This window comes from Ideonella sp. A 288, from assembly GCF_002198735.1.
Taxonomy (GTDB): domain Bacteria; phylum Pseudomonadota; class Gammaproteobacteria; order Burkholderiales; family Burkholderiaceae_C; genus Pseudaquabacterium.
Map to the genome: position 1 here is coordinate 111,625 of NZ_MWLO01000123.1, position 55,118 is coordinate 166,742.

Consider the following 55,118-nt stretch of genomic DNA (forward strand, 5'->3'; position numbering starts at 1 on the left):
GCTGTCTCTGGCAGTGCCAGCCGCCTTGCTGTCAGCGTCCAGTGCCTTGGCCCGGCGCGGCGTGCTGTTGCAGCGACTCGACGCGCTCGAGGCCTGGTCGAAGATCGACCGTGTCTACTTCGACAAGACCGGCACGGTCACCGACGACAGCCTGCACTGGCGCGGCCTCATTCGGCATGGCGCCGGAGCCGGGGCGCGATCGGATGCCGAACTCATGCACATGGCATCGTCGTTGGCCGCCTGGTCGACCCACCCGATGTCGCGCGCCGTGGCGGCACAAGCGCTGCCTGGCGCTCCGTTCGACTGGCGCGATGTGCAGGAGCACGCCGGTCTGGGCCTCAGTGGACTGGATGCCGCGGGCAAGCTCTGGCGGCTGGGGTCAGCCGGCTTCGTCGGTGTGACCAGCGCGGCAACCGATCTCGGCGGGGCTGCCGTGGTGTGGTTCGGCTGTGACCACAATGACGTGGCCGGGTTGTGCTTCGACGAGTCGGTTCGACCCGACGCCGCGGAAGCCATCGCCGGGTTGCGGGCCCGAGGCATCGAGGTGCTGCTGCTGTCAGGCGATCGTGCCGACCGCGCGGCGAGGATGGCCACCCAACTGGCCGTCGATGGCGTGATCGGCGATGCCACGCCGGAGATCAAGCTTGCCGAGATCGAGTCCGCACAGGCCAAAGGGCTGCGGGTGGCCATGGTGGGTGACGGCATCAACGACGCGCCGGTGCTGGCGCGGGCAGATGTGTCGCTGGCGATGGGGCAGGGCGCTCTCGTGGCGCGTGCCCACGCAGACGCCGTCGTGGCGTCGAACCGGCTCGGCGATCTGGTGAAGATGCACGACCTGTCGCGGCGCACGATGCGCGTCGTGCGCCAGAACCTCGTGTGGGCGGCGGGCTACAACCTGGTGTGCATTCCGCTGGCCCTGGTGGGCTGGCTGCCGCCCTGGGCCGCAGGCCTGGGCATGGCCAGCAGTTCGGTGTTGGTGATCCTGAATGCCATGCGGCTGGCCCGCTGACGCACGCCATGGACATCCTCTACCTCCTGATCCCCTTGTCTGCCGTGCTCGTGCTGTTGATCCTGGGCGTTTTCGGCTGGGCCTTGCACCGCGGCCAGTTCGAGGACATCGAACGCGAGGGAGAACGCATTCTGCAAATCGATTTGTTGCAGGTTGACACCGATCAACCGGCATCTCCGGGCTCGCCCGAACAATCACCCCATCGTCAGTCTGGTCAGTTTTGATCAATGGAAGGAGGAGTACCTATGGCAATTCACTCCGCAACAGCCTCGCCGGTGTATAGCGACACCACGGTGCGGCTGTTCTCACTGGTCGCCGTCCTGTACGGCATCGTCGGCATGCTGGTCGGTGTCATCATCGCCGCGCAACTCGCATGGCCTGAACTCAACTTCGGCATACCGTGGCTCAGCTACGGCCGGCTGCGGCCCTTGCACACCAATGCCGTGATCTTTGCCTTCGGCGGGAGCGTGCTGTTCGCCACCAGCTACCACGTGGTGCAGCGCACCTGCCAGACACGACTCTTCATGCCTGGCTTGGCGATGTTCACCTTCATCGGCTGGAACATCATCGTCTGGGCCGCCGTGATCACGCTGCCACTCGGCTTCACGTCCGGCAAGGAGTATGCAGAGCTGGAGTGGCCGATCGACATCCTGATCGCCGTGGTCTGGGTTTCGTACGCGATCGTCTTCTTCGGCACGGTGGGGACACGCAAGATCCGCCACATCTACGTGGCGAACTGGTTCTTCGGCGCGTTCATCATCGCCGTGGCGCTGCTGCACATCGTCAACAGCGCCGAGATCCCGGTCAGCCTGACCAAGAGCTACTCCGCCTACTCCGGTGTGCAAGATGCGATGGTGCAGTGGTGGTATGGCCACAACGCCGTGGGCTTCTTCCTCACCGCCGGCTTCCTCGGGATCATGTACTACTACATCCCCAAGCAGGCCGAGCGACCGGTGTACTCGTATCGCCTGTCGATCGTGCACTTCTGGGCGCTGATCTTCACGTACATGTGGGCGGGCCCCCACCACCTGCACTACACCGCGCTGCCCGACTGGACCCAGTCGGTGGGCATGATCTTCTCGCTGGTGCTGCTGGCCCCGAGCTGGGGCGGCATGATCAACGGCATCATGACCCTGTCGGGTGCCTGGAACAAGCTGCGCGATGACCCGATCCTGAAGTTCCTGATCGTCTCGCTGTCGTTCTACGGCATGTCGACCTTCGAAGGTCCGATGATGTCCATCAAGACCGTCAATGCGCTGTCCCACTACACCGACTGGACCGTCGGCCACGTGCACTCCGGTGCGTTGGGCTGGGTGGGCCTGATCTCGATGGGCGCGCTCTACCACATCATTCCGCGAATGTTCGGTCGCAAGCAGATGTACAGCGTCAAGGCCATCGAACTCCACTTCTGGATCGCCACCATCGGCATCGTGCTGTACATCGCCGCCATGTGGATCGCCGGCGTGATGCAGGGCCTGATGTGGCGCGCAGTCAACCCGGACGGCACGCTGGTCTACAGCTTCGTCGAAAGCGTCAAGGCCACCTATCCGTTCTATGTCATCCGGGTCGGCGGCGGTCTGCTGTACCTGACGGGCATGCTGATCATGGGCTGGAACACGGTGATGACGATGCTCAACGGCAAGGTGGTCACGGCCCCGATCCCGCTGGTGCACGCCCACGCCTGACCGCCACAAGGAGAACAAAGCCATGGCAACCCATGCACCCGTCGGTCACGAGAAGATCGAGACCAGCAACTTCCTGATGATCGTGCTCATCCTGCTCACCGTCGCGGTGGGTGGTCTGGTCGAGATCGTTCCGCTGTTCTTCCAGCGCTCCACCACCCAGCCGGTCGAGGGCCTGAAGCCCTACACGCCGCTGCAACTGGCCGGCCGCGACGTGTACATCCGCGAGGGCTGCTACAACTGCCACTCGCAGATGGTGCGTCCGTTCCGGGCCGAGACCTTGCGTTACGGGCCGTTCTCCACGGCGGGTGAGTTCGTCTATGACCACCCGTTCCAGTGGGGCAGCAAGCGCACGGGTCCCGATCTCCATCGCGTGGGCGGCAAGTACAGCGACGAATGGCATCGCCTGCACATGAACAACCCGCGCGATCTGGTGCCCGAGTCCAACATGCCCGCCTACCCGTGGCTGGTCAAGGCCAACCTCGAGCCGGCTGACCTGGCACCCAAGATGAAGGCCCTGCGCATCGTCGGCGTGCCTTACACCGATGCCGAGATCGCCAAGGCTGGCGAAGAGGTCAAAGGCAAGACGGAGCTCGATGCCCTGATCGCCTACCTTCAGGTGCTCGGCACCGCACGCAAGTAAGCCTACCGGACATCAACCATGGAACTGAACGTAATGCGCAGCGTCATGACGGTGATCTCGTTCATCGTCTTCGTGGGCATCATCGCCTGGTCCTACAGCCGCCGACGCCGAGAGGCCTTCGACGAGGCCGCGAGCCTCGCGCTGGGGGATGACGGATCTGGCGTCGATGTGCCGGCACAGCGTTCGATTGGAGCAAAGCAATGAGCGATTTCGTCAATGGGGGCTGGGCGCTGTTCGTCGCCGGAGTCACCATCCTGGGGCTCGTCTTCTGCGTGGTCCTGCTGGTGATTGCCAGCAAGCGCAAGGTGATGGCCAACGACAACACCACAGGCCACGTCTGGGACGAGGACCTGCGAGAACTCAACAACCCGCTGCCGCGCTGGTGGATGTGGCTGTTCGTCATCACCATCGTCTTCGCGGCAGCCTACCTGACGTTCTACCCAGGCCTGGGCACCAACCCTGGCACCTTCAAGTGGTCCAGCACGGGCCAGTGGGAGGCCGAGCAGGACAAGGCCCGCGCCGCGATGGCGCCGCTTTACGCCAAGTTCACGGCCATGCCGGCGGCCGAACTGGCCAAGGACAGCCAGGCCATGGGCATTGGCGAGCGCCTGTTCGTCAACAACTGCGCCGGTTGCCACGGCTCGGACGCCCGCGGCAGCAAGGGCTTTCCGAACCTGACCGACAACGATTGGTTGTGGGGTGGCGAGCCCGAGAAGATCGTCGAGACGATCGTCAAGGGTCGCAACGGCATGATGCCGCCGATGGCTGCGGCCGTGGGCACGGCAGAAGATGTGCGCAACGTCGCCAACTACGTGCTGAGCCTGTCGGGCAGCGCCCACAACAGCGTGGCGGCACAACTCGGCAAGGCCAAGTTCGGTGCCTGTGCGGCGTGCCACGGGCCGGAGGGCAAGGGCACCCAGGCCATGGGTGCACCCAACCTGACCGACAAGATCTGGCTGCATGGCTGGGGTGAGGACGCCATCGTGGCAATGGTCAACGGCGGCAAGAACAACGTCATGCCCGCCCACGAGAAGCGGCTGAGCCCCGAGCAGATCCACGTGCTCGCGGCTTACGTCTGGAACCTGTCCCAGACCGCGCGCGTCGCAGCCAAGTGATCGTCGACAGCGATCCACGACATGTCTGAGTTCACCAGGACGCCCCCTTTGCCACCCGCGGGAGGCGGTGTCCTGGGCTCAGGAGATGCCAGTTCACCCGAGGCGTCGGACGACGCTGCGGTGGCGGTCGTATCGCTGTACCAGAAGCAGAAGAAGATCTACCCGCGGGCCGTCAGCGGCCTGTTCATGACGTGGCGTTGGGCATTTGTCTGGACCACGCAGTTGCTGTTCTACGGTCTGCCGTGGATAGGCTGGAACGACCGGCAGGCCGTGCTGTTCGACCTGGGGGCGCGTCGGTTCTACATCGGCCCGCTGGTGCTCTACCCGCAGGACTTCATCTACCTCACGGGTGTGCTGGTCATCTCGGCCTATGCGCTCTTCCTGTTCACTGCGGTCGCGGGTCGGCTGTGGTGCGGCTACGCCTGTCCGCAAACCGTTTACACCGAACTCTTCATGTGGGTGGAACGCAAGATCGAAGGTGATCGCGCGGCCCGCATGAAACTCGACGAGGCCGCCTGGACCGTCGACAAGGCCTGGCGCAAGTCGGCCAAACAGTTCGCCTGGGTCGCGATGAGCCTGTGGACTGGCTTCACGTTCGTGGGCTACTTCACCCCCATCAAGACGCTTGCGGCAGAGGCCGTGACCCTCGGCTTTGGTCCATGGGAATGGTTCTGGGTGCTGTTCTACGGCCTGGCCACCTATGGCAATGCCGGCTTCCTGCGTGAACAGGTGTGCAAGTACATGTGCCCGTATGCGCGCTTCCAGAGCGCCATGTTCGACAAGGACACGCTCATCATCACCTACGATGCCGAGCGCGGCGAGCCGCGAGGCTCGCGTTCCAAGAAGGCCGACCCGACCAAGCTCGGTCTGGGTGCCTGCATCGATTGCAGCCTCTGTGTGCATGTCTGCCCCACGGGCATCGACATTCGCAAGGGCTTGCAGTACGAGTGCATCGGTTGCGCCGCCTGCATCGACGTGTGCGACGGCGTGATGGACAAGATGGGCTACGCACGAGGCCTGGTGCGGTACGACACACAGAACGGCCTGCGCCAGCATCTCGGCAGAGGCCAGATGTGGCGCCGCGTGCTGCGGCCCCGTGTGCTGGTTTACAGCAGCATCCTGGCGCTCATCCTGGCGGCGGGGTTCGCCAGCCTGCTGATGCGCACGCCGTTCAAGGTGGACGTGGTGCGCGACCGCGCGTCGCTGGCGCGCCTGGTGGATGAAGGCCGCATCGAGAATGTCTATCGGTTGCAGGTCATGAATGCCACAGAATCACGTCAGCACTACAAGGTATCCGTGGACGGCATGAAGGGCATCGGATTGGCGGAGTCGCCGGCCATCCAGATCGAGCCGGCCCAGGCGATTTGGGTGACACTGGCGGTACGCGTCCCGCCGGAGAGCGCCAGGGCCGTGGGTTCAGGCGCCCATCCAATCCAATTTCAGATTGATCTGCTGGACGATGTGGCGGGCAAGACAGTGCGAGCCAGCATCACCGAGAAATCCACTTTCGTCGTACCTCGCTGAGGCGAGGCAGGAGAAGACATGATCAGCGACACCTCTGCCGCACCAGACCCCGAACACCGAGCCAACACGTGGTGGCGCAACGGCATGGTATGGATGGTGATCAGTGGCCCTGCGGTGGTTGTCGTGGCCGCGATTGCGACCGCGGTGATCGCTTATCGGGGCGCCGACACGGTGCTCGTCGAGACTCCGTCGGCGCGTCACGCGGTGACAACACCCGGCGCCGACACCCCGGCCATGCAGGCACGCAACCACGCCGCCACTGCGGCACCGCGCTGACATGAGCCAACCGGGCATGTTCTGCCTCCAATGTGCAAGGCGTGTTCGTCGATCGACACGCACTGCCGGGCTGCACTGACATGCAGGCCACCCGCCCCATCCGACAGAGAGCGCTGACCATCCTGTGGCCAGCCTTCCTCATGGCCGGCGTGCTCGAGATGCTGGTGTTCTCGATGGTCGATCCGGGCCAGTTGCACTGGTTCGGGGGCGAGGCGCTGGAGTTCTCGCCCGCTGCGGTCTACACCGCAGCGTTCTTCGTCTTCTGGGGGGTGGTTGCCGCGGCAGGCGTCATCACGCGCCTGCTCGACGGCGACCCAGAGGATATCAATCGAGAAGGCTTCTCGGGCGCATTCCGGCGCTGAGCGCCGTGACCGCCGTCAGCAGCTCGCGCCGTTGACGAGGCTCTGCAGCTTGTCCTGCGCCAGGATGCGGATCTGCCGCTGCTTGACCTCCAGGATCCCCTCGTCCTGGAACTTCGAGAACGTGCGGCTCACTGTCTCGAGCTTCAGACCGAGATAGCTGCCGATTTCCTCGCGCGTCATGCGAAGGATGAGCGCCGACGCAGAGAAACCGCGCGCCTGAAGCCGCTGTGTGAGGTTCAGCAGGAACGCCGCAAGGCGCTCTTCCGCGCGCATGCTGCCCAGCAGCAACATCACGCCATGGTCGCGGACGATCTCACGGCTCATGATCTTGTGAAACTGATGTTGCAATTCGGTGAACTCGCGCGACAGCCCCTCGAGCTGGCTGTACGGGATCACGCAGACTTGCGAATCCTCGAGTGCAACGGCATCGCAGGTGTGGCTGTCCGTGCTGATCCCATCCAGTCCCAGCAGCTCTCCGGCCATCTGGAAGCCGGTGACTTGATCTCGCCCATCCTCGGACGACACGCAGGTCTTGAAGAAGCCCGTGCGCACGGCATAGAGTGACAAAAACTCGTCGCCCGCCCTGAACAGGGTGTCGCCGCGCGACACGCTTCGACGGGTTGCGACCATGTTATCGAGGCGGTCCAGGTTCTCGCTGGACAGGCCGACCGGCAGGCATAGCTCTCGCAGGTTGCAACTGGAACAAGCGACTTTGAACGGCTCGAGTCGCAGCTTGTGTGCGTCTTGTGTCATGGCGCCATTATCCTTTGCTCCAGCGCATCCGTATGTGACGGGTGTGATGTGGAAAACCCACACTTCGGCATGGGATAGGTCTTGTCGGAATTAACCCTTGGCAGACCAGTGGCCTTGAGCCATATCAAGCTCGGCGAGCGAGGCTTTGGCACAGTCGCTGCCATGCTGACGCGCCAAGATGAACAAGTCCCAGTCCTCACCGAGGAGATGCTCCATCGTCTCGACCGGCCAGGGCCCCGCTACACCTCGTACCCCACAGCCGATCGTTTCGTCGAAGCGTTCGGGCCGTCAGAGTACCGTCAGGCGCTCGAGCAGCGCGCCAGCGGTGCCACGGTCGGTGGCAAGGCACCGCTCTCGATTTACGTGCACATCCCCTTCTGCGAATCGGTGTGCTACTACTGTGCCTGCAACAAGGTCATCACGAAGCACCATGAGCGGGCGGCCGAGTACCTCGACGCCTTGGCGCAGGAGATCGACCTCCACGCCCAGGTGCTGGGACAAGACCATGCCGTGTCGCAGTTGCATCTTGGGGGCGGCACACCCACCTTCCTGACCGATCCCGAGCTCGAGCGCCTGATGAACGACATCAAGCGTTCCTTCCGCCTCGCGCCGAATGCCGAGGTCTCGATCGAGGTCGACCCGCGCACCGCCTCGCCGGATCGGCTGAAGGTTCTGGCGGACCTCGGATTCAATCGCCTGAGCTTTGGCGTCCAGGATTTCGACGCCGACGTCCAAAAGGCAGTGCATCGGCTGCAACCGTACGAATCCGTCCGCGACTTGATGGTGGCCGCCCGGACGATCGGTTTCGAGTCGATCAACGTCGACCTGATCTATGGCCTGCCCAAGCAGACCGCCGATTCGTTCCGTCATACCGTGGCACAGGTGGCCGAACTTCGGCCCGACCGCATCGCGCTGTATGCCTACGCCCACCTGCCGCAGCGTTTCAAGCCGCAGCGGCGCATCGCGGTCGACCAGCTGCCGCCGCCCGATTCGCGGGTCCAGATGCTCGGTGGCGCCATCGCAGGCTTCATCGGCCATGGCTACACCTACATCGGCATGGATCACTTTGCGTTGCCCGGCGACTCGCTCGCGGCGGCCAAGCGGCAAGGCCGACTGCACCGAAACTTCCAGGGCTACAGCACGCAGCCGGATTGCGACCTGATCGCGCTCGGTGTGTCGGCCATCGGGCGCATGGGCACCACCTACAGCCAGAACGCCAAGACCCTGGACGAGTACTACGATGCGGTGCGCCAGGGCAGTTTCCCGGTGGTGCGGGGCCTGTCCCTGACACGCGACGACCTCGTACGCCGCGCCGTGATCATGGCGTTGATGTGCCAGGGCCGAGTCGAGTTCGAGAGCATCGAACTGGCCCACCTGATCAACATGCGCGAGTACTTCCGCCAGGAGTTCGACGACCTTCGCGATCTCGAACGCATGGGCCTCGTCGAGATGTCGGAACAAGCCGTCCATGTCACCGCGATGGGCTGGTACTTCGTCCGCGCGGTGGCGATGGTCTTCGACCGCCACCTGCGCAACGACAAGGTCCGCGAACGCTTCTCGCGCATCATCTGAGGTGCGGTCGCGGCCTGAGCCCCTGACACCAGGGTCCTGCCGCGCCGACTGACGAATCGAGGGCCGCAGATGGAGTGGGCACTGGTGCTCAGCACCGCCCTGATGGGTCTGGCGGGCACGCCGCATTGCCTGGCGATGTGCGGTGCCTCATGCACCGCGTTGACTGCCGGTCGTGGCGCTGCGTCGACATGGGCCTTTCACCTTGGTCGATTGATCTCCTACGCCCTGGCAGGTGCCGTTGCCGCGGCCAGCGTGGGCGCATTGGCCGCGTTGGGACAGGCCGTGTCGGTTCTGCGGCCTCTGTGGACCCTTCTGCACGCATCGGCCCTGGCGTTGGGTCTTTGGCTGCTGTGGACCGGACGCCAGCCCGCTTGGATGGAGCGATTCGGACGATCGCGCGGCAATGCCACCTTGGTCACGGCGCCGGGATGGCAGCGGATGATCGGCCCGGGGCGCACGGCCGCGGCGGGCCTGGCCTGGGCAGCCTGGCCCTGCGGGCTGCTGCAGTCGGCGCTTCTGGTGGCGGCGCTGGCCAATGGGCCGAGCGGCGGAGCCCTCGCGATGGCGGCGTTTGCGGTGGCCTCGTCGACCGGGCTGATCGCCGGTCGCCTGGCATGGCGTCGGGTGTCGCGGGACGGCAGCGGATCGCCAGACGGAAGCGCATGGATGATTCGCCTGGCCGGTGCCGCACTGGCCGGGGCGTCGGGCTGGGCGCTGGGACACGGCGTGTGGATGCGCGTTGCCGACTGGTGCGCGACCTGATCCCCATAGGCCGTGTCAACGACGGCCACTGCAAGCAACGCCAGACGGACCGTGGGGGAAGTGGGCAAGACTGGCTGCATAGCGGTCGGGGCTGGCTCAACGTACCGCGCCGACCGCTGGTGCCGGGTCGCGCACGGCCCGCTGACACATCGCCGTTCGGGCGCACCAATGAGTGTCGTCCGGCCGTCGCTCTGCCGTAAACTTTCCGGGATTTCCTCACCACAGCGCAGCGCGCGGAGACAGCCCTCATGTACAAGCACATCAAGGTCCCTGCCGGCGGACAAAAGATCACGGTCAACGCCGACTACTCGTTGAATGTGCCGGACCAGCCGATCATCCCGTACATCGAGGGCGATGGCACCGGCCTCGACATCACGCCGGTCATGATCAAGGTGGTCGACGCGGCGGTGGCCAAGGCCTATGGCGGCAAGAGGCAGATCCACTGGATGGAGATCTACGCCGGCGAGAAGTCGACCAAGGTCTACGGCCCCGACGTCTGGCTGCCTGAAGAGACGCTGCAGGTGCTGCGTGAGTACGTGGTGTCGATCAAGGGCCCGCTGACCACGCCGGTGGGTGGCGGCATCCGCTCGCTCAACGTCGCGCTGCGCCAGGAACTCGATCTGTACGTCTGCCTGCGCCCGGTGCAGTATTTCAAGGGCGTTCCGTCGCCGGTGAAGGAGCCCGAGAAGACCAACATGGTCATCTTCCGCGAGAACTCCGAAGACATCTACGCCGGCATCGAGTACGAGGCCGAGAGCGACAAGGCCAAGAAGATCATCAAGTTCCTGATCGAGGAGATGGGTGTCAAGAAGATCCGCTTCCCCGACACCTCGGGCATCGGCATCAAGCCGGTGTCTCGCGAAGGCACCGAGCGCCTGGTGCGCAAGGCCATCCAGTATGCGATCGACAACGACAAGCCCAACGTCACCATCGTGCACAAGGGCAACATCATGAAGTACACCGAGGGTGGCTTCCGTGACTGGTCCTACGCATTGGCGCAAAGGGAGTTCGGCGCCGAGTTGATCGACGGCGGCCCGTGGTGCAAGTTCAAGAACCCGCGCACCGGCCGCGAGATCACCATCAAGGATTCGATCGCCGATGCGTTCCTGCAGCAGATCCTGCTGCGCCCCGCAGAGTACTCGGTGATCGCCACGCTCAACCTCAATGGCGACTACATCTCCGATGCCCTCGCCGCGCAAGTGGGTGGCATCGGCATCGCGCCGGGAGCCAATCTGTCCGACTCGGTGGCCTGCTTCGAGGCCACACACGGCACGGCACCAAAGTACGCCGGCAAGGACTATGTGAACCCTGGGTCCGAGATCCTGTCGGCCGAGATGATGCTGCGCCACATGGGTTGGAAGGAAGCGGCTGACCTGATCATCGCGTCGATGGAGCGATCGATCGCCAGCAAGAAGGTCACCTACGACTTTGCGCGCCTGATGGAAGGCGCAACCCAGGTCTCCTGCTCCGGTTTCGGCCAAGTGATGATCGACCACATGTGACGCGGTCCCGGGGCGTCTCCGGACGTCCCGGAGGGTCCCGCGAGAAACCCCAGATCGTTGATTCGACTGGGGTTTTCCTTTGCGCCGAGGCGCAGACCGTTCGTTGGCCCGGCGAACGCGAGGGTTTTGCATCGATGGCCGGGCGCACGCAGTCCGGTCGATCGACCGTCCCGGTCGCTGGCAAGCTGAACTCGGGCTGCGTGGGTTTCGAGGCCCGAGGTCACCTCGTCCAGCGCCTTTGAGGTAGCCTGCGCGCGAACGGCGTGTTTCGACGCACGCTCACCACTTGCCGACTTGGGTTGAGACGAGAACGCCGATGAATCCGCTGATCAGCCGACGCCACTTCCAGGGGCTGGTGGCCGCCACCGCCGTCGGGTCTTGGCCCGCCGCGCGTGCCTCGGGCGAGATGGCGCTGTTCGATGCCCACATCCACTACAGCCACGATGCCGTGGACTTGGTGCCGCCCAGGCAAGCCGTGGAACTCTTGCGCAAGGCGGGGTTGCGCGGCGCGCTGGTGTCCTCGTCCGACGACGATGGCACGCAGCGACTGATGGCCGAGGCGCCCGATCTGATCGTGCCCGAACTGCGCCCGTATCGGCGACGCGGCGAGTTGAGCACCTGGATGCGTGACGACGGCGTGGTGCGCTACCTGGAAGAGCGACTTGCCAAGTACCGCTATGCCGGAATCGGTGAGTTCCATTTGTATGGCCAGGATGCCGACCTGCCCGTCCCGCGCAGGATGGTGGCGCTGGCCCGCGAGCGCAAGCTCCTGCTGCATGCCCATTCCGACGTGGACGCGATCGATCGACTCTTCTCGCAATGGCCCGAGGCACGGGTGCTGTGGGCGCACTCGGGTTTCGACCGGCCCGACACGGTGCGCGAGGTGCTGCGCCGGCACCGGCGTCTTTGGTGCGACCTGGCCTTCCGCGGAGACCATGCGTCTGGCACGCAGGTGGACGGCGCATGGCGCGAGGCCTTCACCGAGTTTCCTGACCGCTTCATGATCGGCACCGACACCTTCACGCCAGAGCGGTGGCACTACATCGGCTCGCATGCGAGCTACTCGCGCGGCTGGCTGGCCAGCCTCCCTGCGCCAGTGGCCGAGCGCATCGGCTGGCGCAATGCCGAAGACCTGCTGCGCGGGCTGCCACGGGCTCAGGGATGAGCCGCTCGGCGCCGCCACGCAGGGCGTCCCGTCATTCGCAGAGCATCGGGTTGGCCGGCGTGTGGTGCTTGGGCGCGTTGATGGCGCCGATCGCCGCGGCATGTGGCAACGACTTGGCTGGGCCGGGCCGCCAATTGCTGGATCGCGACGGCCTGCGCGCGGTCTTGTTGCCCAGTGTCTGGCCGATCCCGGTGGGCCGGCACTTCAACCTGACCTTGGCGGTGTGCCCGTCGGCCGAGGATGGGCGACTGGACGGTGTGCGTGTCGACGCCGACATGCCGAAGCACCGTCACGGCATGAACTACCGCGCCAGCGTCCAGTCCATCGGACCAGGGCGGTTCGAGGTGCAGGGCCTGATGCTGCACATGCCAGGGCGGTGGCGGTTCATCGTCGACGTCGACATGACACCCGTCGCAGGGGGCCCAAGAACACTGTGGCTGACGCACGAAATCGACCTGGAATGATCCCTGTCGCCAACGGCAACGTGCCTGAACGTCGGCGCGCGTCGATCAGGGGATGGCTGGCAGTGCCGCTGATGGTGACCATGTCGGGGGCTTCACTGTCTGCAGCCGAGCCGGTGACGCTGCTCGACTTCACGTCAGCTGAACAGCGTCGGATCTTGCAGCATGGCCCCTGGCCGCCCCCGACAGCGCACGACGCTGGTAACGCGCACAGCGCAAGGCCAGCGGCAGTGGCGCTGGGTCAGAGACTGTTCTTCGATGCACGACTGTCGCCCGACGCTCGACTGGCTTGTGCGACGTGCCATGTGCCCAACCGAGCCTTTTCCGACGGCCTGGCCAGGTCGATGGGGCGGGGTGCGTTGGATCGCAACGCACCGTCGCTGTGGAATGCGGTGCACGAGCGCTGGTACGGCTGGGACGGGGCCTACGACAGCCTGTGGTCGCAGGCCTTGCATCCCTTGCTGAATCCGCTCGAGATGGCCTCCAGCGCCGAGCATGTGGCGGCCGTCGTGGCCGGCGACGACCAACTGGCGTGCCTGTACCAGCGCATGGTGGGCCCGTCGGCCCGATCGGCGGACCGCGCCGCGAGTGCCGCGCCCCGTGGCGAGGCCGTGGCCCTGAGCGCCGACCCCGAGACCACGCTGGTCAACGTTGCCAAAGGCCTGGGCGCGTTCGTTGCGACGCTGGTCTCGGGCCGCACGCCCTTCGACGACTTTCGCGACGCCCTGTCCAACGGCGATCGCGCCGCGGCCGCCCGCTATCCCTTGGCCGCCCAACGCGGCCTGCGCTTGTTCATCGGGCGAGGGCAGTGCAGCACTTGCCACGTCGGTGCGCGCTTCAGCAATGGCGAGTTCGGCGACATCGGCCTGGGTTTTTTCTCGCGGCCGGGTGTGGTGGACCCAGGGCGGCATGCCGGCATCCAGGCGCTGCGGGCCAGCCGCTTCAACCTTCTGTCCCGTTGGAGCGATGCGCCAGGCGACGAAGCGGCGCTCAAGACACGCCATGTGACCGGGCAACACCGCAACTTCGGCGAGTTCAAGGTCCCGTCATTGCGCAACGTGGCCGACACGGCGCCCTACATGCACGACGGCCAGTTGGCCACGCTGGACGATGTGGTGCGCCACTATTCCGACCTGAACCTGGACCGGCTGCACGCCGACGGCGAACGGATCCTGGTGCCGCTGCACCTCACCGCCGCCGAGCGATCCGACCTGGTGGCCTTCTTGCGCACGCTGTCCGACCCGAAGGCGGGCCGGTGGACCGAGTCCCCGATGAAGAGGAGCCCGTCCTGTCCGTGAGACGCGTGCGCAGCATGCCCACACTCGTTTGCATGGCGCCGCGTAGTGGGATCGCGGCGCCGATGCAGCCGCCCAACATGGCAAGCATCGGCTGACGCGAAGTTCAGTCGAGGCCTTGCGCAAGAAGCTATGTTTCCATACAGTCTGGGTTTTCATACAGTAGCCGCCATGCGACCCGCAGACTACCGGTACGTTTACCAACCCAAGGCTGACCGTGTTCCCGAATGGGTGCGGCGCGTTTGGGCATGGTTCTGATGCCTGGCGGCGCACCGCACACTGCGGTTCGCCCGGCAGTCGATCGCCACAGTGCACACAGCGACGACCCTTGCGGTGTCGCGGCAAGATCCACCGCAGCCCATTCCGCGTGAGCACGTTCGAGACGGTCGGGGCGCCCTGGACCTATGCGGTGTCCGTTCGAACACTGTGTGACTTCACCACCAAGCAGGGCGATCTGGATCGCCGCTTCACACCGTCGGCCACGGCGCTCGAGGGCATCCAGGGCCAGGCCACCGTGGCGCACCGCCGGGGGCCCCACTATGAAGCCGAGATCGTTCTCGAGGGCCACTGCGGCCCATTGCGCGTGCGTGGGCGCGCAGATGGCCACGATCCACGCCGGGGGTGCTTGGAAGAAGTCAAAGCCATCCGCGGCGTGCCGACCCAACTGCCAGAGAACCGGCGCCGGCTGCACTGGGCCCAGCTCGAAACCTATGGCGCGCTCTTCTGTCGCGATCGGGGCTTGTCCGAGCTCTCACTCGCCTTGGTCTACCTCGACGTGGCCACGCAGACCGAGATCGAACTGACGCAACTCGTCAGCGCCGTGGATCTCAACGAGGCCTACGAGCGACGCTGTGCCCTGTTCCTGTCCTGGGCCGAGCGCGAGGCCCGACACCGCGCATCGAGAGACGCTTCGCTGGTGCAGCTTTCGTTTCCGCAGGCTTCCTTTCGGGCGGGACAACGCGACCTGGCCCAGGCGGTGTACCGCGCCGCCACCCGACGCCAGTGTCTGCTGGCACAGGCGCCGACGGGCGTCGGCAAGACCCTCGGTACCCTGTTTCCCCTGTTGCGGGCGATGCCAGGGCAGGGCATCGACAAGATCGCCTATCTCACCTGCAAGGGCACCGGGCAGCTCGCAGCGCTGGAGGCGCTTCGGGCCCTGCGTATGAGCACCCCCGGTCAGGCATTGCGAGTGGTGGTCATGGTCGCCAAGAAGCAGGCTTGCGAGCACCCCGACAAGGCTTGCCACGGAGACGCTTGCCCGCTGGCACGCGGCTTCTACGACCGCCTGCCCGCAGCACGAGAGCAGGCCGTGGCCGACGGCTGGCTGGACGCGGCAGCGCAAAGGCGCATCGCGCTGCATCACCACATCTGTCCTTACTACCTGGGCCAGGAACTGGTGCGCTGGGCGGACGTACTGGTCGCTGATGTGCATCATCTGTTCGATCGCCATGGTCAACTGTGGGGCCTGATGCAGTCGCTGGACTGGGCGTTGTCGGTGCTCGTCGACGAAGCCCACAACCTGATCGAGCGCGCTCGGCGGATGTACAGCGCCGAGATCGGCCTGCGCCAACTGCAGAAGGCCCGGCAAGATGCCCCGGCGGTTGTGCAGGCACCTTTGGCCGGCCTGGTGCGAGCGGTCGAAGCGCTTGTGCGCGACTCGACGCCGTCCCGCGCGGCAAGGTTCTGTGCGCCAGAGGGGTTCACGCAAGCACTCCAGGCGGCGGCGCGGGCGCTGTCGGAGCATTTCCGGCAGCAGCCCTTGGCCGTCGGCCCGCTGTTGAGTTTCCACTTCGACCTGCAACGTTTCCAGTGGCTCATCGAGTCCCTAAACGACCACTCGCTGTTCGACGTTTGCATGCCAAACCCACGGGTCGGTGGTGCCGCCCCCATGGACCACGGCACCGTCGGTGCGGACGATGCCGTGCTGCGAGTGCGCAATGTGGCGCCGGCGTGCTTCTTGCGCCCGCGCTTCCGGGCGCTGCACAGCATCACGCTGTTTTCGGCCACCCTGTCGCCGCCCGACCATGCCATCGAACTGCTCGGGCTGCCCGACGACACCGCTTGGATCGACTTGCCGCCGGCTTTCCCGGCTGCGCACCTCACGGTGCAGGTGGCCGATGGTCTTTCAACACGCCACGCCCATCGGATTGGGTCGTTGCAGCCACTGCTGGACGTGCTCGCGGCGCAGATCGACGCCCACCCCGGCAACTACCTCGCCTTCTTCAGCAGCTTCGAGTATCTCGAGCAGGTCGCGACTGCGTTGACGCTTCGGCGGCCCGACATCGCGCAGTGGCGACAAAGCCGCCGCATGGATGCCGAGGCTCGACGCGACTTCCTGGCCCGCTTTCAACCTGCAGGGCAGGGCATCGGTTTCGCGGTGCTGGGAGGGGTGTTTGCCGAGGGCATCGACCTGCCCGGCGCGATGCTGGTCGGTGCCTTCATTGCCACATTGGGATTGCCGCCGGTGTCGGAAGCGCAGCGCGAGATCCAGGCCCGCCTGGACAAGCTGTACGGTGCCGACCGCGGGTACGGCGACTTGATCCCCGCGATGCAGCGGGTGGTGCAGGCGGCGGGCCGCGTGCTCAGGACGCCAGAGGACCGAGGGTGGCTGTGGCTGCTCGACGAGCGATACCGGCAAGAAAGGGTCGTCGCCCTTTTGCCGGCCTGGTGGCAGATCGAGCGCTCGGGCCGGCGGAATCGACTTTGGCCGAGGGGTAACGGTGCGTGGGCTGTGCCGCGTGCGCCCTTGTAGCGCCTCGGAGCACGAGCGCGGCTTGCACGGCACCCAGCCCAAGATGCCCGAAGGCGATGCGTGGCAGCATCCAGGGCGAACACAGGCTGCGCGTCGAAGGCGCACGACCCACGGGAGACCGACATGACCACCTCGAACACTCGACGCTCGGTGCTGGCGATGGCGGCCTTTGCGACCGCAGCATGCGCTGCTCGAAGCCAGTCCACCGGAGCCACTCGGATGACCACCCGGCAGATCCCCTCGAGCCGCGAAGCCCTGCCCGTGATCGGGTGCGGCACCTACGTCGGCTTCGACCAATCGCCCGACAGCGCCGGATACTCCCAACTGCCCGGGGTCGTGGATGCACTCTTTGCCGCCGGCGGGTCGGTCATCGACAGTTCGCCGATGTACGGCCGCGCGGAAGCGACAACCGGCGAGATCCTTGCTGCAGACGACCGCCGGCGCAAGGCCTTCGTCGCCACCAAGGTGTGGACGCAGGGCAGACACGAGGGTGTGCGTCAAATGCAGGAATCGATGCGCCTGCTGCGCACTGACCGCATCGATCTGATTCAGATCCACAACCTCGTGGACTGGAAAGTCCACCTCGCCACCCTGCGACAGTGGAAGGCGCAGGGGCTGGTCCGCTACATCGGCATCACGCACTACACCGCGTCGGCCTATCCGCAGGTCGAGGCTGTGCTGCGGTCAGAGCGACTGGATTTCCTGCAGATCAACTACGCGATCGACGACCGTAGGGCAGCGCAACGTCTGCTGCCACTGGCGGCGGACCGGGGTGTTGCGGTGATCGTGAACATGCCGTTCGGTGGCGGCGGACTGCTGCGGGGCCTGCTGGGCCGGCCCTTGCCGGCCTGGGCATCAGACATCGGCTGCACGAGCTGGCCGCAGGTGCTGCTCAAGTTCGTGCTGAGCCATCCCGCGGTCACCTGCACCATCCCTGGCACCAGGCGACGCGAGCACATGGCCGAGAATGCCGTCGCGGGCATGGGCCTCATTCCAGAGCTTGGATTCTGGCAAGACAAGTCGGTGGCCATCGGGGGTTGAACTGCCCGCAGTGGGCACGGGTGTCGGCTTCAGTCGACGCGGCGGCGACCAGATCCTCCTCGGCACCGAACAGGCCACCGATATCATCGCGGGCTGTCCTGCCAGCCACGCTGGCGGCTGTCCGGCGGTCGGTCCGGACACCGCCGATTGCGCTCGATCCATGTCCATCGATCCCACTGACGCCACTTCGCTGGCGATGACCCGCCGCCTCCTTCTCGCCGCCGCGGCTGGTGCCGCCACCAACGGCGTTGGCGGACTTGTCCAGGCCGCACCGTCGCCCCGGGCGGATCTGTCCTCCGTCACGCTGCGCGTTGGCACCTACAAGGGCAACTGGCGGGCGCTGATGACCGCCGCGCGGGCCCTGGACACGCCTTACAGGCTGGAGTGGCGCGAGCTGAACAATGGCACGCAACACATCGAGGCCATCCAGGCCGGCGCCTTGGACCTGGGTTTCGGCAGCGAGGTGCCAGCGGTGTTTGCGGCGCGGCAGAAGGCCGATGTGCGCTTCATCGCCGTCGTGCGCGAGGACTTGAACAACCTCGTCACCGTCGCCCGCCGTGACGCGCCCGTGCGCCGCATCGCCGACCTGAAGGGCCGTCGCGTGGCGTTTTCTCGCGGCACCATTGCACACGCCTTCCTCAGCCGTCAATTGACGGCGGCAGGGTTGACGATGGCGGACATCTCGCCCGTTCACCTCAGCCCGGTCGACGCGCTGTCGGCCTTCGATCGAGGCGATGTCGATGGTTGGGCGATCTGGGGCTACAGCGGCCAACTGGCCCGCACGACCCATGGCGGCCGCGTGATCCAGACCGCGGTGGGTCACGCGTCGGGCAACTTCCCGATCTATGCCCATCCGTCGTCGATCGGTCAGCCCGAGAAAGCGGCCGCGATCGCCGACTTTCTGTTGCGCCTGCGCGGTGCGTACCGCTGGGCCAACGGCCACTTTCTGGAGTTCGCCAGAGCGCAGAACGCGGAAACCCGGGTGCCGGTGGGCGACCTGGTGGAACTCTGGAACAACCGCAGCACCGACTACGACCTGCTGCCTGCCGATGCGCGCGCCGTGCTCGAACACCAACGCATGGCCGACCTGTTCCTGAAGGAGGGTGTGCTCGACGCACCCACCCAGGTGGCCGGGTTCTGGGATCACCGGTTCGATGCGACGCTGCGCTGATGGGGGTCAGCCGGCGGCGTCGACGATGCCTTCAGCCGCCCTGAGATGGTCCACGCGGCAACACACGGTGTCGGCCTGTGCCGTCTGACATCAACCACCGACGGTTGACGCGCACCATCGCCGGGCGCGACAGACGAAAAAAAGCCCGCACGCAGCGGGCCTTCGAAGTTCTTGGCCGACCTGCGGCGCGTTGATCAGGCTGTCATCTCCTCGACCGCCATCGGTCGGATGGATTGGGCGAGGTTGCCCTTGGGCCCCACGACCAGCTCATAGCTGACCTTGCTGCCCTGCTTCAAGGTGCGATAGCCTTCCATCTCGATGGCCGAGAAATGCGCGAAGACATCGGGTCCACCGTTTTCGGGTTCGATGAATCCAAATCCCTTGGCATCGTTGAACCACTTGACCGTTCCGACCAGCATTGCGAACTCCCAGACTTCAATTCAGGAGAAAAAATTGTGCTTTTCGCCGGTCTGGGGGGTCAAGGCGGAGACCTAGACCAAAGTTGGTCACGGATTCCCCACAGATTGCCAAGAGGGCAGGGGGGGTCGAACAAGGTCTGGTGCCTCGCAGGTTCGGCAAATCAGTGCCACCGCCGGGCCGATTGGTCGACATACTGGCCGCACTGCGCGAGTCTTTGCCCAACTCGATAGAATGATTCATGCCTCAGGACGACCCGCCGATTCCGCCTGCCCCGCCTCCCGCGCGGCCGCGTCGAGACGACGCCGGTGCCGTGGTTGCGGAGCGCAAGACGGCCCGCACCAAGCCGCCGCAGATGTACCAGGTGGTTCTGCTCAACGACGACTACACGCCGATGGAATTCGTCGTGATGGTGCTCCAGCAGTACTTCAAGAGAAACCTCGAGACGGCGACGCACATCATGTTGAAGATCCACCACGAGGGTCGAGGCGTGTGCGGCGTTTACACCAAAGATGTCGCGGCCACTAAGGTCGAGCTTGTCCTTGCTGCGGCGCGGCGCGCCGGGCATCCGCTACAGTGCATTATGGAGGCCGCATGATCGCGCAAGAACTTGAAGTCAGCCTGCACATGGCGTTCGTCGAGGCGCGCCAGCAGCGCCACGAATTCATCACGGTCGAGCATCTGCTTCTGGCGTTGCTGGACAACCCGTCGGCCGCCGAGGTGTTGAAGGCCTGCGCCGCCAACATCGACGACCTGCGCAAGAGCCTGACCACCTTCATCAAGGAGAACACCCCGACGGTGGGTGGGACCGAAGAGGTGGACACGCAGCCAACGCTGGGGTTCCAACGGGTCATCCAGCGCGCCATCATGCACGTGCAATCCACGGGCTCGGGCAAGAAGGAAGTCACTGGCGCGAACGTGCTCGTGGCCATCTTCGGCGAGAAGGACTCCCACGCGGTGTACTACCTGCACCAGCAGGGCGTCACGCGACTGGACGTGGTCAACTTCATCGCCCACGGCATCAAGAAGTCCGAGCCGCCCGAACCGGCCAAGCCGGCCGAGGGCAGCGGCGAAGGCGAGAAGGAAGAAGCCGCCGACACGAAGGGCTCGCCGCTCGACCAATTCACGCAGAACCTGAACCAGCAGGCCCGCGAGGGCAAGATCGACCCGTTGATCGGCCGCGAGTCCGAGGTCGAGCGCGTCATCCAGGTGCTGTGCCGTCGACGCAAGAACAATCCGCTGCTGGTTGGCGAGGCCGGTGTTGGCAAGACCGCCATCGCCGAAGGCCTGGCCTGGCGCATCACGCAGGGCGATGTGCCCGACGTGCTGGCTCAGTCCAGCGTCTACGCGCTGGACATGGGCTCGCTCTTGGCAGGTACCAAGTACCGTGGCGATTTCGAGCAGCGGCTGAAGGGCGTGCTCAAGCAGTTGAAGGATCAGCCCAACGCCATCCTGTTCATCGACGAGATCCACACGCTCATCGGAGCCGGTGCGGCCTCGGGCGGCACGCTCGATGCCAGCAACCTGCTGAAGCCGGCGCTGTCCAACGGCGCGATGAAGTGCATCGGCGCGACCACCTTCACCGAGTACCGTGGCATCTTCGAGAAAGATGCCGCGCTGTCGCGGCGCTTCCAGAAGGTCGACGTGGTCGAGCCGTCGGTCGAACAGACGATCGAGATCCTCAAGGGCCTGAAGTCCCGGTTCGAGGACCACCACAACGTCAAGTACGCGCTCGGCGCCCTGCAGGCTGCCGCCGAACTGTCGGCCAAGTACATCAACGACCGCCACCTGCCGGACAAGGCCATCGACGTGATCGACGAGGCCGGGGCCGCGCAGCGCATCCTGCCCAAGAGCAAGCAGAAGAAGACCATCACCCGCGCCGAGGTCGAGGACATCGTTGCCAAGATCGCGCGCATCCCGCCGGCGTCGGTGTCCACCGACGACCGCGGCCGCCTGAAGAGCCTCGACCGCGACCTGAAGAGCGTGGTCTTCGGCCAGGAGCCGGCCATTGACGCGCTGGCAGCCGCCATCAAGATGGCGCGGTCGGGCCTGGGCAAGCCGGACAAGCCGATCGGCTCGTTCCTGTTCAGCGGCCCCACGGGCGTGGGCAAGACCGAAGTCGCCAAGCAGTTGGCCTACATCCTGGGCATCGAGTTGATTCGCTTCGACATGTCCGAGTACATGGAGCGCCACGCCGTGAGTCGCCTCATCGGCGCGCCCCCGGGCTATGTGGGCTTCGACCAGGGCGGTCTGCTCACCGAGGCCGTCACCAAGAAGCCTCACAGCGTGCTGCTGCTCGACGAGATCGAGAAGGCGCATCCGGACGTCTACAACGTGCTGCTGCAGGTGATGGACCATGGCTCGCTCACCGACAACAACGGCCGCAAGGCGGATTTCCGCAACGTCATCATCATCATGACGACGAATGCGGGTGCCGAAACGATGAATAAGGCCACCATCGGCTTCACGACCATGCGCGAGCAGGGCGACGAGATGGCCGACATCAAGCGCATGTTCACGCCCGAGTTCCGCAACCGGCTCGACGCGACCGTGAGCTTCCGTGCACTTGACGAAGACATCATCCTGCGCGTGGTCGACAAGTTCCTGCTGCAACTGGAAAGCCAGTTGGCCGAGAAGAAGGTCGAGGTCACCTTCACCGACACGCTGCGCAAGTTCCTGGCCAAGAAAGGCTTCGACCCGCTGATGGGTGCGCGGCCGATGCAGCGCCTGATCCAGGACACCATCCGCCGGGCCCTGGCCGACGAACTCCTGTTCGGCCGTCTGGTCGATGGCGGCCGCCTGACGGTCGACGTCGATGCGGCCAATGAGGTGGTGCTCGACATCCAGCCGCCGAAGAAGAACGACAAGGCGCGCCCCGAGACCACGCCGGCCTGAAGGTCGAACGCTCATGCACTCGCAGCCCGAGGTCAGGGCTGCTTGGCAGGGTCCTGCCGAAAGTAGTCCGCCAGCAATTGGTACAGCGCCGGGTGCTCCCAGCGCATGTCCTGAGGGTTGACGAAAAACACTTCCGTGGCCACGGCGAAGAACTCACCGATGGCGGTGGCGCCATAGGGGTCGAGCAGGGTGTCGCGACCTGTCTCGACGTCGTGGCAAAAGCGGTTATAGGCCTCGTCGATCACTTCCACCCAGGCTCGACGTGATTCGAGGTCGGCCAGCGGCGGGACGCCGTCTGCGACGCCGTCGCCCATGTCCAGCACATGGGCGAACTCATGGATGACCACGTTGTAGCCCCAGTCGGCGCTTTCGCCGGCCTCGCTCACGTCGCGCCACGACAGCATCACCGGGCCGCCGTCCATTGCCTCGCCGGTCAGCACCTCGTCGTACTCGTGCACGACGCCGTCGTCGTCGGTCACCTCGCGCCGGGCCACCACCTCGTCGGCGTGGACCACGATGCCGACAAAGCCCCGGTACGGCGCCAGGCCGAAGCGCAGCACCGGCAGGCAGGCCTGCACTGCGATGCAGACGGCGATCTCGTCGTCGACCTCGAAGCCGCCGGCGCCGGTGAATTCCTTCTCGTCGAGGAAGAGCGTGGCCAGACGTCTGAGCTCGGTCTGGTCCTGCGGCGCCAACCGGGCGATGAAGGGCAGGCCCGCCACGGTGGATGCCCACAGGGCGTCTGGAATGGCGCGCCGTGCCAGGCGCCGGGCCTCCCGCCCCTGCAGCAGACGCTGCAGCAAGGCCTTCATGGCGTCACCGCATCGATGGGCTCGAGTCCGTCGCGGGTCCAACTGACGATGCGAGACCGCACCGGCTGCGCCGTCATGTCCCAATCGCCCAGCACCAGGATCGCCCGATCACCAGGCAAACCATGACGAGCCGGCCGGTGCGTGTGGCCATGGACCAGCAGCGGCGCACCGGCATCGTCGAGCCAGCGAGTGGCCATGCCCGGGTCGGCATCGGCGAACGCAGCCGGGTCCATGCCGGCCTGGTGCTTCATGCTCGCGTCCCGCATGGCCCGCGCCCTCTGCCGACGCTCGGTGAGTGGCAGGCTGAGGAAGGATTCGCGCCAGGCCTCGCCCCGCACCTGGGCGCGAAAGTGCTGGTAGGCGACATCGTCGAGGCAGAGTGCGTCACCATGCGACAACAGTACCCGCTGACCCCAGGCCAGCGCCAGCGTGGGATCGTCCAGCAACTGCATTCCGCAATCGGCCGCCATGGCCGCACCGACCAGGAAATCGCGGTTCCCGGCCATGAAGGCGAGGGTCCGCGCGCGGGATGCCTCGGCGAGCATCTCCAGGCATTCCCGCTCGAAGCCCGAGGCGCGGGCGTCGTCGCCGACCCAGACCTCGAACAGGTCACCGAGGATCAGCACCGCCTGCGCGGGCGTGGTCAACAGATGGGTGCGAAAGGCTTCGAAGGTGGCAGTTGAGCCGGCATGCAGATGCACGTCCGACAACAGGTCGATGCGCTGCCAGGCGTCGTCGGCCTGCCAGCGCGCGATGGCCACCCGGCGAGCCTCAGGCGATCTCGACTGCCTTGAGGATGACGACGTCGTCGTTCGGCACGTCTTCGTGGCCACCCTTGCGTCCGGTGGCTACTTTCTCGATGGCGTCGATCACCTCGGTGCCCGAAACCACCTTGCCGAACACTGCATAGCCCCACCCCTGGGCCGACTCGCTGCGGAAGTTCAGGAATTCGTTGTTGGCGGTGTTCACGAAGAACTGCGCGGTGGCAGAGTGGGGCGCATTCGTGCGCGCCATGGCCAAGGTGTACTTCTCGTTCTTCAGTCCGTTGCCGGCCTCGTTGGCGATCGCCTCGAGCGTGGGCTTCTGCTGCATGCCCTGGGCGAAGCCGCCACCCTGGATCATGAAGCCCTTGATGACGCGGTGGAACACCGTGCCCTCGTAGTGCCCTGATTTGACGTAGGCCAGGAAGTTCGCCACGCTCAGCGGCGCCTTGGCATCGTCCAGTTCGATGCGCAACACGCCGTTGGTGGTGGTCAGTTCGACGGTCTTGGTCATGTCAGTTCTCCAGGGTTGCTTGCTTGATCAGGATGGGTTGCTGCGGCACGTTCTGATGGCCAGACTTCATCCCGACCGGGACGGCCTTGATCTTCTCGACCACGTCCATGCCTTCGACCACCCGACCGAACACCGCGTAGCCGTTGCCATCGCGGGAATTGGCCGCGTCGAGGAACAGGTTGTCGGCGATGTTGATGAAGAACTGCGCCGTGGCCGAATCGGGGACATTGGTACGCGCCATGGCGACCGTGCCACGCTGGTTGCTCAGGCCGTTGCGGGCCTCCAGCGGAATCGGGCCGCGGGTGGGCTTCTCGTTCATGTCGGGCGTCATGCCCCCGCCCTGGATCATGAAGCCGTCGATCACGCGGTGAAAGACGGTGCCGGCGTAATGGCCTGACTTCACATACTGCACGAAATTGGCCACCGTCTTGGGGGCCTTCTCGGCATCGAGCTTGATCACGATGTCGCCCTGGCTGGTGGCCAGGCGCACGGTCTGGGCCGAGACCGGTGAGAGCAGGGCAGCGGACAGCGCCAGGGCGCACATGGCGGTCTTCATCATCGGGGAATCCTTCGTGGTGTCGTTTGGGTCAGGGGAGGGGCGGGGCGGCGACAAGCTCCCGGGCCAGCTTCAGCTTTCGGCGCAGGGACGCGTCGCCGCCAGCCGTGCCGGCCGCAGACTCCCACGCGCGAACGGCCAGCCGCAGGTACACATCGCCCAGGTTCTCGTGGGCCGTGCGATAGCCGGGGTCGTTGCGCAGGGACAACTCGAGCAGTTCGCGCGATCGATCGAGCTGTCCGGCCTGAGCCACCAGCACTGCCAGGTTGTTGTAGGGCTCGGGCAACTCCGGAAAGTCGGCGATCAGCCGTTCAAACACCTGCGCGGCCTCGGCATCACGTCGGACGTCCGAGTAGATCACCCCTTGCAGGAAGCGCAGCCCGGCGTCGTTCGGCCGCGTGGCCAGCGCCACATCGATCTGCTGCAACGCCTTGGCGGATTCGCCGCCGCGATGCAGCCGCTCGAGGGCGGCCACCCTGAGATCGCTGTCGGCAGCCAATGCAGACACGTTTACACAACATGCCAACAGCACGGCAACCACTCGGGCAAACAGGGGATGGGGCACGGGAAAAGGGGGGGTCGGTCCGGCTCGGCAGCGCCGGGTGCGCCGCTATACTGAATGGATTGTATCGACGCTCGCGTGACGGCATCCTGGCCGTCCATTGCGGGCGATCGGCGAAACGAAGCCACCGCCCGGTGGCGCCTGCAGTCCACGGCCGATGACCCTGCGCATCTACAACACCCTCCACCGCCAACTCGAGGTTTTCGAGCCCATCGAGCCGGGCCATGTGCGCATGTACGTCTGCGGCATGACGATCTACGACCTGTGCCACATGGGCCATGCCCGAATGATGATGGCCTTCGACGTGGTCTACCGCTGGTTGCAGGCCAGCGGCTACCGCGTCACCTACGTCCGCAACATCACCGACATCGAGGACAAGATCATCAAGCGCGCGGTGGAGCGCGGCATCACCATCCGCGCGCTCACCGACGAGATGATCGCGGCGATGCGCCAGGACATCGGCGCCATCGGTGTGGCCACCCCCACCCACGAACCGCGCGCCACCGACTACGTGCCCCAGATGCTGTCTCTCATCAGCACCCTCGAAGGCAAGGGGCTGGCCTATCGCGCCACGAATGGCGACGTCAACTTCGCGGTGCGGCGCTTTCCCGGCTACGGCAAGCTCTCGGGCAAGAGCATCGATGAACTGCGCTCCGGCGAGCGTGTGGCGGTGCAGGAGGGCAAGGACGACCCGCTCGACTTCGTGCTCTGGAAGGCGGCCAAGCCCGAGGAGCCGGCCGATGCCAAGTTCGACGGAGACTATGGCCCGGGCCGCCCGGGTTGGCACATCGAGTGCTCGGCGATGAGCTGCGCCCTGCTGGGCGAGCGTTTCGACATCCACGGTGGCGGCATGGACCTTCAGTTCCCGCACCACGAGAACGAGATCGCGCAAAGCGAAGGCGCCACGGGCCGGCCCTTCGTCAACTACTGGCTGCACAACGGCTTCCTGAACGTCGACAACGAGAAGATGTCCAAGTCGCTGGGCAACTTCTTCACCATCCGCGATGTGCTGGTGCGGTTCGATGGCGAGACGCTGCGCTTCTTCATGCTGCGCACGCACTACCGCAGCCCCTTCAATTTCAGCGACACCCACCTCGACGACGCACGCACGGCGCTGAGGCGGCTTTACACGGCGCTCGATGGCGTCACCCTGCCGGCCGACACCGGTGCAGCGATCGACTGGTCCGTCCCGGCTGCCGAGGCGTTCCGTGTCGCGATGGACGATGACTTCAACACGCCCGGCGCCTTGGCCGTGCTGTTCGATCTGGCCAACGAGCTGAACCGCACCCGGTCTGCCGAGACCGCCGCGTTGCTGCGGGCGCTGGCGGGCACGCTCGGCGTGCTGCAGCAGGTGCCGCGGGCCTTCCTGCAGTCGGGCAGCGGGCTCGACGAGCAGCGCATCGCGCAGTTGATCGCCGAGCGAGCCGAGGCCAAGCAGCGACGTGATTTCGCCACTGCCGACCGGATCCGGCAAGAACTGATCGCCCAGGGCATCGAACTCAAGGACTCCGCCCAAGGCACGACCTGGGTGCGCGCCTGACGATGGTCCGATCGGCGGTCACGGGCGTCACGCCCGACTATTGGGACGACGCGTGCCGCCACCTCGCCAAGCGCGACAGGGTGATGAAGAAGCTGATCCCGCAGTTCGGGGAGGCACGCCTGCAGAGCCGGGGCGATGCCTTCACCACGCTCGCCCGGTCGGTGGTCGGCCAGCAGATCTCGGTGAAGGCCGCGCAGTCGGTGTGGGAGCGCTTCGTGGCCACGGTGGGCGGGCCCACCGCGCGACTGGCGCCGGCCGCGGTGCTGAAGGTCGACACCCCGGCACTGCGCGGTGCCGGCCTGTCGGCGCGCAAGACCGAGTACCTGACCGACCTGGCCCGGCACTTCGAGTCGGGCGCGGTGCACGTGCGCCAGTGGCAGCAGATGGACGACGAGGCCATCATCGACGAACTGGTGGCCATCCGGGGCATCGGCCGCTGGACGGCGGAGATGTTCCTCATCTTCCACTTGATGCGCCCCGACGTGATGCCGCTCGACGACCTGGGCCTGATCAAGGGCATCAGCGTCAACTACTTCAGTGGCGAGCCCGTCTCGCGCGCTGAAGCGCGCGAGCTGGGCGATGCGTGGGCGCCGTTCCGCTCGGTGGCCACATGGTACATTTGGCGCAGCCTCGACCCGCTGCCGGTCGACTACTGACGCCCCGTGAAGGGGCGTGACCGGCCCCGATTCACACCACCCGATCCGGCGGATGAGCAAACGACATTTCCTCGAGTTCGAGCAGCCCATCGCAGAGCTCGAAACCAAGATCGAAGAGCTGCGCTACGTGCAGAACGAGTCGGCGGTCGACATCTCCGAAGAGATCGACCGTCTCGACAAGAAGAGCCTCCAGCTCACCAAGGACATCTACGCCAACCTGACCCCCTGGCAGGTGACGCAGATCGCCCGACACCCGCAGCGTCCCTACACGCTCGACTACGTCAATGAGATCTTCACCGACTTCCAGGAACTGCACGGCGACCGCGCGTTCGCCGACGATGCCTCGGTGGTCGGCGGCATGGCGCGCTTCAACGGCCAGGCCTGCATGGTGCTGGGCCAGCAGAAGGGGCGCGACACGCGTGAGCGGGCGTTGCGCAACTTCGGCATGTCGCGGCCCGAGGGCTATCGCAAGGCCTTGCGCCTGATGAAGCTGGCCGAGAAGTTCGGCCTGCCGGTGTTCACCTTCGTCGACACGCCTGGCGCCTACCCCGGCATCGGCGCAGAAGAGCGCGGGCAATCCGAGGCCATTGGCCGCAACATCTTCGAGATGGCCCAGCTCGAGGTGCCGATCATCACCACCATCATCGGCGAGGGCGGCTCCGGGGGCGCCTTGGCCATCAGCGTGGCCGACCAGTTGCTGATGCTGCAGTTTTCGGTGTACTCGGTGATCTCGCCAGAGGGCTGCGCGTCGATCCTGTGGAAGACCTCCGAGCGTGCCAGCGATGCGGCCGAGGCCCTGGGCATCACCGCCCACCGCCTGAAGGCACTGGGCCTGGTCGACAAGATCGTCAGCGAGCCCGTGGGCGGCGCCCACCGCGACCCACGCCACATGGCTTCGCAACTCAAGCGTGCGCTGGTCGATGCGCTGCGGCAGGTGAACGACCTCAAGCCGAAGGAATTGCTGCAGCGGCGCTACGACCGCCTGCAGTCGTACGGCCGCTACAACGACACCAAGGAGCGTTGAGCGCCGACGGCCACGCCACCCTGGGCGCCACCGTCGGCGTGGCGTTCAGCGGCGGGCGAGATTCGCTGGCTCTGCTGCACGCCACCGTCCGCTCAGCCGTGTCGCTGGGCCTGGACGTTGTCGCCCTGCATGTTCACCATGGTCTGGTGGATCGGGCCGACGAGTGGGTCGCATCGGCCATCCGCCTGTGTGCACGTTGGCAGCGGCGGGGGTGGCCCGTGCGCCTGCGCTGGCACCGCCTGACCGATCGGCCCTCGCCGGGCGACAGCGTCGAGGCCTGGGCGCGCCGAGAACGGTATGCCGCCCTCGCGACCATGGCGACGGAAGAGGGCGCCCGGCTGGTGCTGCTGGCTCACCATCGACGCGACCAGGCCGAGACGGTGCTGCTGCAGGCCTTGCGAGGCGCCGGGCCGCGGGGCCTGGCCGCCATGCCGAAGGTCGTGGCGCGCGCCGGCCTGACCTGGGCCCGCCCCTGGCTCGATCTGCCGCGCGACGCCATCGACGCGTATGTGCGGCAGCACCGCCTGCGGCCGATCGAGGACCCGTCGAACGACGACACCCGCCTGGCACGCAACCTGATGCGGCGATCGGTCTGGCCAGCGATGGCCGGCGCCTTCGGGACGGCCGAGGCCGCGCTGGCGGCGGTGGCGCGCCGAGCCCACGAGGCGGATGCGGCCCTGTCCGAACTGGCGCAGCTGGACCTTGCCGCGACGGGCACAGGCGATCGCCTGGATGTCGTAGCCTGGTCGGCCCTGTCGCCGGCGCGCAGGGCCAATGCGCTGCGCGTCTGGCTCGAGGCGGGGCTGGACCGAGGGGCCCCGGACACCCTGGTGCAACGGCTGCTGGACGAGTTGCCGGGGCGTACCAGCGGTCGCTGGCCAGCCTCGGCGCATTCGGCGTTGGTGCTGCACCGCAAAGGCTTGACCTGGACGGACGACGTGCCCGCCCAGACCGGGCCATGCGTGGCCATCGACCTGTCGGGCACGCCGCCCATCGAAGTGCTGAGCTGGGGCGGTCGATTTGAGGCCCATCGTGTCGAGCAAGGAGGCATCGCCCTCGAGCACCTGTCGGCACTGGAACTGCGCCCGCGTCGGGGTGGCGAGCAGTTCCAGTGCGCACCGCGTGCCACGGCCCGCAGCCTGAAGAAGCAGTACCAGTCGGCTGGCGTGGCGGCCCACCAGCGAAGCGGCCCCTTGGTGTGGCACGGTGACCGGTTGGTGTACGTGCCCGGATTGGGCATGGATGCGCGGTGCTGGGCGCCGGCAGGGACCCCGCAGGTCGCGCTCGCCTGGCGGCCCGACCGCGCCTGACAGGGTCGCGTCGGGGCCCTTGGCTAGAATCGCGGGCTGCGCACTGGGGCCGCGCCACCCTCGAGCCCCGATACCCTCAACCGTCATGGCATTGATCGTTCACAAGTACGGTGGCACGTCGATGGGCTCGCCAGAGCGCATCCGCAGTGTCGCCAAGCGCGTCGCCAAATGGGCGCGCGCCGGCCACCAGATGGTGGTGGTGCCGTCCGCGATGAGCGGCGAAACCAATCGTCTGCTCGGGCTGGCCAAGGAAGTGCAGCCGGCCCAACTCGACGCGGCCGCGATGCGCGAACTCGACATGATCGCCTCCACCGGCGAGCAGGTGTCCGTTGGCCTGCTGGCCCTGGCGCTGCAGGCCGAAGGCATGCCGGCGGTCAGCTACACCGGCTGGCAGGTGCCGGTGAAGACCGACTCGGCCTACACCAAGGCGCGCATCGAGAGCATCGACGACCAGCGCGTGCGTGCCGATCTGGCCGCCGGCAAGGTCGTCATCATCACCGGCTTCCAGGGCATCGATCCGGACGGCTCGATCACCACCCTGGGACGTGGCGGCTCCGACACCTCGGCCGTGGCCGTGGCCGCGGCCATGAAGGCCGACGAGTGCCTGATCTACACCGACGTCGACGGCGTCTACACCACCGACCCCCGCGTCGTGCCCGAGGCGAGGCGCCTGCACACCATCAGCTTCGAAGAGATGCTCGAGATGGCGAGCCTGGGCTCCAAGGTGTTGCAGATCCGCTCGGTCGAGTTTGCGGGCAAGTACCGCGTGCCGATGCGGGTGCTGTCGAGCTTCACCCCGTGGGACATCGCCATCGAGGAGGAGGCCACCTCCGGCACCCTGATCACCTTTGAGGAAGACGAGAAAATGGAACAAGCCGTCGTGTCCGGCATCGCGTTCAACCGCGACGAGGCCAAGTTCACCGTGATCGGCGTGCCCGACAAGCCCGGCATCGCCTACCAGATCCTGGGCGCGGTGGCCGACGCCAACATCGAGGTCGACGTGATCGTGCAGAACGTGTCGCACGATGGCCGCACCGATTTCTCGTTCACCGTGCACCGCAACGACTACCAGCGCACGTCCGACCTGCTCAATCAGACCGTGATGCCGGCCATCGGTGCCATGCAGATCTCGGGCGACCCGAAGATCTGCAAGGTGTCCATCGTCGGCATCGGCATGAAGAGCCACGTGGGCGTGGCCAGCACGATGTTCCGCACGCTGTCGGAAGAGGGCATCAACATCCAGATGATCACCACCAGCGAGATCAAGACCTCGGTGGTGATCAACGAGAAGTACATGGAGCTGGCGGTCCGTGCACTGCACCGCGCGTTCGATCTGGACGCGCCGCAGAATCTGGGCTGAAGCCCCGTGCCGGCTGCGCTAGAATCCGCAGCCTTGACTGGAGTCGTGACCGAGTGGCCGAAGGTGCTCCCCTGCTAAGGGAGTATGTGGGCAAAACCTGCATCGAGGGTTCGAATCCCTCCGACTCCGCCAGATGTACAGCAACAACGGGCCTTCGGGTCCGTTTTTGCTTTCTGCGTGTCCTTTGGCGGCGCGCGGCATCCAAGCCGAGCTCGAAGGTCCCCGCCCACGCAGTCACGGAAGTGTCATGCGGCCAGCCCACAATTCGACACTGCTGGAATCATGCTCGGGTCGATCGGGTCGAACAGAGAGTTGAAGGAGCGTCATGAGAGTCGGCATCAACGGAATGGGCCGCATTGGCCGCCTGGCACTGCGTGCCGCCTTTGGCGCTGCCGAGCGTCCATCGGACGACCCCCGCGCCGGGAATCGGCTCGATGTGGTGCACCTCAACGAGATCAAGGGCGGCGCCGCGGCCACGGCCCATCTGCTGACCTTCGACAGTGTCCAGGGGCGCTGGCGTGCCGACATCGCCGCCCAGGGCGACGATGGCCTGCGAGTGGCCGGCAGGGCGTTGAGCTTCTCGTCGCATGCCAGTGCGGCCGACATTCCCTGGGGCGACCTGGGCGTGGACCTGGTGCTCGAGTGCACGGGCAAGTTCCTCACGCCCGAGACCTTACAAGGACATCTCGACCGCGGGGCCAAGCGCGTCATCGTTGCCGCGCCCGTGAAGGTCGGCCAGGTGCTCAACATCGTGGTGGGGATCAACGACCACCTGTACAGGCCCGAAGTGCATCGGATCGTCACGGCAGCGTCCTGTACCACGAACTGCCTGGCCCCGGTGGTGAAGGTGGTGCATGAGGCCCTGGGCATCCGCCACGGGCAGATCACCACCATCCACGACCCCACGAACACCAACCTGATGGTCGATGCGCCGCACAAGGACCTGCGCCGTGCGCGCAGCGCGATGTTGAGCCTGGCGCCCACCACCACGGGCAGCGCCACCGCCATCGCGCTGATCTACCCCGAACTGGCGGGCAAGCTCAACGGCCATGCGGTGCGCGCGCCGGTGCTCAATGCGTCACTGACCGATTGCGTGTTCGAACTTCAGCGCCCGACCACCGCCGAGGAAGTGAACCGCCTCTTTTCCGCCGCGGCCCGGGGCCCGCTGGCGGGCATCCTCGGCTACGAGGACCGCCCCCTGGTGAGTGCCGATTACGCCCGGGACACCCGCAGTTCGATCGTCGACGCGCTGTCGACCATGGTCACCGACGGCACGATGCTCAAGGTCTACGCCTGGTACGACAACGAGATGGGCTATGCCTGCCGCATGGTGGACCTCGCCTGCCTCATGAACGAGCAAGGTCTCTGAGCACCATGTCTGCACCGCCGACCCCAGGCGGGTCCACCGACGTGGCCACGGCACCGACCACGAACGGTGCGCGCAACTACGCCATCGTCACCGCCGCGTACTGGGGCTTCACGCTCACCGACGGCGCACTGCGGATGCTGGTGCTGCTGCACTTCTACAGGCTGGGCTATTCGCCTTTCACGCTGGCCTTCCTGTTCCTGCTGTACGAGGCGATGGGGGTGGTGGCCAACCTCATCGGCGGCTGGCTCGCGACGCGCTTTGGCATCCAGCGCATGCTGACGGTGGGGCTGTGCACGCAGATCACCGGCTTCCTGCTGCTGTCCCGGCTGTCTCCCGACTGGACGGTGACGATGTCGGTGGCGTGGGTGGTGCTGTCGCAAGGCGTCTGCGGCGTGGCCAAGGACCTCACCAAGACGGCCAGCAAGTCGGCCATCAAGCTCACGGCCAGCACGGCCTCAGGCCAACTGTTCAAGTGGGTGGCATGGTTCACCGGCAGCAAGAACGCGATGAAGGGCGTGGGCTTCTTTCTCGGGGGCCTGCTGCTGGATCGCCTCGGGTTTCAGGCCTCGCTGTGGAGCATGGCCGGCTTGCTGGCCATCGTGCTGGGCGGTGTGGTGGCCTTCGTGCCTCCGCTGATGGGCAAGAGCAAGGCGTCCAAATCGGCCAAGGAACTGTTCGCCAAGAACCGCGGCATCAATCTGCTCGCGGCCGCCCGGGTGGCACTGTTCGGGGCCCGCGATGTCTGGTTTGTCGTCGGTGTGCCGGTGTTTCTGTATGCCTCGGGCTGGACGTTCACGATGGTGGGTGGCTTCCTCGCCGCCTGGACCATCGGCTATGGCCTGGTGCAGGCCCTGGCGCCGGCGCTGGTGCGCCGCAGTGCCGATGGCCTGAGCACCGAGGTGCCCGCCGCCCGGCTGTGGTCGGCCGTGCTGGCCGTGGTGCCGGTCGCGCTGGCCGTGGTCGTGGCATTGAAGGTTCCGCATCTCGAGTGGGCTGTGGTCGGTGGGTTGGGATTGTTCGGGTTTGCCTTCGCCGTCAATTCATCGGTGCACTCGTACCTGATCCTGGCCTACGCTGGCTCGGAAAAGGCCGCCGAGGACGTGGGCTTCTACTACGCCGCGAATGCCTTGGGGCGCTTCTTCGGCACCTTGATGTCGGGCCTGCTGTACCAATGGGGTGGGCTGCTCTTCTCACTGAGCGGCTCTGCGGCCATGCTCATCGCCTGCTGGCTGATCACACTGGCGCTGCCCGACAAGGTGGCGGTGACGGGCCCGCAGGAGGCCCCTGGGTCGCCAACAGGTGCGAACTGACCCATGCCCCGGAACATCGGCATGCGTTGACTCGATGGACGTGGCACCGCGAGTGGCGCTGTCAGGCGGGATGGTGTGACCACTGTCAACGCCGCAGGGCTCGATCGATCCCATATTTCCACATTCATGAGAATTTCGAGCCTGCCAATGCGCCTTGAGCCCGTCGGTGTGGCTGCCTGCCTGGAAGCGCTGACCGGAGTTGCACGATGAGTGCCGTCACCAAGAAACTGTCCTTCCTCGACCGATACCTGACGGTCTGGATCTTCGCCGCCATGGCGCTCGGCGTGTGTCTGGGCTACTTCGTGCCCGGCACCGAGGCCTTCATCAACAGCTTCCAGGTCGGCACGACCAACCTGCCCATTGCGGTGGGTCTGATGCTGATGATGTACCCGCCGTTTGCCAAGGTCCGCTACGAGGAGTTGCCGGACGTCTTCAGGGACAAGAAGGTGCTCGGCCTGTCCCTGGTGCAGAACTGGATCGTCGGGCCGATCCTGATGTTCGCGCTGGCGATCATCTTCCTGAACGACAAGCCCGAATACATGGTCGGCCTGATCATGATCGGCCTGGCGCGTTGCATCGCGATGGTCATCGTGTGGAACGAACTGGCCAAGGGATCCACCGAGTACGCCGCGGGCCTGGTGGCGTTCAACTCGATCTTCCAGGTGCTGTTCTTCAGCGTCTATGCCTGGCTGTTCATCACGGTGTTGCCGCCGTTGTTCGGCCTGTCGGGTTCGGTGATCGACATCTCCATCGGGCAGATCGCCGAGAGCGTCTTCATCTACCTCGGCATTCCCTGCATCGCCGGCGTGCTGACCCGCGTGGTCATGCTGCGCTTCGTCAGCAAGGAGTGGTACCACACCCGCTTCGTGCCGAAGATCGGGCCGATCACCCTGTTCGCCTTGCTCTTCACGATCGTCGTGATGTTCAGCCTCAAGGGCAAGCTCATCATCAGCATCCCGTTCGATGTGGTGCGCATCGCGATCCCGCTGCTGATCTACTTTCTGGTGATGTTCGTGTTCTCGTTCTTCATGAGCAAGCGCCTGGGAGCCAACTACGAGAAGAGCGTGACGCTGTCCTTCACCGCCGCCAGCAACAACTTCGAACTGGCCATTGCCGTGGCCATCGCGGTGTACGGCATCAACTCGGGGGCCGCCTTTGCGGCGGTCATCGGGCCCTTGGTCGAGGTTCCCGTGATGATCTTCCTGGTCAACATCGCCCTGTGGTTCCAGCGACGGTACTTCGGCCCCGTGCCGGCGCAGCCGGCAGGGGCCTGAAAGGTGGGCATGGACGAGAAGGCTGCCGTGGTGTCCCTGGCCGCCCTGGCGCAGGGCATGCGGCTGCGGGTCTTTCGCGCGCTGGTCGGTGCCGGCCCGCAAGGCATGACGCCGGGTGCGCTGTCCGCCACGCTGGACGTGCCCGCGTCCACACTGTCCTTTCACCTGAAGGAACTGATGCATGCCCGGTTGGTGTCACAGGAGCGGGACGGCCGCAGCCTGATCTACCGGCCCGAGATCGGTGAGATGCAGGCCTTGCTGGACTACCTCACGGCGCACTGTTGTCAGGGTGAGTCGTGCAAACCAAGAAGCCCTCGAGGACGCATCAGGTGTGGATGACGCCCTGGGCCATGATCGATTCACTGAACAGACTGGGACGAACGGGATGCGAACACTGCGCGCATTGATCTGTGGACTCGGCATGGCGATCGCCTGGCCGGCGCTGGCGCAACAGCCCACCCCCGCCCAGACGGCGCCGACGACGCGAAGCCTGGCGGTGCTCGAGTTCGAATTGCTCGACGACCACAACAACCCTGCCACCAAAGCCGCGCAGGTGGTGCGCCTGCGCAATGCCACGGCGCAGCTTCAGCGCGAGTTGGCCGAGCGGAACCTGTATCGCGTGGTCGACCCTGCACCGTCGTTCGCCTTGCAGGACAAGCTGCGCTCGCAGCAGGAGTACCTGTACCGCTGCGACGACTGCGCCGTCCAGGTCGGCCAGTTGCTGGGTGTGGACCTGGTGATGGCCACGTGGGTGCAGAAGGTGAGCGAACTGATCCTGAACCTCAACGTGCAGATCCTCAACGTCGACACGCAAACAGTGGTGTTCAGCAAGTCGGTCGACCTGCGCGGCAACGACGACGTATCGTGGACACGTGCGGTGCGTTTCCTGGTGCGCGACATGGCCGAGAAGCGCGAGCGCAACCCGAACTACGGGCACTGACCCGGCCGACAAAGCGCGATGGCCTGCCATTGGACCGTTGCCGTGATACCGGGCCCACCCACACGAAAGGATGCGGCATGCCAGGATGGCGAAGGAAGTCGAAGGACGAGGTGTTCACCGCCGACGAGATCGGCGCGAGGCTGGCCGACGAGTTGCCGAAATGGACCTTCGAGGACGGCTGGATCCGCCGCAAGTACAAGACGAGCGGCTGGAAGGGCACCTTGATGGTGGTCAACGCCGTCGGCCATCTGGCCGAGGCGGCCTGGCACCACCCGGACCTGACCGTGTCCTATGCCTTCGTCACCGTGAAGCTGATGAACCACGCTGCCAAGGGCATCACCGAGAAGGACTTCGAACTGGCCCGCAAGATCGAGGACGTGGTGATGTGGCAGCCCGGCGCCACCGAAGGCTCGGCCCTCGAAGGCACGCCAGACGACGCTCGCTTCAAGTACATCAAGTACGACTGACGCGGCGCGCCCGCGCGGCCGCCGCGCGATGACAGATTGTCCCCAAGTCGAGACAGCGCGACCGGGCTGCCCTGCGGATTGCCGAGTTCGTGCTGGCGCGACGGCGGGGGAACAGGGCTTGCTTTGTCAGAGCAGACCGACTTTGAATCGCCCGCCCACCGCATGATGGATTCACCCGCCAGCAGCCTCGAGACCCTTTGCGCAGAACCGACCGCCCGCGTGTCGATCCGCGCACCGGGCCGCCTGCACCTGGGCTTTCTCGATCCCGCCGGCACGCTGGGGCGCCGTTTCGGCAGCCTCGGACTGGTGATCGACGGGTTCGAGACCGAGGTCGAACTGTGCGACTCGCAGGCCCCTCGCATCAGCGCCACCGGCCCGGCCGAGCGCGCCGAGGTCGAGCGCGCAGCCGCCCACCTGCACGAACTGCAACGCCACAGCGGCCGACCCGACCCACTGCACCTGCGCCTGGTGCGCGTGCTGCCGGCCCATGCGGGCTTCGGCTCCGGCACCCAACTGGCCTTGGCGATCGGCCGCGCCTTCGCGCAGTGGCATCGGCTCGACATCGCCACCCCCCGGTTGGCGCAGTGGCTGGGTCGTGGCGTGCGATCGGGCATCGGCATCGCCGGATTCGACCAAGGGGGGCTGCTCGTCGATGGCGGCCCGGGCAATGACGGCGCACCCGCGTCGGTGCTCTCGCGCATCGCATTGCCTGCCGCATGGCGCGTGGTGGTGGTGCAGGACAGCGGGCACCGGGGCTTGTCCGGTGCGGCTGAGCGTTCGGCCATCGCCAGCATCCCGCCCTTGCCGCAGGCGCTGGCGGCGGACATCTGCCACCAGGTGCTGATGCGGGTGCTGCCCGGTGCGGCCTCGGGCGAATTCGCACCCTTCGCCAGCGGCATCACGCGCATCCAGCGGGTGCTGGGCGAGCACTTCGCGCCGGCGCAGGGCGGCGGCGTCTTCACCAGCCCCGCGGTCGGGCGCCTGATCGAATGGCTCGCATCGGCTGCGCCCCTGCACGCCGTCGGCACCTTGCACGACGACGACGCGGCCGTCGCGATCGGACAAAGCTCCTGGGGGCCGACAGGCTTTGCCATCGTGGCGTCGCAAGACCGGGCCGACGCGCTGGTGCGGGCGGCCCATGCGGCGCAGATGGTGGCTCCCCACCTGACCATCGACATCGTGTCCGCGCGCCGCACCGGCGCCTCCATCATCGACCGCCGTCAGGCCGCCGCCGCACGCTGAGCGGCAAGCGGCTGCATCGCCACGACAGAACACTCCACACCACGCCGAGGGCCCATGGAACGTCCATACATCCTGCACATGTTCACCCCGGGCCGCCAGATGAGCCCGTTCGACATCAACATGGCGGCCGACGCCGGTTACCAGATCATCGTGCCTTACTGCGAGGTGGGCGTCGATGGCATCGCCGGCCTGACCCAGGACACCATCTTCTCGCGGGGCCCGAAGGGGGTGGCCCGCACCGGCATCTTCATCGGCGGGCGCGATGCGCTGATGGCGGCCGACATGGTGGAACAATCGAAGGCGGCGATGGTCAAGCCCTTCGTCGTGTCGGTGATGGCCGACCCGAGCGGTGCCTACACCACGGCTGCGGCCATGGTGGCCTGCGTCGAGGCCGCGTTGAAGCGCAGCACCGGCCTGGGCCTGGAGGGGCAGCGCGTCGTGATCCTGGGCGGCACGGGGCCGGTGGGGCGCATCGCCGGCGTCATCGCCGCGCAGGCAGGCGCCGAGGTCTTCCTGTCCAGCCGCAACGGCATCGACGCGGCCGAGGCCGCAGCGGCCGAGACGGGCAAGCGCTTCGGCGTGACGATCCACGGCCTGTCGGGCGGCGATCCAGCGGCCGTGCGCGCGTCCATCGGCCAGGCCGACATCCTGCTGGCCTGCGCGGCGGCCGGCGTGCAGGTCGTCTCGGCCGAGGCGCTCGGTGCCGCGCAGCGCCTCAAGGTGGCTGCCGATGTCAATGCGGTGCCGCCGGCCGGCATCGCCGGGGTCGACGCGATGGACAACCGCAAGCCGCTGCCGGGCATGTCGGCGGTGGGCATCGGTGCATTGGCCGTGGGCAACGTCAAGTACCAGACCCAGCACCGCCTGCTGGTGCGCATGCAGCAGGCCGAGAAGGCCGTGGTGCTGAGCTTCGCCGAGGCCTTTGCGGTGGCCCGCGAGGTGCTGGCCGAAGAGGCCGCCAAGGACGCGGCCAAGTCCGCCTGAGGCGGCCCCGCGCGATGGCTGTCCTGGTGGTGGCGGCCGTCTCCGCGCGGGTGCTGGCCGAGCAGGCGCGTGACGACGGCTTCGAGGTCGTCGCGCTCGACCTGTTCGGCGACGTGGACACGCGCAGTTCGTGCGCACAGTGGCTGCCGATCGGTCGGCCGGGCAGCCTGCACATCGATGCCGACGCGACGCTCGCAGCGCTGGACAGCCTGGCGCGCGCCGGCGGCGCCATCGGCTGGATCGCCGGCAGCGGCTTCGAGGGCCAGCCCGAACTGCTGCAGCGGGGCGACGCGGTGTTGCCGTTGATCGGCACCGCGCCCGAGGCGGTGCGGCGCGTGCGCGATCCGCGCCAGTTCTTCGGCATGCTCGATGCCGAGGGCATTGGCCATCCTGAGGTGAGCTGGTCGGCCCCTGCCGACGGCCAAGGGTGGCTGATCAAGGACGCCGCCGGCTGTGGGGGCTGGCACATCCGGCGTGCCGCCGCCGCGGGCGAGGCCAGCGCCCCAGTCGCCCCCGACAAGGGCCACTATCTCCAGCGCGAGATGCCGGGGCGATCGATGTCGGCCACCTTCATCGCCAACGGCACCGACGCCTGCGTGCTCGGGTTCAACGAACTGATCGTGCAGCGCATGGGCGATCGACCGCATGTCTACGGCGGCGTGGTCGGCCCGGTGCCGCTGCCCGACGGTGTGGCGCACCGGATCGAGCAGGCCGTTCGCAGGATCGCGTCGGTCTTCGGCCTGCGCGGCCTCGGCAGCCTGGACTTCCTGCTCGACGGCGACGACTTCGCGGTGCTCGAAGTCAACCCCCGCCCGCCGGCCAGCATGGACCTCTACGGCCGGCAGCAGGGCACACCATCGCCCGGACCCATCGCAGCGCACCTGCGCGCCTGCCTGCACGATGAACTGCCCGTGGCGCCGTCACAGGGCCCGCGCGGCATCGTCAAGGGCACGCAGATCGTGTTCGCGCCCGCTGCCTTGCAGCTCGATGCCGCGGCCGCCCACCGGCTTGCGCATTTGCCGGGGTGCCATGATCTGCCCTCGGCGCACGCCCGCTTCGACTCCCATGACCCCTTGTGCAGCGTGAGCGCCAGCGGCCCCAGCGCCGAGGCCGTGCGCGCATCGCTCGAACGCGGCCGAGAGGCCGCACTGGCTTGCCTGGAGACCCTCCGATGACCACCCCGACGCCACCCCTGGCGAACTGCAGCCTCAGCGTCAATGCGCTCGCCCGACCGCTGGTCGCGCAGCTGCTGGCCGAGGCAGACCGCCTGAACCTGCACGTCGTCCGCGACCCATCCGGGGCCTGCATCGTCGACGCCGGCATCGAGGCCGGCGGCAGCGTGGAGGCCGGCCTGCTGATCGGCGAGATCTGCATGGGCGGGCTGGGCCAGGTGCGGCTGCGCAGCGGCGTGCAGGACGGCTGGCCCAGCTGGCTCGAGGTGGCCAGCGCCCAGCCGGTGCTGGCCTGCCTGGGCAGCCAGTACGCCGGCTGGAGCCTGTCCGCCAGCAAGGAGGAAACCGGCGGCAAGAAGTTCTTTTCGCTGGGCTCCGGCCCGGCACGTGCGCTGGCTGCCAAGGAGAAGCTGTTCGGCGAGCTCGGCTACCACGACCGCGCCGACGCCGGCGTGCTGGTGCTCGAGGTCGATCGACCGCCGCCGCGGGTGATCATCGACAAGCTGCTGCGCGACTGCGGCCTGCCGGCCGAGGCGTTGACGCTGATCCTCACGCCGACGACCAGCCTGGCCGGCACCACGCAGGTGGTGGCGCGGGTGCTCGAGGTGGCCTTGCACAAGGCGCACGAACTGGGCTTTGACCTGGGCCACATCGTCGGTGGCAGCGCGACTGCACCACTGCCCGCGCCCAGCCCCGATGGCGTGCAGGCCATGGGCCGCACCAACGATGCCATCCTGTATGGCGGTCGCGTCTGCCTGACAGTGCGAGGCGACGACGAGGCGGCTCGGGGGCTGGCCAAAGCCCTGCCGTCGCGCAACTCGCGCGACTTCGGACGCTCGTTCGCCGACATCTTCAAGGATGTCGGCTACGACTTCTACCAGATCGACGGCGCGTTGTTCGCGCCGGCAGAGGTGTGGGTTGCCAACCTCGACAGCGGCCACACCTGGCACGCCGGAGCGCTCGACATGGCGCTGCTCACCGCCGCCTGGCTGAAGGAGGCCTGATGCCGCGACCCACCGTGGCCATCATGACCGACGAAACCGGCTGGCACACGCGCCAGCTGCAGGCGGCGCTGCGCGAGCGGGGCGGCATTGGCCGCTGCGTCGACCTGGCCGATTGCCGCATCGACACCGGCGCGTCGTGGCATGGCCTGGTCATCCCGGGCTTCGGCCGCGACCTGCCCGACGCGGCGCTGGTGCGCGGCATCGCCGGTGGCAGCTTCGAGCAGGTCACCAAGCGCCTGGGCGTGCTGCACGCGCTGCGCGAACTGGGCGTGCCGGTCTACAACGACGCCCGGGCCATCGAGCGCAGCGTCGACAAGTCGATGACCAGCCTGCTGCTGCATGCCGCAGGCATCCCGACCCCGCCCACCTGGGCGACCGAGTCGTTTGCACAGGCGCAGCGCATCGTGATGCGCGAGGCCGCGGCGGGGCATGCTCTGGTGCTCAAGCCCCTGTTCGGTTCGCAAGGCAAGGGGCTGCAACGGGTCGGCCATGTGGACGGCGTGCACCATCCGCTGCCGCCGATCGACAAGGTCTACGGCTCGCTGGCCTACCTGCAACGCTTCCTGCCGCCGGCCGACACGCCGGGTTTCGATTGGCGGGTGCTGGTGGTGGGCGGCCGCGCGGTCACCGCCATGCGGCGGGTCAGTGCGCATTGGGTCCACAACCTGGCGCAGGGCGCCCGGTGCGAGCCCGAGACACTGACGCCCGAGCTGGCGCAGCTGGCCGAGGCGGCGGCACGGGCGCTGGGCATGGACTATGCGGGCGTCGACCTGATGCCCGTGGCGGCCCGTGCCTCGGGTGCCGCGACACCCGGCATCCAGGTCATCGAGGTCAACGGCGTTGCCGCCTGGCAGGGCCTGCAGCGCGTGACCGGCTTCAACATCGCCCGGGCCATCGTCGACGATCTGCTGGACCGCAAGCTCGCCGGTGCGGTCAGGGCGGCAGACGCTGAGCGTTCGCGGCGCGCATGAGCTTGGTCGACCGGGCCAGGGCCAGCTTCCTGCGCGCCTGCGAACTCGACGTCGAGGTGCGCAAGCCCGGCAACGTCAGCCGCTTCTCGCCGGGCCATGGCATGCAGGCCGAGCAGTTCGTCGCCAGCGCCCGGGCCGCCGCCGGTCCGATGTTCGCGCACGGTGCCCGGGTGGGCGATCGGATCGAGGCGGCGGTCAACGCCACCTGGGCCGTGGCGGGCTGCAACACCAACCTGGGCATCCTGCTGCTGTGCGCCCCCATCGCCCGGGCCATCGAGACGCTGTCGGGTGCCCTCTGTGCATCGGCGCTGCGGGAGTCGGTCGAATCGGCGCTGGCCGGTCTCGACCTCGCCGATGCGCGCTCCGCCTATCGCGCCATCGCCCGAGCCACCCCGGGCGGCCTGGGCTCGGCCCCCGACGAGGACGTGCGCCAGGCGCCGAGCGTGGACCTGCGCGCGGCCATGGCACTGGCCGCGCACCGCGACAGCATCGCGCGCCAGTACCGCGACGGCTTCGCAGACCTCTTCGAGGTGGGGCTTCCCGCCCTGGGGTCAGGGTTCTCACTGATGAACGCGCTGGCCGTGCAGGACGCGGCCAGCCACCTGGCGCCGGCCGTCCAGCGCCTGTACCTCACCTGCCTGGCCCGCTGGCCCGATTCACACATTGTTCGAATTCACGGCGAGGCCGTGGCACACAATGTCATGGCTGCGGCGCAGCGCTGGCTGGACCGAGCGGCGACCGATGGGCCGCTCGACGAGGCCTCGGGTTTCTCCGACTGGGACGCCAGCCTGAAGGCGCAGCGCATCAACCCCGGCACCAGTGCAGACCTCACCGTGGCCACATTGATGCTGGCCGGCTGCCTGGCGCCATCTTGAGGCCCGAACCCCGGCCGCCGTGCGGCAATCGACCTTTCGAGCCACGATGGCACGGATCGTGATAGTCACCGTCTCGCATTGGCACTTCCAGCCGGTGTCGAGATTCCCCCAGAACGCACTACAGGAGAACAGAATCCATGGCAAAGATTGATCGCATGATGGTTGGAGAGTCGCTCGTCGGTGACGGCAACGAAGTGGCGCACATCGACCTGATCATCGGACCGCGCGGCTCGCCCGCCGAGTCGGCGTTCGCGAACGCCTTGACCAACAACAAGGACGGCTTCACCTCGCTGCTGGCCGTGGTCGCACCCAACCTGCTGACCAAGCCCGCCACCGTGATGTTCAACAAGGTCACGATCAAGGGTGCCAAGCAGGCCGTCCAGATGTTCGGGCCAGCCCAGCGCGGCGTGGCCATGGCCGTGGCCGACTGCGTCGAGGACGGCACCATCCCGGTCGCCGAAGCCGACAACCTGTTCATCTGCGTTGGCGTCTTCATCCACTGGCTGGCCGAAGACGACAAGAAGATCCAGGACTACAACTACCAGGCCGTCAAGGAGTCGATCAAGCGCGCCGTGTCGGGTTCGCCCACCGCCGCCGAAGTCGTTGCCAAGAAGGGCTCAGCGAGCCACCCGTTCGCAGCCAACTGATGCCCCGCGTGCCGCCCCTGGGCGGCATGTTCGGCCTCGGCTGATGCAGGCGCGCCACACCGGGCAACCGGGTGGCGCGTTGTCGTTTCAGGGCCGTTCGGTCGGTCGATGCGCCGGGCAGGGCGCACAGCCGGTCAGTGGGTGCCGGGCACCATGCCCGATCCGATGAGCCGCAACACCGCAGCGCCACCGCGGGCCGATGGGGTGTCCGCGATCGGTCGAACACGCTCGATCTGCACGCCCACGGCGCTGACGTCGCTGAACTTCTTCGGCTTGACCACCTTGACGCGCACCCAGCTGGCGCCGAACTCGTCGATCAGGATCGTGGCCACGGTCTCGGCGAAGGCCTCCAGCAACTGCAGCCGGTGCTCGACCAGGAGCCGCCGCAGCCGTTCGCAGACCACGCTGTAGTCGATGGTGTCGTGGATGCGGTCGGTGTCGCAGGCCCGTGCCCGCTGCACGCCCGCCTGCACGTCGATGACCACCGGCTGCGGTTTGTGCAGTTCGGACTCGTGGATGCCGATGACGGTCTCGCCGATGAAGCCCTCGATGAAGATCAGGTCCATGCGAGCGGCAGCCGGCTCGGCATGGGTGGCGTGCACGGGCAGGTGGGTCGGCAGGCTGGTGGGCAAGGAGGTCTCCTGTGCAGACTCGGTCTGCGGTCTGGTTGTAGCATTCAACGGCGCGGGAGCCCGGGTGCAAAATCCAGGCCACGATTCGAGGGAACCTGTCACTGGCCGTGCCACCCGTGTTTCACCCGGGTGCGCGGGGGGCCACGGCGCCACAGAATGACAGGATGCTGCCAACCATGGCGGCCGCTGCAAATTGGAGACATCGATGGCGCTGACGCTGCCACGCTCGGGACCGCACGCCGATCGGCACGCCGACCATGTCCTGGACATCGTGCAGGTCGGCTTCAACGGCCAGGCCAATGACCTGGTCTCGCGGTCCTGGAGCCGGTGCCTGAACGAGTACCAGTTGCACCCCGACAAGCCGCGGGAGCCGACCGTGCTCAACCGCGCCGCGCTCGAAGAGCGACGCGCTCGCCGGGCCGACGTCATCGACTGCGCGCGCTACGAGATGACCACGCTGTACCAGCAACTGGGCGACAACGAGTCCGCCGTGGTGCTGACCGACACCGACGGCGTGATCATCCACCTGGTGTCGTCGCCCGAGTTCGCGGCCGAGGTCGAGCCGCTCGGCATGTGTGCCGGCGGCATCTGGAGCGAAAGCGCGGCCGGTACCAACGGCATGGGCACCTGCCTGTTCGCGGCCAGCCCGGTGTCGGTGCGGCGCGAGGACCATTTCTACACCCAGTTCAAGCAGCTCACCTGCTCGGCCGTGCCGGTGTTCGACCCCTCCGGCCAGATCGTCGCGGTGCTGGATGTGTCCAGCCGATCGGCCTTGATGCAGCAGCACCTGCTGGTGCTGCTCGGCATGACCGCTCGCATGATCGAGAACCGCCTCATCGACAAGCAGTTCCGCAATGCGCATCCGCTGCATTTCCACAGCCGCCCCGAGTTCGTCTACACGCTGCACGAAGGCAAGCTGGCCGTCGGTGACGATGGCCGCATCCTCGCCGCCAACCGCAGCGCGCTGTTCCAGCTCGGCCTGCAGTCGATGGACGACATCCGCCTCCGCCCCATCGAGGAGGTCTTCCAGACCTCGCTGGCGGACATGCTGCAGCGCAGCGCCTCTTCCTCCTTCCATCCGGTCGTGACCTATCGTGCCAACGCTGCGTCCCGTTTCTTTGCCGTGGCGCGCCGCCCGGCCGCTGACGCCGACGCGCCGGCGGGTCTCCCGATGATGGGGGGCGGGCCGATGCCCGCCACGCCGAGGCCGGCGGCACGGCCGACGGCACCGCGGCTCGCACCGACGGTGGCCACCTTCGAGGACCCGCGCCTGGCCGCCCAGTTCGACATGGCCCGCCGGGTGATCGCGCGCCGCACGCCTGTGCTGCTGTGCGGTGAAACAGGCTCGGGCAAGGAGGTCTTCGCCCGAGCGCTGCACGACGCCAGCCCGCATGCCGCGGGCGAGTTCATCGCCATCAACTGCGCCAGCCTGCCCGAGAGCCTGATCGAGTCCGAACTCTTCGGCTACCGAGCCGGCGCCTTCACCGGCGCGCAGCGCACTGGCCGCCGAGGCAAGATCCTGCAGGCCAACGGCGGCACGCTGTTCCTCGACGAGATCGCCGACATGCCCTTCGAGCTGCAGGCGCGCTTGCTGCGTGTGCTCGACGAGCGTCGCGTCACGCCGCTGGGCACCGAGGAAACGCACTCGGTGGATTTCCAGCTCATCAGCGCCAGCCATGGCCACCTGCCGACGCTGGTGCGCGATGGCCGGTTCCGCGAAGACCTGTTCTACCGTCTGGCCGGCATCGAGGTGCAGTTGCCACCGCTGCGCGACCGCAGCGACAAGCGCGCCCTGATCCGTGCCGTGCTGTCGGCAGAAGGCGGCACGGGTTCCGTGCTGAGCCCCGACGCCGAGCGAGCGCTGCTCGACCATGCCTGGCCCGGCAACATCCGCCAGCTGGGGCATGTGCTGCGCACGGCGGCGGCCTTGGCCGACGGCAACGTGATCACCTGCGAGCACCTGCCCACGCTGACGGCGATGCAGGCCTCGTCGGCGCGCCCCCCCATGCAGGCCGCATCCTCGTCGGCCATCCATGTGGCAGACCTCACCCCATCGGCTTCGGAGTTCGCCCCCCTGTCGGATGCGGACTGCCCTGTCAAACTCAACCCGATCCGGGCCAACGAGCGACAGGTGCTGTTGCAGATGCTCGAACAGCACCGCTGGAACGTGAGCAATGTCGCCAAGGCGCTCGATGTCAGCCGCAACACCCTCTACCGCAAGCTGCACAAGCTCCACATCCAGATCTCGCACCCCGAGCAGGGGCACTGAGGTCGCTGCCAGACGGGGGCGCGGCGACAACGTCTCGCCAGATCCAGACGACGCCACCATGGCCGACGACTCGCCACCCCGTTCGCGCTTTGCGTGGTGCGTCACCGGCTCCGGGCATTTCCTGGACGAATCGATGGCACTGGCGGCGCGCCTGCCCGATGTCGACCTGTTCCTGTCGAGCGCAGGCGAAGAGGTGCTGGAGATCTACCAGCAGACGCTCGACGACCTGCGGTCGCGCTTTCGCGTGTTCCGCGACAAGACGGCCAGCGGCGTGCCGGTGGGCATGCTGTACGACGATGTCTATCACACCGTGATCGTGGCGCCGGCCACCAGCAACACCGTGGCCAAGTGCGCCTTCGGCATCAGCGACACCTTGCCTACCAACATGTTCGCGCAGGCGGGCAAGCTGGGCATCCCGGGCATCGTCTTTGCGTGCGACACCGAGCCGGTGGTGGTCACCAAGTCGCCACACGACTGGGTGACGCTGCGGCCGCGGCGCATCGAACTCGACAACGTCGAGCGCCTGCGCAGCATCGACCACTGCCATGTCGTCGCGTCGCCAGCCGAACTCGAGGCCGTGCTCGAGGCGCGGCTGAAGGAACTCTCGCTCGCATGGAACACATCCTCTTCCTGACCGGCCACCTGGCGCAGCCGAGTCTGGAACGGGTGCTGTCCGGGCTCGAGCCGGCGCCGTTCACCTGGGAGGTGCGCGACCTGGGTCTGCAGGTGGCGGCGCTGATGACCGCCGACATGGTCCGGCGTCGCCTGCCGCATCCGGTGAACGCACCGGTGAACACCGCCGGGGAGGGCGCCCCGCGGCGGATCGACCGGGTCATCGTGCCCGGGCGATGCCGCGGCGATGTCGACGGGCTGTCGAGCCACCTCGGCGTCACGGTGCAGCGCGGTCCCGAAGACCTGAAGGACCTGCCGCGCTTCTTCAGCCGGGCCGCCAAGCCGATCGCGCTGGACGACTACCGGGTGCAGATCTTCAGCGAGATCGTCGATGCGCCGCGGCTGAGCGTGGCGCAGATCGTCGAACGGGCACGGGCGCTGCAGTCGGACGGCGCCAACGTCATCGACCTGGGCTGCCTGCCCGACACCGCGTTCGAGCACCTGGCCGACAGCGTGCGGGCGCTCAAGGCCGAGGGATTGCGCGTCAGCGTCGATTCGATGGACCCGCAGGAACTGCTGCGCGGTGGCCAGGCCGGCGCCGACTTCCTGCTCAGCCTGACAGTGGACACCTTGTGGGTCGCCAGAGAGGTGGCGTCGGTGCCGGTGCTGATCGGGCGAAGTCCGGACGACGAGGCGTCGCTGTGCGAGGCCATCGAGACGATGCAGGGCGAGGGCCGGCCGTTCCTGGCCGACGCCATCCTCGACCCGATTCCTTTCGGTCTGGCCGCGTCGATCGTGCGATATCACCGCTTGCGAGAGCGTTTCCCCCAGGTGCCGATCATGATGGGCGTGGGCAACCTCACGGAGCTGACCGAGGCGGACACCAGCGGCATCAACGCGCTGCTGTTCGGCCTGTGCGCCGAACTTGACGTGGCCGCGGTGTTGACCACGCAGGTCAGCCCGCACGCCCGGCGCGCGGTGAAGGAGGCCGACTGGGCCCGGCGCATCATGCACGCCGCCCACCGCCACCGCACCTTGCCGAAGGGCTTGAGCGATGCCTTGAACACGGTGCATGCCAGGTACCCGTTCCCCGACACACCCGAGGAGATCGCGGCCACGGCGGCTCAGGTGCGCGACCCGAACTTCCGCATCCAGGTGTCCGGCGACGGGGTGCACGTCTACAACCGCGACGGCCTGCGCCTGGGGCAGGGCGCCTTCGAGCTTTGGCCGCAACTGGGGCTGGAGGACGACGCCGGCCACGCGTTCTACATGGGCGTCGAACTCGCGCGCGCCGAGATCGCCCTGCAACTGGGCAAGCGCTACGTGCAGGACCAGCCGTTGACCTGGGGATGCGCCGTGGACCGTACCGACCCCGACCTGGACGCGTGGTGCGCCCCTGGCACGCCCCTGGCTCATGGTTCGGGTCGCAAAGAACCTACCCGATGAACGACGTGATCTACGAGACGGTGGTGACGACCCTGTCGCCGGATGGGCGGCCGCACGTGGCGCCGATGGGCGTGCGCTACCGGGGCGACCAGGTCGTGCTGATGCCGTTCAAGCCATCGACCACGCACGACAACATCGTCGCCACCGGCCAAGCCGTGCTCAACCTGCTGACCGACACGCGCGTCTTCGCCGGCTGCGTGACCGGCCGTCGCGAGTGGCCCACGCTGCCTGCGCAGGCCATCCGCGGGGTGCGCCTGGCCTGCGCATTGCGGCATGTCGAGTTGACGCTGGCCGAACGCATCGACGACGTCCAGCGGCCGGTGCTGTGCATGGCGCGTGCGCACGAAGCCGTCCACGCCGATTTCCTCGGCTTCAACCGGGCCCAGGCCGCGGTCATCGAAGGCGCCGTGCTGGTCAGCCGGTTGCGCATGCTGCCGCCCGAGAAGGTCGACAGCGAGATGGCCTACCTGCAGATCGCCATCGACAAGACCGCCGGCCCCGAGGAGCGCGAGGCCTGGGGTTGGCTGCACGACGCCATCGCCCGTCACCGTGCCAGCCCACCATCCCCCTGAACCGGAATCGGATCCCGAGCCATGAAATTGCTGATCAGCGTGCGAAGCGTCGACGAGGCCCTGGTAGCCTCCAGCGGCGGCGCCGACTTCATCGACCTGAAGGAACCCGGCCAGGGCGCGCTGGGTGGCCTGCCCACGGCGACCATCCGCGAGATCGTCGGCGCATTGCGAGCGCGCGGCGTCGCCGGCGAGATCAGCGCCACGATCGGCGATGTGCCGATGCACGAGGCGGCCCGCATCGCCGCCTGTGTGCAGGCGGTGGGCGCATGCGGTGTCGACTACGTCAAGGTGGGCATCGAGCGCCGGCCCGAGGCCCGCGCCGTGCTGGACGCCTTGGCCGACTGCGGCCGACCCGTCGTGCCGGTGTTCATCGCCGACCAGGGCCTGGACTTCGACGAGGTGGCGCGGGCCTGCACGCAGGGCTTTCCGGCCCTGATGGTCGACACGGCGGACAAGCTGTGCGGCAGCCTGTTCGACGTGCTGCCGATGGCCGACCTGCGCCGATTCGTCGACATGGTGCGCGCGAGCGGCGCTCTGGTCGGGCTGGCCGGAGCGCTTCGGCTCGCCGACGAGGCCCGGCTGAAGTCGCTGCAACCGGACTTCGCAGGGTTCCGAAGTGCCGTGTGTGCGGGCGACCGCAGTTCGACGCTCGACCCGCACCGGCTGCAGGTCCTGGCCCGGCAGATGCGGGAGCAGCCGGCCCTGGCCGTCGGCGCATGAGCCCGCGGCGCTGGTGGGCGCCGACAGGGCAGAACCTTCAACCACCGATCTGACGCACCTCGCCGATCAGCATCGAGCGGATTCGGCTCAGATCGTCGTGATGGACGATCTCGATCGGGAACGACACCCCAACCGACAGCGCCGCAAAGCGCCGGTCGAGCACGCCCGCCTCGGTCAACTGGGCCAGGCTGGCCACCGGGTCGATGGTGCACGACTTGACCACGACCAGTCGCTCGGCGTTGAGCCGCCGCGCCAGTTCCAGTGCGATGCTGTCCGAGGTGACGTCCCAGTTGGTGTTGGGGTCGGCCTGGTCGCGCTGCAGTTCGAACGGTAGCCACAACGCGGTCTGGCCGTTGTGCAGCACGCGGCGGATGTCGGCCTTGCTGCGCGTCAGTTGCAGGGCGGGGTTCAGCGCATGCACCAGGTAGGCCATCTGCGCCATCGCCAGCACCGCCATGTTGTGGGCACTGAGGTCGTTGAAATCCCAGTGCGCCTGCGCGCGCCTGGCCTCGTCGGCAAAGCCGCCGCCGCCGCACACCACGGTGACACGGCCACCCCCGCATTGCGACAGCAGATCCAGCCAGGCCGGCAGCATCGCATGCGTGGCCAGGCTGCCGCCGATCTTGACGATCCACATCAGCGTTGGCCCTCATGCCGCTGGGCGGCCACCGCCACGCTGGGCGCGCAGACCTGGGCCCAGCGTTGGACAGCGTCGCGGCCACCGAACGCATCGGCCGCCACGGGCGCCACTTGCGTGCCGTAGGCGACGATGCCGGGGCGGGCCGGGCCATCGATGGCCACCGCCATCACGTCGTGAACCAGGAAATCGCCGCAACCCGCCGAGACGATCGTGGCATCGGGCCCGAGCCCATGCTGCGCCATCACCCGCCGCACCTGGCCCGCCAGTTCGCCCACCTGGGCGCTGCGCCAAGCGCCAGCAAAGGCGCGCCAGTCTTCCGGTGACGCGTCCCGCGCATCGAGGCCGATCATCCGCGCCAGGCGCTGGCGGCTGGACGGCAGGTCCTTCGAGGCGCCGTCCGCCGCGGGGTGCTGGTCGTGCGCCGGCGCCAGTTCGCCGGTGAGCCTGTAGACGTCGGCGGTGGTGGCGAAGAACTCGTTCATGACGTTGTGCGGCACGTCCTGCCAGTCGATGCGCCGGGCCAGCGCGCACAGCGGGGTGCGCACCACGCCGTGGTACACCAGCTCGCCGCTGGCCAGGCGCTGTGCGTCGGTGCGACAGGCGGTGGCCACCTGTCCCGCCTTAAAGGCGATCAGGTCGGTGGTGGTGCTGCCGATGTCCACGAGCAGGCCTTCCCCTTGCCCGTGACGGAAGTGCTGCGCGCAGTGCCGTGCCGTGGCCAGCCAGTTGGCCGATGCGATCGCCTCCCAATGGGCCCGGACCTCGTCCGGACGGCACCAGCCGGCATCGCCGGCATAGAAGCGCACCGTGCCAGGCGGGCGGTCGGGCCCGTCCTGCAATGCGTTCGACAGCGCCTCGGCGATGCGCTGCACGCCCATCTCGCGGTGCGGGAACAGGTCCACCATTTCGCCGGTCATGGTCACGGCGTGATCGGCGGCCGACAGTTCGGGCCAGCGCTGCCGCGCCGCGTCCAGCACCGGCGACAGTCGATCCAGGCCTTGCCACAACGGGCAGGCCCATTGCGCCACGTCGACCACCCGGCCTTGCCGAAGCAGGCACGCCTTGACGTGGGCGCCGCCAATGTCCCAGCCGATCACCGGCGGTGCGGTGCGGTCGGTCATCGGGCGCCCCATCGGCAGGGTGCCGCACGGCCGGGCCCACCGGCAGACGTGGTCGTCATAATCCCCAAGCGCGCTCCTTCCGGACCGTCGCCATCCTCGTGCAGACCCGTGCCAACGACATGATCCTCATTCCTGTGATTGACCTCATGCACGGTCAGGTGGTGCGTGCGGTACGCGGCAACCGTCAAAGCTATCGGCCGATCGAATCGACGCTGTGCCGGGGCAGCGTCCCCGTGGACGTGGCCTCGGTGCTGTGCGACCACTGCGCGTCGCCGCTGCTGTACATCGCCGATCTCGATGCGCTGCTTGGCCGGGTGACCCAGGTGTCCGTGCTGCAGGATCTGCTGCGCGCCTTGCCGGCCACCGAGATCTGGCTCGACGCCGGATTCGCCAGTGCCGAGGCGGCCAGGCGCCTGCGCGACGCCCTGGGTGCCGATGGCGCACGGGTGGTGCCGGTCTTCGCCAGCGAATCGCTCGACTCCCGCGCCGAACTGCAACGCTGCTTTGCCGACGCCGCCCATCCTGCGGGGCGCGATGGCGTGCTGTCGCTCGACCGACGCGATGGCCAGCGGCTCGACGCCGCCGGCTGCTGGGACGCGCCCGAGCTGTGGCCCGCCCGGGTGATCGTGATGACGCTCGAACGGGTCGGTTCCGACGCCGGCCCCGACCTGGACACCTTGGCCGACGTGCGCCGCAAATCCCCGGGCGTCTTCGCCATCGGGGCCGGCGGCATCCGCGATGCGGCCGACCTCGATCGCGCGGCCCAGGCCGGTGCCGGCGCCTGGCTGGTGGCCAGCGCCTTGCACGACGGTCGGCTGGCCCGGGTGTCGGGCTGAGGCCTTCGCAGGGCAGATCGCATTCGCATGGCCCGGCGAGCATCACGATTCGTGCCATCGCCCCACAGGCGCCACAGCGGCAGCCGCGGGCCCTTGCTCCGCCACTTGTGCCACAGCGGCCGCGACACTGTGTCTCGGTTCTGGCTTCTGCGGCCCGAGTGCGCACCTCGGCCACTGGTGAGGCTGGCGTGGCACATCGCTTGCGTCAGGGGCCCTTCATGACAGAAACCTTCGCGCTGCCGTCGGCCGGCGACAGCCCCTGGACCTGCCCCTTTTGCCCCCTGGCCTGCGACCACCTTGGTGTGGCCGTCGACACCACCTCGCAGACACTGACCCTGCAAGGCGGTGCATGCGTGCGGGCGAGTGCGGCACTGGCCCAGTTCAACGAGCGTCCTTCGGCCGCCACGCCGTCGATCGACGGCCAGCCTTGCAGCCTGGATTCGGCCCTGCAGGCGGCCGAAGGCCTGCTGCGGGCCAGCCGGCAACCGCTGTTCGGCGGCCTGGGCACCGACGTGGCCGGCGCGCGCGCGCTGTACCCGCTGGCCTGCGCCACCGGCGCCATCTGCGAGCCGCTGGGCGGCGCGGCGCTGATGCATGGCCTGAGGGCGCTGCAGGACCGAGGGCAGTTCACCGCCACGCTGTCCGAGGTGCGCACGCGGGCCGACGTGATCGTCTTCATCGGCGGCGTGCCGGCGGATGTGGCGCCGTTGATCGGGCTGCGGTGCGGCATCGGCGATGCCCAGGTGCCGCAGCGCCGCGTGGTCGTGCTCGGGCCCTCGTCGGGCTGCCAGGCCTTGCTCGAGGCCTGGGCAGGGCAGGGCGGGGTGCAGGTGGAGGCGGTCCCGTTGGATGGCGACCTGTTCGACACCGTGTCGCAACTGGCCGTGCTGGTGTCCGGACGCAGCCTGCCGGCCGCGCCGCCAGCGCTGCAGCAGTTGGCTGCCACCTTGCGGGGAGCGCGCTATGGCGTGCTCGTGGGCTCGCCGCCTCGGCTGCCGGCCAACGGCGCACTCGTCGTCGAGGCGGTGCACCAGATCGTCGGCAGCCTCAATCGCAGCACGCGCGCTGCCGCGCTGTGGATCGGTGGCGGCAACGGCGTGGCCACGGCGAACCAGGTGTTCGCGTGGCTGTCGGGCCTGCCGCTGCGCTCGCGGCTCGGGCCGCGCGGGCTGGAACACGAGCCGCTGCTGTTCGATGCCGGCCGGCTGCTCGCCGACGGAGCCGTCGACGCCTTGCTGTGGGTGTCCAGCTTCGACGCCACGGCCGCCCCACCGGCGAACGCCTTGCCCATGGTCGTGCTGGGTCCGCCGGGCATGGCCTCGCGCTGCCTGCGCAGCGACGGACCCACGGTGTTCATCCCGGTGACCACGCCCGGCATCGGCAGCGATGGCCACCTCTTCCGCACCGACGGCACGGTGCTGATGCCCTTGAACCGCGTGTTCAGCGACCACCTGCCCACGGTGGCCGAGGTCGCCGGGCGCCTGATGGCGGCGATCTCCCAGGCTGAAAGGACCACGGCATGAACAGCCTCCTGCTGCGGGGCGGCCTGGTGGTCGATCCGGTCCACCATGCGACGGGCCAACGGCGGGACGTGGCCGTGCGCGACGGCCGCATCGTGGCGCCGATGGCCGGCGAGCCCTTCGACGACGAGATCGATGCCACCGGCTGTGTCGTGATGGCGGGCGGCATCGACATGCACACTCACATCGGCGGTGGCAAGGTCAACCTGGCGCGCATGCTGATGGCCGAAGACCACCGCAGCGGCGCAAACCCGATCGCGCCGCCGGGCAATCCGCTCGAGCTGGCCTCGTGCGGCAGCTGCGCGCCGGGCACGCTGGCCACCGGTTACCGCTACGTCGAGATGGGCTACACCTCGGCGTTCGAGCCCGCGATGGTGCCCAGCAACGCCCGCCATGCGCACATGGAGATGGGCGACGTGCCCATCCTCGACCACGGCGCCTACGTGATGCTCGGCAACGACGAGCTGTTCCTGCAGCTGCTTGCCGAGGGCGGGCCCCAGGGCAGCAACTTCTCGCAGTTGCGCGACTACACCGCGTGGACCATCGGTGCCAGCAAGGCGATGGGGGTGAAGGTCGTCAACCCGGGCGGCATCTCGGCCTTCAAGTTCAACCAGCGCAAGCTCGACGTGAACGAGCCGCATGTGCACTGGCAGGTGACGCCGCGCCAGGTGGTGCACACGCTCGCGCGCGCACTGCGCGAACTGGGCGTGCCGCACCCGCTGCACATCCATGGCAGCAACCTGGGCGTGGCGGGCAACATCGAGTCCACGCTCGAGACCATCGCCGCACTCGAGGGCCTGCCGGCGCACTTCACCCACATCCAGTTCCATGCCTACGGCAAGGAGGGGCCGAAGAAGTTCTCGTCGGCTGCCGTGCAACTGGCCGAGGCGGTCAATGCGAACCCGCAGATCAGCATCGACGTCGGGCAGGTCATGTTCGGGCAGACCGTCACGGCCTCGGGCGACACGATGCGCCAGTACGCCCAATCGGGCCTGGCCAATCC

At 67.3% G+C, this 55,118-nt stretch carries 56 protein-coding genes and 1 tRNA gene (2 of these 57 only partly in view); 47 read left to right on the top strand and 10 right to left on the bottom strand.

What is annotated here, in order from left to right; translation table 11 throughout:
- The 9 genes from EOINJALH_RS14445 to EOINJALH_RS14485 form a co-directional block, all read left to right on the top strand.
- On the top strand, positions 1-1,009 hold the 3' portion of the coding sequence (locus EOINJALH_RS14445) for a cation-translocating P-type ATPase (protein ID WP_234413846.1). Its footprint begins 1,145 nt before the window's first position; the window shows 1,009 of its 2,154 coding nt (coding positions 1,146-2,154); its start codon lies beyond the left edge, outside the window; the stop codon is at positions 1,007-1,009.
- Between the two features lie 8 nt (positions 1,010-1,017).
- Entirely contained in the window at positions 1,018-1,233 is a 216-nt protein-coding gene (gene ccoS, locus EOINJALH_RS14450; protein WP_088281171.1) for a cbb3-type cytochrome oxidase assembly protein CcoS, read from the top strand.
- Positions 1,234-1,254: 21 nt separating this feature from the next.
- On the top strand, positions 1,255-2,694 hold the full coding sequence (ccoN, locus tag EOINJALH_RS14455) for a cytochrome-c oxidase, cbb3-type subunit I (protein ID WP_088281173.1): 1,440 nt from the start codon (positions 1,255-1,257) through the stop codon (positions 2,692-2,694).
- Between the two features lie 22 nt (positions 2,695-2,716).
- Positions 2,717-3,334 (top strand): cytochrome-c oxidase, cbb3-type subunit II, encoded by a 618-nt coding sequence (gene ccoO, locus EOINJALH_RS14460; RefSeq protein ID WP_088281175.1) that lies wholly within the window; start codon positions 2,717-2,719, stop codon positions 3,332-3,334.
- A gap of 18 nt (positions 3,335-3,352) precedes the next feature.
- A complete protein-coding gene (locus EOINJALH_RS14465) occupies positions 3,353-3,538 on the top strand; it encodes a cbb3-type cytochrome c oxidase subunit 3 (protein WP_088281177.1) in 186 nt (61 codons plus the stop codon).
- Positions 3,535-4,449: a cytochrome-c oxidase, cbb3-type subunit III gene (ccoP, locus tag EOINJALH_RS14470; RefSeq protein WP_088281179.1), complete on the top strand. Its 915-nt coding sequence runs from the start codon at positions 3,535-3,537 to the stop codon at positions 4,447-4,449. Before EOINJALH_RS14465 ends, ccoP begins: the two co-directional genes overlap by 4 nt.
- Before the next feature lie 21 nt (positions 4,450-4,470).
- A complete protein-coding gene (ccoG, locus tag EOINJALH_RS14475) occupies positions 4,471-5,973 on the top strand; it encodes a cytochrome c oxidase accessory protein CcoG (RefSeq protein ID WP_088281181.1) in 1,503 nt (500 codons plus the stop codon).
- 18 nt (positions 5,974-5,991) lie between these two features.
- Positions 5,992-6,249: a hypothetical protein gene (locus EOINJALH_RS14480; protein ID WP_234413847.1), complete on the top strand. Its 258-nt coding sequence runs from the start codon at positions 5,992-5,994 to the stop codon at positions 6,247-6,249.
- An 80-nt stretch (positions 6,250-6,329) separates the two neighbouring features.
- A complete protein-coding gene (locus EOINJALH_RS14485; RefSeq protein WP_088281183.1) occupies positions 6,330-6,611 on the top strand; it encodes a hypothetical protein in 282 nt (93 codons plus the stop codon).
- Positions 6,612-6,626: 15 nt separating this feature from the next.
- On the opposite strand, the gene fnr is transcribed toward EOINJALH_RS14485, so the two are convergent.
- Positions 6,627-7,364 carry a fumarate/nitrate reduction transcriptional regulator Fnr gene (gene fnr, locus EOINJALH_RS14490; protein WP_088281185.1) on the bottom strand — a complete coding sequence of 246 codons (738 nt, stop codon included), beginning with the start codon at positions 7,362-7,364 and terminating at the stop codon, positions 6,627-6,629.
- Positions 7,365-7,526: 162 nt separating this feature from the next.
- Here fnr and hemN point away from each other — a divergent pair, with 162 nt between their 5' ends.
- The 9 genes from hemN to EOINJALH_RS14530 all read left to right on the top strand — a co-directional run bounded on the left by hemN (position 7,527) and on the right by EOINJALH_RS14530 (position 19,085).
- Positions 7,527-8,936 (top strand): oxygen-independent coproporphyrinogen III oxidase, encoded by a 1,410-nt coding sequence (gene hemN / locus EOINJALH_RS14495; RefSeq protein WP_088281187.1) that lies wholly within the window; start codon positions 7,527-7,529, stop codon positions 8,934-8,936.
- Positions 8,937-9,005: 69 nt separating this feature from the next.
- Positions 9,006-9,698 (top strand): sulfite exporter TauE/SafE family protein, encoded by a 693-nt coding sequence (locus EOINJALH_RS14500; RefSeq protein WP_088281189.1) that lies wholly within the window; start codon positions 9,006-9,008, stop codon positions 9,696-9,698.
- Between the two features lie 248 nt (positions 9,699-9,946).
- On the top strand, positions 9,947-11,200 hold the full coding sequence (icd, locus tag EOINJALH_RS14505) for an NADP-dependent isocitrate dehydrogenase (protein WP_088281191.1): 1,254 nt from the start codon (positions 9,947-9,949) through the stop codon (positions 11,198-11,200).
- A 316-nt stretch (positions 11,201-11,516) separates the two neighbouring features.
- Positions 11,517-12,365 carry an amidohydrolase family protein gene (locus tag EOINJALH_RS14510; RefSeq protein ID WP_199873375.1) on the top strand — a complete coding sequence of 283 codons (849 nt, stop codon included), beginning with the start codon at positions 11,517-11,519 and terminating at the stop codon, positions 12,363-12,365.
- An 80-nt stretch (positions 12,366-12,445) separates the two neighbouring features.
- Complete coding sequence (locus EOINJALH_RS31840) at positions 12,446-12,829, top strand: hypothetical protein (RefSeq protein WP_158219773.1); 384 nt, start codon at positions 12,446-12,448, stop codon at positions 12,827-12,829.
- Between the two features lie 80 nt (positions 12,830-12,909).
- On the top strand, positions 12,910-14,124 hold the full coding sequence (locus EOINJALH_RS31845; RefSeq protein WP_234413861.1) for a cytochrome-c peroxidase: 1,215 nt from the start codon (positions 12,910-12,912) through the stop codon (positions 14,122-14,124).
- A 364-nt stretch (positions 14,125-14,488) separates the two neighbouring features.
- A complete protein-coding gene (locus EOINJALH_RS14520) occupies positions 14,489-16,873 on the top strand; it encodes an ATP-dependent DNA helicase (RefSeq protein WP_088281195.1) in 2,385 nt (794 codons plus the stop codon).
- Positions 16,874-16,996: 123 nt separating this feature from the next.
- The gene (locus EOINJALH_RS14525) at positions 16,997-17,914 is read left to right on the top strand and encodes an aldo/keto reductase (protein ID WP_404872762.1); all 918 of its coding nucleotides are present in this window, start codon (positions 16,997-16,999) and stop codon (positions 17,912-17,914) included.
- Positions 17,915-18,074: 160 nt separating this feature from the next.
- On the top strand, positions 18,075-19,085 hold the full coding sequence (locus EOINJALH_RS14530; protein ID WP_088281419.1) for an ABC transporter substrate-binding protein: 1,011 nt from the start codon (positions 18,075-18,077) through the stop codon (positions 19,083-19,085).
- 194 nt (positions 19,086-19,279) lie between these two features.
- On the opposite strand, the gene EOINJALH_RS14535 is transcribed toward EOINJALH_RS14530, so the two are convergent.
- Positions 19,280-19,504, bottom strand: a complete 225-nt coding sequence (locus tag EOINJALH_RS14535; RefSeq protein WP_088281197.1) for a cold shock domain-containing protein — start codon at positions 19,502-19,504, stop codon at positions 19,280-19,282.
- A gap of 239 nt (positions 19,505-19,743) precedes the next feature.
- Between EOINJALH_RS14535 and clpS the strand changes: the two genes are divergently transcribed.
- Together clpS and clpA are read left to right on the top strand one after the other, a co-directional pair.
- Positions 19,744-20,100: an ATP-dependent Clp protease adapter ClpS gene (gene clpS, locus EOINJALH_RS14540; RefSeq protein ID WP_088281199.1), complete on the top strand. Its 357-nt coding sequence runs from the start codon at positions 19,744-19,746 to the stop codon at positions 20,098-20,100.
- Positions 20,097-22,397, top strand: a complete 2,301-nt coding sequence (gene clpA, locus EOINJALH_RS14545) for an ATP-dependent Clp protease ATP-binding subunit ClpA (protein ID WP_088281201.1) — start codon at positions 20,097-20,099, stop codon at positions 22,395-22,397. Before clpS ends, clpA begins: the two co-directional genes overlap by 4 nt.
- Positions 22,398-22,429: 32 nt before the next feature.
- Here clpA and EOINJALH_RS14550 read toward each other — a convergent pair whose 3' ends face one another.
- From EOINJALH_RS14550 to EOINJALH_RS14570, 5 genes are read right to left on the bottom strand one after another with little or no spacing between them, the layout of a single operon-like run.
- The gene (locus EOINJALH_RS14550; protein WP_088281203.1) at positions 22,430-23,209 is read right to left on the bottom strand and encodes a zinc-dependent peptidase; all 780 of its coding nucleotides are present in this window, start codon (positions 23,207-23,209) and stop codon (positions 22,430-22,432) included.
- On the bottom strand, positions 23,206-23,970 hold the full coding sequence (locus EOINJALH_RS14555; RefSeq protein WP_088281205.1) for a UDP-2,3-diacylglucosamine diphosphatase: 765 nt from the start codon (positions 23,968-23,970) through the stop codon (positions 23,206-23,208). Before EOINJALH_RS14555 ends, EOINJALH_RS14550 begins: the two co-directional genes overlap by 4 nt.
- A gap of 10 nt (positions 23,971-23,980) precedes the next feature.
- Positions 23,981-24,484: a peptidylprolyl isomerase gene (locus tag EOINJALH_RS14560; protein WP_088281207.1), complete on the bottom strand. Its 504-nt coding sequence runs from the start codon at positions 24,482-24,484 to the stop codon at positions 23,981-23,983.
- A gap of 1 nt (position 24,485) precedes the next feature.
- The gene (locus EOINJALH_RS14565) at positions 24,486-25,043 is read right to left on the bottom strand and encodes a peptidylprolyl isomerase (RefSeq protein ID WP_088281209.1); all 558 of its coding nucleotides are present in this window, start codon (positions 25,041-25,043) and stop codon (positions 24,486-24,488) included.
- A 28-nt stretch (positions 25,044-25,071) separates the two neighbouring features.
- Positions 25,072-25,605: a tetratricopeptide repeat protein gene (locus EOINJALH_RS14570; RefSeq protein WP_144290038.1), complete on the bottom strand. Its 534-nt coding sequence runs from the start codon at positions 25,603-25,605 to the stop codon at positions 25,072-25,074.
- 154 nt (positions 25,606-25,759) lie between these two features.
- On the opposite strand from EOINJALH_RS14570, the gene cysS reads away from it, so the two are divergent.
- The 19 genes from cysS (at position 25,760) to fae (ending at position 43,747) form a co-directional block, all read left to right on the top strand.
- Positions 25,760-27,142: a cysteine--tRNA ligase gene (gene cysS, locus EOINJALH_RS14575; RefSeq protein ID WP_088281213.1), complete on the top strand. Its 1,383-nt coding sequence runs from the start codon at positions 25,760-25,762 to the stop codon at positions 27,140-27,142.
- Positions 27,143-27,144: 2 nt separating this feature from the next.
- A complete protein-coding gene (locus tag EOINJALH_RS14580) occupies positions 27,145-27,798 on the top strand; it encodes a DNA-3-methyladenine glycosylase (protein WP_088281215.1) in 654 nt (217 codons plus the stop codon).
- A gap of 52 nt (positions 27,799-27,850) precedes the next feature.
- Positions 27,851-28,822: an acetyl-CoA carboxylase carboxyltransferase subunit alpha gene (locus EOINJALH_RS14585; RefSeq protein ID WP_088281217.1), complete on the top strand. Its 972-nt coding sequence runs from the start codon at positions 27,851-27,853 to the stop codon at positions 28,820-28,822.
- Positions 28,819-30,132, top strand: a complete 1,314-nt coding sequence (tilS, locus tag EOINJALH_RS14590; protein ID WP_234413848.1) for a tRNA lysidine(34) synthetase TilS — start codon at positions 28,819-28,821, stop codon at positions 30,130-30,132. The genes EOINJALH_RS14585 and tilS overlap by 4 nt, the downstream gene beginning before the upstream one ends.
- A gap of 85 nt (positions 30,133-30,217) precedes the next feature.
- Complete coding sequence (locus tag EOINJALH_RS14595) at positions 30,218-31,492, top strand: aspartate kinase (protein WP_088281219.1); 1,275 nt, start codon at positions 30,218-30,220, stop codon at positions 31,490-31,492.
- 39 nt (positions 31,493-31,531) lie between these two features.
- Positions 31,532-31,624, top strand: a tRNA-Ser gene (locus EOINJALH_RS14600).
- 193 nt (positions 31,625-31,817) lie between these two features.
- On the top strand, positions 31,818-32,861 hold the full coding sequence (locus EOINJALH_RS14605; RefSeq protein ID WP_088281221.1) for an ArsJ-associated glyceraldehyde-3-phosphate dehydrogenase: 1,044 nt from the start codon (positions 31,818-31,820) through the stop codon (positions 32,859-32,861).
- 5 nt (positions 32,862-32,866) lie between these two features.
- A complete protein-coding gene (gene arsJ / locus EOINJALH_RS14610; RefSeq protein WP_088281223.1) occupies positions 32,867-34,171 on the top strand; it encodes an organoarsenical effux MFS transporter ArsJ in 1,305 nt (434 codons plus the stop codon).
- A 206-nt stretch (positions 34,172-34,377) separates the two neighbouring features.
- On the top strand, positions 34,378-35,445 hold the full coding sequence (gene arsB, locus EOINJALH_RS14615) for an ACR3 family arsenite efflux transporter (protein ID WP_088281225.1): 1,068 nt from the start codon (positions 34,378-34,380) through the stop codon (positions 35,443-35,445).
- A 9-nt stretch (positions 35,446-35,454) separates the two neighbouring features.
- Positions 35,455-35,784, top strand: coding sequence for a helix-turn-helix transcriptional regulator (locus EOINJALH_RS14620; RefSeq protein WP_088281227.1), 330 nt, complete (start codon positions 35,455-35,457; stop codon positions 35,782-35,784).
- Positions 35,785-35,866: 82 nt separating this feature from the next.
- Positions 35,867-36,385, top strand: coding sequence for a DUF3280 domain-containing protein (locus EOINJALH_RS14625; protein WP_158219775.1), 519 nt, complete (start codon positions 35,867-35,869; stop codon positions 36,383-36,385).
- A gap of 77 nt (positions 36,386-36,462) precedes the next feature.
- Positions 36,463-36,852 (top strand): 4a-hydroxytetrahydrobiopterin dehydratase, encoded by a 390-nt coding sequence (locus tag EOINJALH_RS14630; protein ID WP_088281231.1) that lies wholly within the window; start codon positions 36,463-36,465, stop codon positions 36,850-36,852.
- A 162-nt stretch (positions 36,853-37,014) separates the two neighbouring features.
- A complete protein-coding gene (locus EOINJALH_RS14635) occupies positions 37,015-38,094 on the top strand; it encodes a beta-ribofuranosylaminobenzene 5'-phosphate synthase family protein (RefSeq protein ID WP_310732308.1) in 1,080 nt (359 codons plus the stop codon).
- A gap of 54 nt (positions 38,095-38,148) precedes the next feature.
- Entirely contained in the window at positions 38,149-39,078 is a 930-nt protein-coding gene (locus tag EOINJALH_RS14640; protein ID WP_088281233.1) for an NAD(P)-dependent methylenetetrahydromethanopterin dehydrogenase, read from the top strand.
- Between the two features lie 14 nt (positions 39,079-39,092).
- Positions 39,093-40,253, top strand: coding sequence for an ATP-grasp domain-containing protein (locus tag EOINJALH_RS14645; protein WP_088281235.1), 1,161 nt, complete (start codon positions 39,093-39,095; stop codon positions 40,251-40,253).
- Positions 40,250-41,254 (top strand): methenyltetrahydromethanopterin cyclohydrolase, encoded by a 1,005-nt coding sequence (gene mch, locus EOINJALH_RS14650; RefSeq protein ID WP_088281237.1) that lies wholly within the window; start codon positions 40,250-40,252, stop codon positions 41,252-41,254. Before EOINJALH_RS14645 ends, mch begins: the two co-directional genes overlap by 4 nt.
- Positions 41,254-42,225, top strand: coding sequence for a RimK family alpha-L-glutamate ligase (locus EOINJALH_RS14655; protein WP_088281239.1), 972 nt, complete (start codon positions 41,254-41,256; stop codon positions 42,223-42,225). The genes mch and EOINJALH_RS14655 overlap by 1 nt, the downstream gene beginning before the upstream one ends.
- Positions 42,222-43,100 carry a triphosphoribosyl-dephospho-CoA synthase gene (locus EOINJALH_RS14660; protein ID WP_088281242.1) on the top strand — a complete coding sequence of 293 codons (879 nt, stop codon included), beginning with the start codon at positions 42,222-42,224 and terminating at the stop codon, positions 43,098-43,100. Before EOINJALH_RS14655 ends, EOINJALH_RS14660 begins: the two co-directional genes overlap by 4 nt.
- A 137-nt stretch (positions 43,101-43,237) precedes the next feature.
- Positions 43,238-43,747 (top strand): formaldehyde-activating enzyme, encoded by a 510-nt coding sequence (gene fae / locus EOINJALH_RS14665; RefSeq protein ID WP_088281244.1) that lies wholly within the window; start codon positions 43,238-43,240, stop codon positions 43,745-43,747.
- 134 nt (positions 43,748-43,881) lie between these two features.
- On the opposite strand, the gene EOINJALH_RS14670 is transcribed toward fae, so the two are convergent.
- Positions 43,882-44,313 carry a dihydroneopterin aldolase gene (locus EOINJALH_RS14670; protein WP_088281425.1) on the bottom strand — a complete coding sequence of 144 codons (432 nt, stop codon included), beginning with the start codon at positions 44,311-44,313 and terminating at the stop codon, positions 43,882-43,884.
- 271 nt (positions 44,314-44,584) lie between these two features.
- Between EOINJALH_RS14670 and EOINJALH_RS14675 the strand changes: the two genes are divergently transcribed.
- Genes EOINJALH_RS14675 through EOINJALH_RS14695 form a run of 5 tightly spaced genes read left to right on the top strand, consistent with a single transcriptional unit; the run spans position 44,585 to position 49,998 of the window.
- Positions 44,585-46,648, top strand: a complete 2,064-nt coding sequence (locus tag EOINJALH_RS14675) for a sigma-54-dependent Fis family transcriptional regulator (protein WP_088281246.1) — start codon at positions 44,585-44,587, stop codon at positions 46,646-46,648.
- Between the two features lie 58 nt (positions 46,649-46,706).
- Entirely contained in the window at positions 46,707-47,282 is a 576-nt protein-coding gene (locus EOINJALH_RS14680; protein ID WP_088281249.1) for a flavoprotein, read from the top strand.
- Positions 47,261-48,706 (top strand): DUF6513 domain-containing protein, encoded by a 1,446-nt coding sequence (locus EOINJALH_RS14685; protein WP_088281252.1) that lies wholly within the window; start codon positions 47,261-47,263, stop codon positions 48,704-48,706. The genes EOINJALH_RS14680 and EOINJALH_RS14685 overlap by 22 nt, the downstream gene beginning before the upstream one ends.
- On the top strand, positions 48,703-49,278 hold the full coding sequence (locus EOINJALH_RS14690) for a DUF447 domain-containing protein (RefSeq protein ID WP_088281255.1): 576 nt from the start codon (positions 48,703-48,705) through the stop codon (positions 49,276-49,278). The genes EOINJALH_RS14685 and EOINJALH_RS14690 overlap by 4 nt, the downstream gene beginning before the upstream one ends.
- A gap of 21 nt (positions 49,279-49,299) precedes the next feature.
- Positions 49,300-49,998: a (5-formylfuran-3-yl)methyl phosphate synthase gene (locus EOINJALH_RS14695; RefSeq protein ID WP_088281257.1), complete on the top strand. Its 699-nt coding sequence runs from the start codon at positions 49,300-49,302 to the stop codon at positions 49,996-49,998.
- 37 nt (positions 49,999-50,035) lie between these two features.
- Here EOINJALH_RS14695 and EOINJALH_RS14700 read toward each other — a convergent pair whose 3' ends face one another.
- Together EOINJALH_RS14700 and EOINJALH_RS14705 are read right to left on the bottom strand one after the other, a co-directional pair.
- Positions 50,036-50,635: an aspartate kinase gene (locus EOINJALH_RS14700; protein ID WP_088281259.1), complete on the bottom strand. Its 600-nt coding sequence runs from the start codon at positions 50,633-50,635 to the stop codon at positions 50,036-50,038.
- Positions 50,635-51,759 (bottom strand): hydantoinase/oxoprolinase family protein, encoded by a 1,125-nt coding sequence (locus EOINJALH_RS14705; protein WP_088281262.1) that lies wholly within the window; start codon positions 51,757-51,759, stop codon positions 50,635-50,637. The genes EOINJALH_RS14700 and EOINJALH_RS14705 overlap by 1 nt, the downstream gene beginning before the upstream one ends.
- 119 nt (positions 51,760-51,878) lie before the next feature.
- Between EOINJALH_RS14705 and EOINJALH_RS14710 the strand changes: the two genes are divergently transcribed.
- The 3 genes from EOINJALH_RS14710 to EOINJALH_RS14720 form a co-directional block, all read left to right on the top strand.
- Positions 51,879-52,595, top strand: coding sequence for a HisA/HisF-related TIM barrel protein (locus tag EOINJALH_RS14710; protein ID WP_088281427.1), 717 nt, complete (start codon positions 51,879-51,881; stop codon positions 52,593-52,595).
- 218 nt (positions 52,596-52,813) lie between these two features.
- Positions 52,814-54,118: a formylmethanofuran dehydrogenase gene (locus EOINJALH_RS14715; RefSeq protein ID WP_088281264.1), complete on the top strand. Its 1,305-nt coding sequence runs from the start codon at positions 52,814-52,816 to the stop codon at positions 54,116-54,118.
- Positions 54,115-55,118, top strand: the 5' portion of a protein-coding gene (locus tag EOINJALH_RS14720) for a formylmethanofuran dehydrogenase subunit A (RefSeq protein ID WP_088281267.1). 694 nt of this gene lie beyond the right edge of the window; the window shows 1,004 of its 1,698 coding nt (coding positions 1-1,004); it begins with the start codon at positions 54,115-54,117; its stop codon lies off the right edge, out of view. Before EOINJALH_RS14715 ends, EOINJALH_RS14720 begins: the two co-directional genes overlap by 4 nt.

What these genes read in the sequence shown, in the direction of transcription:
- ccoS (WP_088281171.1), top strand. Translation starts at nt 1,018, where the DNA reads ATGGACATCCTCTACCTCCTGATCCCCTTGTCTGCCGTGCTCGTGCTG.
- ccoN (WP_088281173.1), top strand. Translation starts at nt 1,255, where the DNA reads ATGGCAATTCACTCCGCAACAGCCTCGCCGGTGTATAGCGACACCACG.
- ccoO (WP_088281175.1), top strand. Translation starts at nt 2,717, where the DNA reads ATGGCAACCCATGCACCCGTCGGTCACGAGAAGATCGAGACCAGCAAC.
- EOINJALH_RS14465 (WP_088281177.1), top strand. Translation starts at nt 3,353, where the DNA reads ATGGAACTGAACGTAATGCGCAGCGTCATGACGGTGATCTCGTTCATC.
- ccoP (WP_088281179.1), top strand. Translation starts at nt 3,535, where the DNA reads ATGAGCGATTTCGTCAATGGGGGCTGGGCGCTGTTCGTCGCCGGAGTC.
- ccoG (WP_088281181.1), top strand. Translation starts at nt 4,471, where the DNA reads ATGTCTGAGTTCACCAGGACGCCCCCTTTGCCACCCGCGGGAGGCGGT.
- EOINJALH_RS14480 (WP_234413847.1), top strand. Translation starts at nt 5,992, where the DNA reads ATGATCAGCGACACCTCTGCCGCACCAGACCCCGAACACCGAGCCAAC.
- EOINJALH_RS14485 (WP_088281183.1), top strand. Translation starts at nt 6,330, where the DNA reads ATGCAGGCCACCCGCCCCATCCGACAGAGAGCGCTGACCATCCTGTGG.
- fnr (WP_088281185.1), bottom strand. Translation starts at nt 7,364, where the DNA reads ATGACACAAGACGCACACAAGCTGCGACTCGAGCCGTTCAAAGTCGCT.
- hemN (WP_088281187.1), top strand. Translation starts at nt 7,527, where the DNA reads ATGCTGACGCGCCAAGATGAACAAGTCCCAGTCCTCACCGAGGAGATG.
- EOINJALH_RS14500 (WP_088281189.1), top strand. Translation starts at nt 9,006, where the DNA reads ATGGAGTGGGCACTGGTGCTCAGCACCGCCCTGATGGGTCTGGCGGGC.
- icd (WP_088281191.1), top strand. Translation starts at nt 9,947, where the DNA reads ATGTACAAGCACATCAAGGTCCCTGCCGGCGGACAAAAGATCACGGTC.
- EOINJALH_RS14510 (WP_199873375.1), top strand. Translation starts at nt 11,517, where the DNA reads ATGAATCCGCTGATCAGCCGACGCCACTTCCAGGGGCTGGTGGCCGCC.
- EOINJALH_RS31840 (WP_158219773.1), top strand. Translation starts at nt 12,446, where the DNA reads ATGGCGCCGATCGCCGCGGCATGTGGCAACGACTTGGCTGGGCCGGGC.
- EOINJALH_RS31845 (WP_234413861.1), top strand. Translation starts at nt 12,910, where the DNA reads ATGTCGGGGGCTTCACTGTCTGCAGCCGAGCCGGTGACGCTGCTCGAC.
- EOINJALH_RS14525 (WP_404872762.1), top strand. Translation starts at nt 16,997, where the DNA reads ATGACCACCTCGAACACTCGACGCTCGGTGCTGGCGATGGCGGCCTTT.
- EOINJALH_RS14530 (WP_088281419.1), top strand. Translation starts at nt 18,075, where the DNA reads ATGTCCATCGATCCCACTGACGCCACTTCGCTGGCGATGACCCGCCGC.
- EOINJALH_RS14535 (WP_088281197.1), bottom strand. Translation starts at nt 19,504, where the DNA reads ATGCTGGTCGGAACGGTCAAGTGGTTCAACGATGCCAAGGGATTTGGA.
- clpS (WP_088281199.1), top strand. Translation starts at nt 19,744, where the DNA reads ATGCCTCAGGACGACCCGCCGATTCCGCCTGCCCCGCCTCCCGCGCGG.
- clpA (WP_088281201.1), top strand. Translation starts at nt 20,097, where the DNA reads ATGATCGCGCAAGAACTTGAAGTCAGCCTGCACATGGCGTTCGTCGAG.
- EOINJALH_RS14550 (WP_088281203.1), bottom strand. Translation starts at nt 23,209, where the DNA reads ATGAAGGCCTTGCTGCAGCGTCTGCTGCAGGGGCGGGAGGCCCGGCGC.
- EOINJALH_RS14560 (WP_088281207.1), bottom strand. Translation starts at nt 24,484, where the DNA reads ATGACCAAGACCGTCGAACTGACCACCACCAACGGCGTGTTGCGCATC.
- EOINJALH_RS14565 (WP_088281209.1), bottom strand. Translation starts at nt 25,043, where the DNA reads ATGATGAAGACCGCCATGTGCGCCCTGGCGCTGTCCGCTGCCCTGCTC.
- cysS (WP_088281213.1), top strand. Translation starts at nt 25,760, where the DNA reads ATGACCCTGCGCATCTACAACACCCTCCACCGCCAACTCGAGGTTTTC.
- EOINJALH_RS14580 (WP_088281215.1), top strand. Translation starts at nt 27,145, where the DNA reads ATGGTCCGATCGGCGGTCACGGGCGTCACGCCCGACTATTGGGACGAC.
- EOINJALH_RS14585 (WP_088281217.1), top strand. Translation starts at nt 27,851, where the DNA reads ATGAGCAAACGACATTTCCTCGAGTTCGAGCAGCCCATCGCAGAGCTC.
- EOINJALH_RS14595 (WP_088281219.1), top strand. Translation starts at nt 30,218, where the DNA reads ATGGCATTGATCGTTCACAAGTACGGTGGCACGTCGATGGGCTCGCCA.
- EOINJALH_RS14605 (WP_088281221.1), top strand. Translation starts at nt 31,818, where the DNA reads ATGAGAGTCGGCATCAACGGAATGGGCCGCATTGGCCGCCTGGCACTG.
- arsJ (WP_088281223.1), top strand. Translation starts at nt 32,867, where the DNA reads ATGTCTGCACCGCCGACCCCAGGCGGGTCCACCGACGTGGCCACGGCA.
- arsB (WP_088281225.1), top strand. Translation starts at nt 34,378, where the DNA reads ATGAGTGCCGTCACCAAGAAACTGTCCTTCCTCGACCGATACCTGACG.
- EOINJALH_RS14620 (WP_088281227.1), top strand. Translation starts at nt 35,455, where the DNA reads ATGGACGAGAAGGCTGCCGTGGTGTCCCTGGCCGCCCTGGCGCAGGGC.
- EOINJALH_RS14625 (WP_158219775.1), top strand. Translation starts at nt 35,867, where the DNA reads ATGGCGATCGCCTGGCCGGCGCTGGCGCAACAGCCCACCCCCGCCCAG.
- EOINJALH_RS14630 (WP_088281231.1), top strand. Translation starts at nt 36,463, where the DNA reads ATGCCAGGATGGCGAAGGAAGTCGAAGGACGAGGTGTTCACCGCCGAC.
- EOINJALH_RS14635 (WP_310732308.1), top strand. Translation starts at nt 37,015, where the DNA reads ATGATGGATTCACCCGCCAGCAGCCTCGAGACCCTTTGCGCAGAACCG.
- EOINJALH_RS14640 (WP_088281233.1), top strand. Translation starts at nt 38,149, where the DNA reads ATGGAACGTCCATACATCCTGCACATGTTCACCCCGGGCCGCCAGATG.
- EOINJALH_RS14645 (WP_088281235.1), top strand. Translation starts at nt 39,093, where the DNA reads ATGGCTGTCCTGGTGGTGGCGGCCGTCTCCGCGCGGGTGCTGGCCGAG.
- mch (WP_088281237.1), top strand. Translation starts at nt 40,250, where the DNA reads ATGACCACCCCGACGCCACCCCTGGCGAACTGCAGCCTCAGCGTCAAT.
- EOINJALH_RS14655 (WP_088281239.1), top strand. Translation starts at nt 41,254, where the DNA reads ATGCCGCGACCCACCGTGGCCATCATGACCGACGAAACCGGCTGGCAC.
- EOINJALH_RS14660 (WP_088281242.1), top strand. Translation starts at nt 42,222, where the DNA reads ATGAGCTTGGTCGACCGGGCCAGGGCCAGCTTCCTGCGCGCCTGCGAA.
- fae (WP_088281244.1), top strand. Translation starts at nt 43,238, where the DNA reads ATGGCAAAGATTGATCGCATGATGGTTGGAGAGTCGCTCGTCGGTGAC.
- EOINJALH_RS14670 (WP_088281425.1), bottom strand. Translation starts at nt 44,313, where the DNA reads ATGGACCTGATCTTCATCGAGGGCTTCATCGGCGAGACCGTCATCGGC.
- EOINJALH_RS14675 (WP_088281246.1), top strand. Translation starts at nt 44,585, where the DNA reads ATGGCGCTGACGCTGCCACGCTCGGGACCGCACGCCGATCGGCACGCC.
- EOINJALH_RS14680 (WP_088281249.1), top strand. Translation starts at nt 46,707, where the DNA reads ATGGCCGACGACTCGCCACCCCGTTCGCGCTTTGCGTGGTGCGTCACC.
- EOINJALH_RS14685 (WP_088281252.1), top strand. Translation starts at nt 47,261, where the DNA reads ATGGAACACATCCTCTTCCTGACCGGCCACCTGGCGCAGCCGAGTCTG.
- EOINJALH_RS14690 (WP_088281255.1), top strand. Translation starts at nt 48,703, where the DNA reads ATGAACGACGTGATCTACGAGACGGTGGTGACGACCCTGTCGCCGGAT.
- EOINJALH_RS14695 (WP_088281257.1), top strand. Translation starts at nt 49,300, where the DNA reads ATGAAATTGCTGATCAGCGTGCGAAGCGTCGACGAGGCCCTGGTAGCC.
- EOINJALH_RS14700 (WP_088281259.1), bottom strand. Translation starts at nt 50,635, where the DNA reads ATGTGGATCGTCAAGATCGGCGGCAGCCTGGCCACGCATGCGATGCTG.
- EOINJALH_RS14705 (WP_088281262.1), bottom strand. Translation starts at nt 51,759, where the DNA reads ATGACCGACCGCACCGCACCGCCGGTGATCGGCTGGGACATTGGCGGC.
- EOINJALH_RS14710 (WP_088281427.1), top strand. Translation starts at nt 51,879, where the DNA reads ATGATCCTCATTCCTGTGATTGACCTCATGCACGGTCAGGTGGTGCGT.
- EOINJALH_RS14715 (WP_088281264.1), top strand. Translation starts at nt 52,814, where the DNA reads ATGACAGAAACCTTCGCGCTGCCGTCGGCCGGCGACAGCCCCTGGACC.